General features: G+C 64.8%; 30 protein-coding genes and 1 riboswitch. Of the genes, 20 read left to right on the forward strand and 10 right to left on the reverse strand.

Annotation, left to right across the window (positions count from 1 at the left end):
• Positions 1-1,084: TonB-dependent receptor (locus A3E77_RS00235; protein WP_293642900.1), on the reverse strand; the 1,084-nt coding region annotated here is incomplete at its 3' end.
• Between the two features lie 246 nt (positions 1,085-1,330).
• Between A3E77_RS00235 and bglX the strand changes: the two genes are divergently transcribed.
• Genes bglX through A3E77_RS00250 form a run of 3 tightly spaced genes read left to right on the forward strand, consistent with a single transcriptional unit; the run spans position 1,331 to position 6,519 of the window.
• Positions 1,331-3,649, forward strand: coding sequence for a beta-glucosidase BglX (gene bglX / locus A3E77_RS00240; RefSeq protein WP_293642901.1), 2,319 nt, complete (start codon positions 1,331-1,333; stop codon positions 3,647-3,649).
• Between the two features lie 10 nt (positions 3,650-3,659).
• On the forward strand, positions 3,660-5,243 hold the full coding sequence (locus A3E77_RS00245) for a sulfatase family protein (protein ID WP_293642902.1): 1,584 nt from the start codon (positions 3,660-3,662) through the stop codon (positions 5,241-5,243).
• Between the two features lie 37 nt (positions 5,244-5,280).
• Positions 5,281-6,519, forward strand: coding sequence for an MFS transporter (locus tag A3E77_RS00250; protein ID WP_293642903.1), 1,239 nt, complete (start codon positions 5,281-5,283; stop codon positions 6,517-6,519).
• On the opposite strand, the gene A3E77_RS00255 is transcribed toward A3E77_RS00250, so the two are convergent.
• The 3 genes from A3E77_RS00255 to A3E77_RS00265 form a co-directional block, all read right to left on the reverse strand.
• Complete coding sequence (locus tag A3E77_RS00255; RefSeq protein ID WP_293642904.1) at positions 6,516-7,469, reverse strand: winged helix-turn-helix transcriptional regulator; 954 nt, start codon at positions 7,467-7,469, stop codon at positions 6,516-6,518. The two genes, A3E77_RS00250 and A3E77_RS00255, sit on opposite strands and share 4 nt — an antisense overlap.
• A gap of 85 nt (positions 7,470-7,554) precedes the next feature.
• Positions 7,555-8,703: a TonB-dependent receptor gene (locus tag A3E77_RS00260; RefSeq protein ID WP_293642905.1), complete on the reverse strand. Its 1,149-nt coding sequence runs from the start codon at positions 8,701-8,703 to the stop codon at positions 7,555-7,557.
• Entirely contained in the window at positions 8,610-9,848 is a 1,239-nt protein-coding gene (locus A3E77_RS00265) for a TonB-dependent receptor (protein ID WP_293642906.1), read from the reverse strand. Before A3E77_RS00265 ends, A3E77_RS00260 begins: the two co-directional genes overlap by 94 nt.
• 146 nt (positions 9,849-9,994) lie before the next feature.
• Between A3E77_RS00265 and A3E77_RS00270 the strand changes: the two genes are divergently transcribed.
• From A3E77_RS00270 to A3E77_RS00315, 10 genes are all read left to right on the forward strand, one after another.
• Positions 9,995-10,933 carry an NAD(P)H-dependent flavin oxidoreductase gene (locus A3E77_RS00270; RefSeq protein WP_293642907.1) on the forward strand — a complete coding sequence of 313 codons (939 nt, stop codon included), beginning with the start codon at positions 9,995-9,997 and terminating at the stop codon, positions 10,931-10,933.
• Positions 10,930-12,426 (forward strand): carotenoid oxygenase family protein, encoded by a 1,497-nt coding sequence (locus A3E77_RS00275; protein WP_293642908.1) that lies wholly within the window; start codon positions 10,930-10,932, stop codon positions 12,424-12,426. The genes A3E77_RS00270 and A3E77_RS00275 overlap by 4 nt, the downstream gene beginning before the upstream one ends.
• A 1-nt stretch (position 12,427) precedes the next feature.
• Positions 12,428-14,119: a class I adenylate-forming enzyme family protein gene (locus A3E77_RS00280; protein ID WP_293642909.1), complete on the forward strand. Its 1,692-nt coding sequence runs from the start codon at positions 12,428-12,430 to the stop codon at positions 14,117-14,119.
• 1 nt (position 14,120) lies between these two features.
• A complete protein-coding gene (locus A3E77_RS00285; protein WP_293642910.1) occupies positions 14,121-15,350 on the forward strand; it encodes an acetyl-CoA acetyltransferase in 1,230 nt (409 codons plus the stop codon).
• 1 nt (position 15,351) lies between these two features.
• Complete coding sequence (locus tag A3E77_RS00290) at positions 15,352-16,545, forward strand: thiolase family protein (RefSeq protein WP_293642911.1); 1,194 nt, start codon at positions 15,352-15,354, stop codon at positions 16,543-16,545.
• 258 nt (positions 16,546-16,803) lie between these two features.
• Positions 16,804-17,021, forward strand: a riboswitch (cobalamin riboswitch).
• Positions 17,022-17,198: 177 nt separating this feature from the next.
• On the forward strand, positions 17,199-19,043 hold the full coding sequence (locus A3E77_RS00295) for a TonB-dependent receptor plug domain-containing protein (RefSeq protein WP_293642912.1): 1,845 nt from the start codon (positions 17,199-17,201) through the stop codon (positions 19,041-19,043).
• Positions 19,043-19,651: a cob(I)yrinic acid a,c-diamide adenosyltransferase gene (gene cobO, locus A3E77_RS00300; RefSeq protein ID WP_293642913.1), complete on the forward strand. Its 609-nt coding sequence runs from the start codon at positions 19,043-19,045 to the stop codon at positions 19,649-19,651. Before A3E77_RS00295 ends, cobO begins: the two co-directional genes overlap by 1 nt.
• A gap of 141 nt (positions 19,652-19,792) precedes the next feature.
• The gene (locus tag A3E77_RS00305) at positions 19,793-20,656 is read left to right on the forward strand and encodes an ABC transporter substrate-binding protein (RefSeq protein ID WP_293642914.1); all 864 of its coding nucleotides are present in this window, start codon (positions 19,793-19,795) and stop codon (positions 20,654-20,656) included.
• Positions 20,653-21,654, forward strand: coding sequence for a FecCD family ABC transporter permease (locus A3E77_RS00310; protein WP_293642915.1), 1,002 nt, complete (start codon positions 20,653-20,655; stop codon positions 21,652-21,654). Before A3E77_RS00305 ends, A3E77_RS00310 begins: the two co-directional genes overlap by 4 nt.
• Positions 21,648-22,460, forward strand: coding sequence for an ABC transporter ATP-binding protein (locus tag A3E77_RS00315; protein ID WP_293642916.1), 813 nt, complete (start codon positions 21,648-21,650; stop codon positions 22,458-22,460). The genes A3E77_RS00310 and A3E77_RS00315 overlap by 7 nt, the downstream gene beginning before the upstream one ends.
• Here the strand turns inward: A3E77_RS00315 and A3E77_RS00320 are convergent.
• Both A3E77_RS00320 and A3E77_RS00325 read right to left on the reverse strand, forming a co-directional pair.
• A complete protein-coding gene (locus A3E77_RS00320) occupies positions 22,421-23,431 on the reverse strand; it encodes a cupin-like domain-containing protein (RefSeq protein ID WP_293642917.1) in 1,011 nt (336 codons plus the stop codon). The two genes, A3E77_RS00315 and A3E77_RS00320, sit on opposite strands and share 40 nt — an antisense overlap.
• A 16-nt stretch (positions 23,432-23,447) precedes the next feature.
• On the reverse strand, positions 23,448-26,009 hold the full coding sequence (locus A3E77_RS00325) for a family 20 glycosylhydrolase (protein WP_293642918.1): 2,562 nt from the start codon (positions 26,007-26,009) through the stop codon (positions 23,448-23,450).
• 98 nt (positions 26,010-26,107) lie between these two features.
• Between A3E77_RS00325 and A3E77_RS00330 the strand changes: the two genes are divergently transcribed.
• Positions 26,108-27,157: a glycosyl hydrolase family 18 protein gene (locus A3E77_RS00330; RefSeq protein ID WP_293642919.1), complete on the forward strand. Its 1,050-nt coding sequence runs from the start codon at positions 26,108-26,110 to the stop codon at positions 27,155-27,157.
• A gap of 100 nt (positions 27,158-27,257) precedes the next feature.
• Positions 27,258-27,995 carry a GntR family transcriptional regulator gene (locus A3E77_RS00335; protein WP_293642920.1) on the forward strand — a complete coding sequence of 246 codons (738 nt, stop codon included), beginning with the start codon at positions 27,258-27,260 and terminating at the stop codon, positions 27,993-27,995.
• A 30-nt stretch (positions 27,996-28,025) separates the two neighbouring features.
• Here the strand turns inward: A3E77_RS00335 and A3E77_RS00340 are convergent, their stop codons facing one another.
• From A3E77_RS00340 to A3E77_RS00355, 4 genes are all read right to left on the reverse strand, one after another.
• On the reverse strand, positions 28,026-29,516 hold the full coding sequence (locus tag A3E77_RS00340) for a tryptophan halogenase family protein (RefSeq protein WP_293642921.1): 1,491 nt from the start codon (positions 29,514-29,516) through the stop codon (positions 28,026-28,028).
• The gene (locus tag A3E77_RS00345; protein ID WP_293642922.1) at positions 29,513-30,979 is read right to left on the reverse strand and encodes a tryptophan 7-halogenase; all 1,467 of its coding nucleotides are present in this window, start codon (positions 30,977-30,979) and stop codon (positions 29,513-29,515) included. Before A3E77_RS00345 ends, A3E77_RS00340 begins: the two co-directional genes overlap by 4 nt.
• Entirely contained in the window at positions 30,976-32,481 is a 1,506-nt protein-coding gene (locus tag A3E77_RS00350) for a tryptophan halogenase family protein (RefSeq protein ID WP_293642923.1), read from the reverse strand. The genes A3E77_RS00345 and A3E77_RS00350 overlap by 4 nt, the downstream gene beginning before the upstream one ends.
• A gap of 69 nt (positions 32,482-32,550) precedes the next feature.
• On the reverse strand, positions 32,551-35,769 hold the full coding sequence (locus tag A3E77_RS00355; RefSeq protein ID WP_293642924.1) for a TonB-dependent receptor: 3,219 nt from the start codon (positions 35,767-35,769) through the stop codon (positions 32,551-32,553).
• A 175-nt stretch (positions 35,770-35,944) separates the two neighbouring features.
• On the opposite strand from A3E77_RS00355, the gene A3E77_RS00360 reads away from it, so the two are divergent.
• The 5 genes from A3E77_RS00360 (at position 35,945) to nagE (ending at position 43,534) form a co-directional block, all read left to right on the forward strand.
• Positions 35,945-37,027, forward strand: a complete 1,083-nt coding sequence (locus A3E77_RS00360; protein ID WP_293642925.1) for an acyltransferase family protein — start codon at positions 35,945-35,947, stop codon at positions 37,025-37,027.
• 133 nt (positions 37,028-37,160) lie between these two features.
• The gene (locus A3E77_RS00365) at positions 37,161-38,159 is read left to right on the forward strand and encodes an SIS domain-containing protein (RefSeq protein ID WP_293642926.1); all 999 of its coding nucleotides are present in this window, start codon (positions 37,161-37,163) and stop codon (positions 38,157-38,159) included.
• Positions 38,156-39,322: an N-acetylglucosamine-6-phosphate deacetylase gene (nagA, locus tag A3E77_RS00370; protein ID WP_293642927.1), complete on the forward strand. Its 1,167-nt coding sequence runs from the start codon at positions 38,156-38,158 to the stop codon at positions 39,320-39,322. Before A3E77_RS00365 ends, nagA begins: the two co-directional genes overlap by 4 nt.
• Positions 39,323-39,368: 46 nt before the next feature.
• Positions 39,369-41,858 carry a phosphoenolpyruvate--protein phosphotransferase gene (gene ptsP / locus A3E77_RS00375; RefSeq protein WP_293642928.1) on the forward strand — a complete coding sequence of 830 codons (2,490 nt, stop codon included), beginning with the start codon at positions 39,369-39,371 and terminating at the stop codon, positions 41,856-41,858.
• Positions 41,855-43,534 (forward strand): N-acetylglucosamine-specific PTS transporter subunit IIBC, encoded by a 1,680-nt coding sequence (gene nagE / locus A3E77_RS00380; protein ID WP_293642929.1) that lies wholly within the window; start codon positions 41,855-41,857, stop codon positions 43,532-43,534. Before ptsP ends, nagE begins: the two co-directional genes overlap by 4 nt.
• Positions 43,535-43,597: the final 63 nt, after the last annotated feature.

Genomic DNA, 43,597 nt, shown 5'->3' on the forward strand with positions numbered 1-43,597 from the left:
CCTCGTTGAAGGTCGCGTTCGTCGGTCCGAAGACCCCCTGATATTCCGAAGGGAAATAGGTGACCGGCAAGGAAAGTCCGGGCCGGATCTCGATCGGGTTTTCCTGACGCTTGCCTTCATAGGTCACGAAGAAATGCAGCATGTCCTTGATGATCGGACCGCCCAGCGCACCGCCAAACTGGAAATCCTTCGTCTTGACTTTGGACCCAGTCAGTTCGGACGGGATACGGTCGCGGAAGCTCTGATCGGTGTAGTCGACGAACGCTTCACCGTGAAACTCGTTCGTTCCCGACTTGGTCACCGCCGAAATCGCGACCGAACTGACCTGGTCGAATTCGGCCTTATAGTTGGACGAAATGACGCGATATTCGCCCACGGCAAGCTGCGGAAACGGGTTGCCCTGCGTCGAATCCTGCCCGGTGATGCCGTTCTTGAGCACATAGTCCTTTTGCCCGACACCATCGATGAAGATATTGACGCTGCGGCTGTCCTGCGCCCCACCCTGGAGGCGCGACTGTCCATTGCCGCCGGTGACGAACTGGACGCCGGGCGCAAGGTCGGCAAAGGCCAGGAAGTTGCGGTTGTTCTGCGGCAACACCTCGATCTGACGCTGCGAGATGTTGGTGCCAACTTCGCCGCCCTCCATCGAGCGGATGCGGCTGCCCGTGACGATGATCGCGCCGTCATCGGCCGCCGCGATGTCGGGCTGCGAAAAGTCGAAATCCAGAACCGCGCTCTGGCCCACCGACAGGGTAAACTCGTCGGTACGGCGAACACCGCCGGGGGTCGTCAGTTCGAGGCGATAGGTGCCAACGGGAAGCGATGCGATATTGTAGCTGCCACTCTCACCCACCGTGGCGGTACGCGTCAGGCCGGTGTTCACGTTGATCGCGGTAACCTGCGACACGCCGCCTTCAGCTTTCACAGTGCCGCGCAGCGAGGCGCCGCCGACCTGCGCGTGGGCAGGTGTCGCGACTGCGACCGCAAGCGCTGCGCCTGCGCTGCTCCATGCCAGCGCCGCTGCAAGCGTACGAGCACGCGACCGGCGCGCGGAAACGATCTGAATTTCATGCGAAAACTTCACGGCATCCTCCCTTTTTGGCCCCGACACTCCCTGCGTTCGCCTCATGCGCTGGCCGACCTTGCCTCCGGTGCAGCGACGAATCGCAAGAAATTGCGTCGTTGTTTTTTTGATTTGTAACCGGTTTCACGATGACTGTATAGGGGGAAGCGACACGCAAGGATGCAATCGGGGACCAGCCGGTATTCGGCCGATTTCGGCCGATCCTTGGGATAATGTATAAGCAAATCCGATTGGGAAGGACGAATCATGCCGCCGATGACGCGCAACCTGACATGCCTGACGCTGGCCGCCTTCATGGTGGTCGCGCCGCTTGCCCCCGCACCGCTGCTCGCCAAACCTGCGACCAGCACCAGCCCGAAAGCCCCGGTCGATTCGACCGGCTGGATGCGCGCCGATCCCAAAATGGATCGCTTCGTCGCCGACCTGATGGCGAAGATGACGCTCGACGAAAAGGTCGGCCAGCTGAACCTGTTAACCAGCAACTGGGAATCGACCGGCCCGACGATGCGCGACAGTTACAAGGAAGATGTCCGCGCGGGCCGCGTCGGCGCCATCTTCAATGCCTATACCGCCAAATATACGCGCGAACTGCAGGCGCTCGCGGTCGAGGGGACGCGGCTGAAAATCCCGCTGATCTTTGGCTATGACGTCATCCACGGCCATCGCACCATTTTTCCGATCTCGCTGGGCGAGGCTGCGAGCTGGGATATGCAAGCCATTGAAAAATCTGCGCGAGTCTCCGCAATCGAAGCCTCGGCGGAGGGCATTCACTGGACCTTTTCGCCGATGGTGGACATCGCGCGCGATGCGCGCTGGGGGCGCGTTTCCGAAGGTGCAGGCGAAGATGTCTATCTCGGCAGCCTGATCGCCAAGGCGCGCGTCCGCGGATATCAGGGTGACGACCTGTCGCGCCCCGACACGATCCTGGCGACCGCCAAGCATTTTGCCGCCTATGGCGCGGCGCAGGCCGGGCGCGATTATCACACGGTGGACATTTCGGAACGGACACTGCGCGACGTCTATCTGCCGCCATTCAAGGCGGCGGCCGATGCGGGTGCCGCCACCTTTATGACGTCGTTCAACGAAGTCGATGGCGTGCCCGCGTCGGGCAATCACTATCTGCTGACCGACGTTCTGCGCGACAAATGGGGGTTCAAGGGATTTGTCGTAACCGATTACACGTCGATCAACGAAATGGTCCCGCACGGCTATTCCAAGGATCTGAAACAGGCCGGAGAGCAGGCTATCAATGCCGGTGTCGACATGGACATGCAAGGCGCGGTCTATATGGAAAATCTCGCCAAATCGGTCACCGAGGGCAAGGTCGATGTCCAGCGCGTCGATGCCGCGGTCAAGGCGATCCTCGAGATGAAATATCGGCTCGGCCTGTTCGATGACCCGTATCGTTATGCCGATACGGCGCGCGAAAAGGCGACGCTCTACAAACCCGAATTCCTCGAAGCTGCACGCGACGTCGCGCGCAAGTCGATCGTGCTCCTGAAGAACAAGGACAACGCCCTCCCCCTCGCCGCCTCCGCAAAATCGATCGCGGTGATCGGCCCGCTCGGCAACAGCAAGGAGGACATGATCGGCAGCTGGTCGGCGGCAGGCGACCGCAAGACGCGGCCGGTGACCTTACTCGAAGGATTGCAGGCGCGCGCGCCGAAGGGGACGAGCGTCGCCTTTGCAAAGGGTGCCAGCTATGATTTCGCGGCCGAGGGCAAAACCGACGGTTTTGCCGAGGCGATCGCGCTGGCCCAGAAATCGGACGTCATCATCGCCGCGGTCGGCGAACATTGGAACATGACCGGGGAGGCCGCGAGCCGCACATCGCTCGACCTGCCCGGCAACCAGCAGGCGCTGCTTGAGGAGCTCAAGAAGACCGGCAAGCCGATCATCGTCGTGCTGATGAGCGGGCGGCCGAACAGCATCGGCTGGGCCGACGCCCACGCCGATGCCATCCTGGAGGCCTGGTATCCGGGCACGATGGGCGGCCACGCGATCGCCGATGTCCTGTACGGCGATTACAACCCGTCGGCCAAATTGCCCGTCACCTTTCCGCGCAACGTCGGGCAGGTGCCGATCCACTATGACATGAAGAACACTGGCCGGCCGATCGAGCTCGGGGCGCCGGGCGCGAAATATGTCTCACGCTATCTCGATACGCCAAACACCCCGCTCTACCCCTTCGGCTATGGGCTCAGCTATACCAGCTTCACCTATTCGCCGGTGACGATTGACAAGACGAAGCTGCGTCGCGGCGAAAAGCTGACCGCGAGCGTCACCGTAACCAACAGCGGCGCGCGCGACGGCGAGGAGGTGGTGCAGCTCTATGTCCGCGATCTGGTTGGGTCGGTGACCCGCCCTGTGAAGGAATTGAAGGGCTTCGAGAAAGTGATGCTCAAAAAGGGTGAGAAACGCACGATCCGCTTCACGCTCACCGACGCCGACCTGGCCTTCACGCGCCAGGACATGAGTTGGGGCAGCGAACCCGGCCAGTTCAAACTGTGGGTCGGGCCGTCGTCGGCCGAAGGGTCGGAGGCGAATTTCGAGCTGACCGAATAGGAGCGCGGCGATGCCTCAAAAGCTGATTGGAGCCCTCGGCCTTGTGTCGATGGTCGCCGCCTTGCCCGCACCGGCGCGCGAGGCGTCGGCGGCGCATGAGAAACGGCCGAACATCGTCTACATCATGTCCGACGATCACGCCTATCAGGCGATTTCGGCCTATGGATCGGCGGTCTCGAAACTCGCACCGACCCCGAATATCGACCGGATCGCGCGAAACGGCGCGATCTTTACCAACAGCTTCGTGGGCAATTCGCTCTGCGGGCCCAGCCGGGCGACATTGCTCACCGGCCGCCAAAGCCATGCCCACGGCTTTACCCAGAACGGCCAAAGGTTCGACAATAATGTCTGGGTTTGGCCGCGCGCGCTGGGGCAAGCAGGCTATGCGACCGCCATGTTCGGGAAATGGCACATCAACCATTCGCCCGCGGGCATCGGTTTCGACGACTGGAAAGTGCTCGACGACCAGGGCGAATATTATAATCCCGACATCATCACGCCCAAGGGGCGTCGCGTTGTCGAAGGTTATGCCACGGACCTGATCACCCAATACAGCCTCGACTGGTTGAAGAACGGCCGCGACAAATCGAAACCCTTTGCCATCCTGATCCATCACAAGGCGCCGCACCGCAATTTCATGCCTGCGCTGCGCCATGTGCAGAAATATCAGGGGACAAGCTTCCCGGTGCCCGCCAATTATTTCGATGATTATGCCGGGCGGCAGGCGGCGGCGGCGCAGGAAATGAACATCTATCGCGACATGTATGAAGGGCACGACCTCAAGATGACGGTCGCGGCGGGATCATCGCAGCTTCGCTACAACCGCTGGCCGGGCGCGTTCGATCGGATGACCCAGAAGCAACAGGCCGAGTGGGACGCGCTGATGCAGGCCGACAATGACCGGATGAACAACGCAAAGCTTGCTGGCGAAGGCATGGCACGCTGGAAATATCAGCGGTATATGCAACAATATCTCGGCACGATCGCCGCGGTCGACGAGGGCGTAGGGGCCGTGCTCGACTATCTGGAAGACAGCGGCCTCGATCGCAACACGATCGTCGTCTACACCTCGGACCAAGGCTTTTACCTGGGCGAACATGGGTGGTTCGACAAGCGGTTCATCTATGAAGAATCGATGCGGACGCCCTTCCTGATCCAGTATCCAGGCCACATCCGCGCTGGCACGCGCGTGGCGGCATCGATCCAGAATATCGACTATGCCCCCACCTTTCTCGACTTCGCTGGCGTGCAGGGCCCGGACACGGTTCAGGGGCGGTCGATGCGCCCGCTGTTCGCCACCCGCCCGCCCGCCGACTGGCGCAAGCATGTCTATTACCATTATTATGAATATCCCGGCTTTCATGCCGTGCGCGCGCATTATGGCGTGCGCGGCGACCGCTATAAGCTCGTCCGCTTTTACGGCGCCGATATCGACACGTGGGAATTTTACGACCTGAAGACCGACCCGGCAGAAATGCGCAACCGCATCGACGATCCTGCGATGGCGGGGCCAATTCAGGCGATGAAGCAAAAGCTCGTCGAACTCCGCCGCCAATATCAGGACGATAGCGGCCCGCCCATCACGGCGCCATGACTTGCCGCAGCGCGCCGACAGGGTTACGCGCAGACAGGTGAGTCCCGACCCGCCCGCCCCGCCCTCCGCGCTCGCGCCGTTCCGCTACCCGGCGTTTCGCGCGATCTGGATCGCGAACCTGGCGTCGAACATGGGGTCGATGATCCAGTCGGTCGCGGCGGCGTGGCTGATGACGGAACTGACGAATTCGCACCTGTTGATCGCGCTGGTCCAGGCGGGGGCAACGATCCCGATCCTGCTGCTGGGGATTTTTGCAGGGGCGATCGCCGACAATTTCGATCGGCGGCGCGTCATGCTGGCAGCGCAAACCGGGATGCTGCTGGTTTCGGCGGCGCTGACGTTGACGACCTGGCTCGACGCGATCACGCCACTGTCGCTGCTGTTCTTCACCCTTGCCGTCGGATGCGGCACCGCACTAAACGGCCCGGCGTGGCAGGCGTCGGTGCGGCTGCAAGTCGGCCCACGCGACCTGCCGCAGGCGATTGCGCTCAACACCATCGCCTATAATCTGGCACGCAGCGTCGGCCCTGCACTCGGCGGACTGCTGATATCCATCGTCGGCACCGCGGCCGCCTTTGGCCTCAATGCGATCAGCTATATCGTGCTCATTATCGTGTTGCTGCGCTGGCATCCCGAAACCACGCCGAGGCGTCGGACGTCGATGCTGACCGCGATCGCGGCGGGTATCCGTTTCTGCGCGCAATCGGACCCGGTGCGCCGCGTCCTGACCCGCGGCTTTGCCTTCGGTTTCGGCGCCGCGGGGTTTCAGGCACTGTTGCCATCGCTGGTCCGCGACCGCTTGCACGGAACCGAGATCATCTATGGGCTGTGCCTGGCCGCCTTTGGCGCAGGGTCGATTTTCGGCGCCTTGTGCGTCGGCGCGGCGCGGCACCGCTGGGGCAGCGACAGGGTGGTCACCGGCGCCTCGCTGATCTTTGCCGCCGCGATGCTGCCCGTCGCGCTGACCGCAAGCCTGGCGTCGCTGATCGTGGCGGCCTTTGTCGCCGGGGCTGCGTGGGTGTCGATGCTGACGACGCTCAACGTCGCGATGCAACTCCGCTCGCCCGAGGAGATTCTGGGCCGATGCCTGTCGATCTATCAGGCTGTGACCTTCGGCGCGATGGCGCTCGGCGCCTATGCGCTTGGCCTGATCGCCGACCTGTCGTCGCTGCCGACAGCGATTATCGTCTCTATCGTCTGGCTTGTGCTGACGGCGCTGATCCTGCGCTTCGTCGCGCCGATGCCGCGGCGCGATGAAGGCAGGCTGCTGCCCTAAATGCGCGGGTAATCCGCCCCCCCGACTGTCTCGATCGCAAAGCCGCTGTTCGACAGTTGCAGTTCGTCGCTGCAATGGCTGCACGCCGCGACCATGTGCAGATCATGGCCGCACGGGCGGTGGGTGAGCAGCAAGGGCGGGCCGCGTTCGTCGGCGAACCAGCGATCGCCCCATTGCAATAGCGCTAGCAGCACGGGATAAAGGTCGCGCCCCTTGGCGGTCAGGCGATACTCCACGCGATCCGAATGCGACGAATAGGGGACCGTCTTCAAAATCCCCTGCCGCACGAGCCGTTCGAGCCGTCCGGTCAGGATGTTGGTCGCCATCAGCGTGTCGCGCTGAATGTCGTCGAAACGGTTGATTCGGGTGAACATGGCGCGAACGACGAGCGTCGCCCAGCGGTCGCCAAACAATTCGATCATCGTGTCAACGAGCGGCCGACCGCCCGGGCGCCGCCCGCCGACGTCGCCGTTGAAGCGGCGGCGTTCGTAATGCGGGACGACCTGCGCCAGCCCCGGCCCTTCGCGCCAGTCGACGTCGCGCGGGTCGATTTCCGCGTGACAATGGCGGCACGCCGGCACCGGCTCGGTCGCGTGGCCGCACGCCCTGTGGTGAAGCTGCACCCGGAAATCGCGGCTGCCCGATTCCCACTTGTGCTGCCAACGCAGCATCATCAGCGCGTTGGGGAACTGATCGCGGCCCTTTTGGGTCAGGACATAGTGAAAGCCCCGCCCGCCCTTTTTGGGCACTTTGGCAAGGCATTCCTCGTCGACCAGCTTCTTCAGGCGGCCGTTCACGACAGAGCGGGCAAGTCCGGTCCGCACGACAAATTCGTCGAAGCTGTGCGTGCCGAGGAATGCCTGTTCCATCAACAGCAGCACGGGAACGTCGCCGACCACATCGAGCGCGCGCCAGATCGAACAGGCCCTGATCGTGCGGTCGTGTTTCAAACGCTTCCCTAACCAAGATCATCATCCCGGCAGGTGCCGGGACGACGTCTCTAAAACAAGGCGGGCCTGAATTGAAACAGCATCGTCAGAAACGCCCGGTCAGTTGCACCGCAATCGTCCGCGGCCGGTCGACGATGCCGTTATAGGCATTGCCCGCATTGCGTGTGATCGTCGTCGCCAGCGGCATCGAACTTGCGGTTTGCAGGATGCGCTGGTTCGTCAAGTTGCGGCCGATCAGTGCCACTTCCCAGCGATCGTCGACCTCAGCCAGCGCCAGTCGCGCGCCGAGCTTCACATAGCCGTCCTGGTGCGTACGCGGATCAAGGTTCGCCGCCGCAATATAGGACGAGGAAAAGTCCGCATTGACGTTGAACGCGACCTTCACCCCGGCGGTCACCGGCGTCGTATAGTCGACGTTGAGATTCCCCGACCATTTGGGGCTGAGCGCATTGCGCTTGCCCGAATAATCACAAAAGCCGTTCGCGCCAGGCACTTGCAGATAATAGCATTGGCCGTCCGTGAAGTTGGTGAATTTGAAGTCGAGATAGGCGATTGCGCCGCTGACCGTCAGCCCGTCCGCAAGTGCGGCGCGGAAATCGGCCTCGACCCCCTGGGTGCGCGCCTCGGCGGCGTTGCGAACGTTAAAATTCAGCGTGCCGTCAAAGATGTTGACCTGAAGATCCTGGTAATCGGTGCGGTAGAGCGAGAGGTTGAGCGCAACGTTCCGCCCCTTGTATTTCAGCCCTGCCTCGAAATTGTCGGCGCTTTCGTCCTCAAATTCAAAGGCGCCGGGTTTGGCTACGGTGGTTGAGGTGGGCAGCGAGTTGGAGCGAATGTCGAAGCCGCCCGCCTTTGTCCCCTTGGCATAAGAGGCATAGAGCATCAGATCGTCGGTCACGTCATACTGGACGTTGACCATCGGGTTGAAGCTGTCCTCGCTGATCTTGCCCGAAATGCTGTGCGATTCGATGTTGAGCGCGCGGAACACCGCCGCGACGACCGCCGCCGGAGCGGTGCTGAGCGGCCCCTGCACCACAGCGAGCGTCCGGCTGCCGCTCTTTTTCTCATGGTTAAAACGCGCGCCCGCGGTTATACGCAGCCGGTCGGTGACCGAAAATTCGCCCTGCGCAAATCCCGAGATTAGGTCGGATTTCTGCGCATAATCGCGGTCGTTGCGCGTGTCGCCGAGCGCGTTGAACGGCGCGCCAAGCGCGAGGAAGGTTGGATTGAACAATCCTGCACGTCAAGCTTCGCATGCTGGTAATAGACGCCCGCGATATAGTTGAATGTCTCGCCCCCCGGCGAAGCCAGGCGGAGTTCTTGCGAAAACTGGCGGTAATCCTCGCGCAAATTGGTGCCGTCGAGGAAACTGATGCCCGAAAAATCGACATCGACGATCTCGCGCGTCTTGTAATCGAGCAGCGAACTGACCGACGTCAGCGTGTGATCACCCAGTTCAAGATCGGCGTTAAGCGTTGCGCCGAACACCTTGTTTCTGCTTTCATATCCATTATCCTCGCGGACATAATCGGGGTCGGTGCTGACAAAAAATGGGCCCTGGAAGACCGTGTTATAATTGCCGACGGCACCGAACACGTCGCGTGGCTGCCCCTTCATTTCAAAATCGGCATATTCCAGTTTCAACTCGGCCGCGAAGGGGCCGCCCCTGTCGAACTCCAGCTTGCCGCGGAAATAATATTCGTCGACGTTGGGTTCGTCGCGGTCGAGCTTCTGGTTATAGAAATAACCGTCCATCGAGCGGTGATAACCGACCACCCGCGCCTCGACCCCGTCGCTTAAGGGCCCCGACACGACGCCGGTCAGCTGGAATTCCTTATGGTTGAATTCATAGAGGCCGCTGACCGACCCTTCAAACTCGTCGGTCGGGCTGCGGGTCGTGATGTTGACTGCACCCGCAATCGCATTTTTGCCAAACAGCGTGGGCTGCGGCCCGCGCAGCACTTCGACGCGCTCCATGTCGATCAGCGGCAGGCGAGAAAGCTGGTCGCGGCCGTAATAAACGCCGTCGACGAACATCGCGACGGATTGCTCGAAACCCTTGTTGTCGCCCGACGCGATGCCGCGGATCGCTATGCGGTTGGCAATCGCGGTCTGGGTGATTTTCAAGTTCGGGACCGACGACGAAATCTGTTCGAGGTTGGTCTGACCGTAACTTTCGACCTGCTTGCCACTGACGGCCGAGATCGAGATCGGTACGTCCGAGAGGCCTTCGGCGCGCTTTTGCGCGGTGACGATAATTTCCTCCAGCCCGCCCTGATCGTCCGTCGATTCGGGTGCAGCCGGCGCGTTTTGCGCAAGGGCGGCGGCAGGCGCGGCAAGCGCCGATGCAGCGAGCAGCGCAACGAAAGGCTTCTTCATAATGTCTCTCCCTCCCACCATCGTCGGGTTGGCCCCGCGATGTTTTTCTGGCCTTGCGACTCTTATCGTCTTTAAGTATCGTTATGCAAGTCAGATAATTTGAGAGAGGATGAAGCGTGCCAAAACACGGCCTTCCATCGGCGTTGATGCGCAATCTGCGACTGCCCGCAATTGCCGCGCCGATGTTCCTTGTCTCGGGCCCCGACATGGTGATCGCCGCATCGCGCGCTGGTGTGATCGGCAGCTTCCCTGCCCCCAATGCGCGCACGTCGGCCGATCTTGAAGACTGGGTCAGCCGCATCGACGCGGCGCTGTCCAATGACCCCGATGCCGCCGCCTGGGCGGTCAATCTGGTTGTGCATCCGTCGAACAGCCGCCTGCCCGAAGACCTAGCCTGCGTCGTGCGCCACCGGGTGCCGCTCGTCATCACCGCACTCGGTAGCCCCGCGCGCGTGGTCGAGGATATCCACAGCTATGGCGGTCTGGTCTTTGCCGACGTCAACTCGGTCGGCTTCGCGCGCAAGGCGGCTGCGGCGGGAGTCGATGGGCTCGTGCTCGTCGCAGCGGGCGCGGGTGGGCACACCGGCGCGACCGCGGGCTTCGCGTTCGTCGAGGAAGTGCGGCGGTTCTGGGACGGGCCGCTGGTGCTCGGCGGCGCGATCTCGACGGGCCATGCGGTGCGCGCGGCGGAGATATTGGGCGCCGACCTCGCCTATCTCGGCACCTCGCTGATCGCGTGCGCCGAAAGCATGGCAGTGCAGCCTTACAAGGACATGGTCGTTGCCGCGGGCGCCGAGGATATCGTGCCTTCAAAGGGCATCACGGGCGTCACCGCCAACTGGCTGAAACCCAGCCTGATCGCCGCCGGATATGACCCGGCGAACATGCCAGAGGACAAACGCCCGAACTTCGCGGACGCACAGGACGATGCCAAGGCGTGGAAAAATGTCTGGTCCGCCGGACAGGGCGTCGGCGCGGTCCGCGCGGTCGAACCCGTCGCGACCATCGTCGACCGCCTTGTGAAAGAATATGATGTCGCCGCCGCAAGGCCGCGCTTTGCTGCTGCCGAAGGAGCCCTCGCATGACCGCCCAGCTTGTCGATACGATCAAAACGACGATCCAGCCGAACGACCATCCCTATATGAAAGACGCCTGGCGTCCGACTTATAACGAATGGAACGCGATCTTCGCCAATGGCGATGCCGAGGTGATCGGCAATATCCCTACCGATATCGACGGGGTTTATGTCCGGACCGGCGAGAACCAGATCCACGAGCCGATCGGGCGCTATCACCCCTTCGACGGCGACGGCTTCATCCACGCCATCTCGTTCAAGGATGGCCGCGCAGGCTATCGCAGCCGCTTCGTGCGGACCAAGGGCTTCGAGGCGGAGAAGGAAGCGGGGCGCTCGCTGTGGGCGGGACTGATGGAGCCCCCGCACAAATCGACCCGCCACGGCTGGGGCGCGCAGGAGTGGCTCAAGGATAGCAGCTCGACAGACGTCGCGATCCACGCGGGCAAGATCATCTCGACCTTCTACCAGTGCGGCGAGGCCTATCGCCTCGACCCGTTCACGCTTGAACAGTATGGCACCGAAAGCTGGGTCCCGCTCGACGGCATTTCGGCGCATTGCAAGGTCGATCTCGCGACCGGAGAATTGATGTTTTTCAATTACTCGAAGCACGCACCTTATATGCATTATGGCGTCGTCGGGCCGGACAACAGGCTGAAGCATTATATCCCGGTGCCGCTGCCCGGACCGCGCCTGCCGCACGACATGGCGTTCACCGAAAACTATACGATCCTCAACGACATGCCGCTCTATTGGAACGAGGAACTGCTCGAAAAGCGGCTGCATGTCGTTCAGTTTCACCCCGACCAGAAAACGCGCTTTGCGATCATGCCGCGGCACGGCCAGCCCGAAGACATCCGCTGGTTCGAGGCCGAGCCGACCTACACGCTCCACTGGCTGAACGCATGGGAGGAAGGCGACGAGATCATTCTCGACGGCTATTATCAAGAAGAGCCGATGCCCAAATCCTATCCGAATGCGCCCGAGGGACTCGAACGGATGATGGCCTATCTCGATCAAGGGCTGCTAAAGCCGCGGCTCCACCGCTGGCGCTTTAATCTGAAAACGGGCGAAACGAAGGAAGAGCGGCTCGACGACCGCGACCTCGAATTCGGCATGTTCAACCACCGCTATGCGGGAAAGCCCTATCGCTATGCCTATAGCGCGATCCCCGAGCCGGGCTGGTTCCTGTTCCGCGGGTTGGTCAAACATGACCTCAATGCGCGGACGAGCGAGGAATATGAGTTCGGCCCCGGCCGGTTCGGCAGCGAGGCACCGTTCGCGCCGCGGATCAACGCGAAGGACGAGGATGACGGCTATCTCGTCTCCTTCATCGCCGACCTCGAAACCGACAAATCCGAATGCGTGCTGATCGACGCCAAGAATATCGCGGCAGGCCCAGTGTGCCGGATCATCCTGCCCGAACGCATCTGTTCGGGAACGCATAGCGTCTGGGCGAGCGGCGACGATATCGGCATGGGCGAAAACAGCGTGCTGGCGGCCTGAGATGATCGTCGCGGGAGAGGAAAAAAGGCGGCAATATCGGGAGAGCGGATGGTGGGGCGACCAAACCTTCGCCGACCTGTTCGCGGCCAATGCGGCGGCGCACCCTGATCGGCTGGCGCTCGTCGACGCGCCGAACCGCAGCGATTTCGCGTTCGGTGAACCGCAGCGGCTGACCTACGCCAAATTGGTGGGCGAGATCGACCGGCTCGCGGGTGCGCTCGTCAAGGCGGGGATCGGCAAGGACGACGTGCTGCTGGTCCAGCTTCCCAACATCAGCGAGTTCGTTGCGCTCTATTTCGCGGCGGCCAAGATCGGCGCGATCGTCAGCCCCGCGGCGGTGCAATATCGCAGCCATGAACTGAAAGGCATGATCCGCGTCGTTGAGCCCAAAGCCTTTGTCTGCGCCACGCAGGTCAAGGGCTGCGACCATGTCGGCGTTGCAGCACCGTTGCTGGACGGCATCGCACTGATGACCTTTGGCCCCGATGCGCCTGAGAGTGCTCTCGACCTGTCGACTGCGGCGGGCGACCCGCAAGCCCTCGCCGCGCATGTCGCGGCAAACCCGGTCGACGCCGACGATATCTTCACCATCTGCTGGACCTCGGGCACCACCGGCGTGCCCAAGGGCGTGCCGCGCAGCCACAACCACTGGATCGCGGTTGCCGCCGCGGGTTATGAAGCGATGAAGGTTGGACCGGGCGACGTGCTGCTCAACCCCTTCCCGCTCATCAACATGGCGAGCATCGGCGGTATCACCATGTGCTGGCTGACCAGCGCGGGGACGATGGTGCTGCACCACCCCTTCGATCCGGGCATCTATCTCAAACAGGTCGCGGCCGAGCGGCCGAGCCTGACCATCGCGCCGCCCGCGGTGCTCAACATGCTGCTCCAGAACGAGGCTTTGCTCGCCTCTGTCGATGTCTCCAGCCTGCGCGTGATCGCCTCGGGCTCGGCGCCGCTCGCGCCCGCGATGGTGCGCGGCTTTCAGGAAAAGCTCGGCATCATCATCGTCAATGTTTTCGGGTCGAACGAGGGCATGAGCTTCATCACCGGCGAAGGCGACATGCCCGACCCCGACAAGCGCGCCAGCCTGTTCCCTCGGCGCGGTATGTATCCGCTTCCCTATGGCGAGGGCCGTGCGCCCAATATCGAAAGCCGCCTCGTCTCCCCCGATGGCGGTGACCCCATTGAGCACGATGGCGTCGCGGGCGAGCTCCAGATCCGCGGACCAACCGTGTTTGAGGGCTATCACAACGCGCCCGATCGCACCGCCGAAGCCTTTACCGACGACGGCTGGTTTCGCACCGGCGACCTGTTCGAGATCGCCGATGGCGGCGACTTCTATCGCTTTGTCGGGCGCTGCAAGGACCTGATCATCCGCGGCGGGGTGAATATTTCCCCGGAGGAGATTGACCAACTGCTCGGCGGACATCCGCTGCTCGCCGAAGCCTGCGTCTTCTCGCTACCCGACCCCACGATGGGCGAGCGGATCGGCCTCGCCTATGTCCCGCGCGGCGCCGACGATGTCAGCCTGTTCGACGTGACCGACTATCTCCGCGAAAAAGATCTCGCGGTGTTCAAGCTGCCCGAACGCCTGTTCCGCTTCGACGCCTTGCCGCGCAACGTCACGAACAAGGTGATGCGCAGCGAAGTGCGCGAACAGGCGCTCGCCACTCTCGAAAAGGAAGCCTGACATGGCGAAAGATGTCTTCATCCTCGGCGGCGCGCAGAGCGATTTCGCGCGCAACATGGAACGCGAGGGCGGCGGGCTGTTCGAGCTGTTTCGCGACGTTGCCGAAGCGGCGTTCGCCGCGACGGGGATCGAACCCGGGGAGGTCGAAACCGCGCACGTCGGCAATTTCGTCGGCGAATTGTTCGCGGGGCAAGGCCAACTCGGCGGCTTTTTCGGCCATGTCCACCCCGACCTCGCAGGCATCCCTGCGTCGCGGCATGAGGCCGCCTGCGCATCGGGCAGCATCGCGATCCTCGCCGCCGCGGCCGAGATCGAGGCCGAGCGCTACGGCCTCGCACTGGTGCTCGGCATCGAGCTGATGCGCAACGTCCCGGGCCAGCGTGCGGCCGAATATCTCGGAGCCGCCGCATGGGCGGGGCGTGAGGCGCAGGAAGCCCGCTACCTCTGGCCGTATATGTTCGCGCGCGTCGCCGAAGAATATGAGGAACGCTTCGGGCTCGACCGCGCGCATCTGCGCGGCATTTCGGCGAATAATTTCGCCAATGCGAAGCGCAATCCCAATTCGCAGACGCGCGGCTGGGCGGTGACCGACGACCATCTGGGCGAGAATGACGAGGTCAATCCGTTGATCGAGGGGAGCCTGCGCAAATCGGATTGCGGACAGGTTACTGATGGCGCCGCTGCGGTGTTTCTCGCGTCGCGCGAAGTTGCCGAACGTTACGCGCAGCGTCGGGGGATTTCGATTGACAGCATCCCGCGGATCAAGGGGTGGGGCCATGCCACCGCACCCCTCCTATATTCGACCAAGGTTGCCGACAGCCGCGGCCAAGATTTTGTTTTTCCAAGCGTTCGCAAAGCGATGATGGACGCGCTGCGCCGCGCCGAAATGCCCGATATTTACGCGTGTGACGGCGTCGAGGTGCATGATTGCTTCTCGATCACCGAATATATGGCGATCGACCATTTCGGGATCACCAAGCCCGGCGAAAGCTGGCGCGCGGTCGAGGACGGGACGATTGCCCTGGGCGGCAGGCTGCCCGTCAATCCGTCGGGCGGCCTGATCGGGCTGGGGCACCCCGTAGGTGCCACCGGGGTGCGGATGCTGCTCGACGGCTGGCGGCAGGTCACCGGAAATGCAGGCGATTATCAGGTCGAAGGCGCGCGCAACTTCGCAACCTTCAATGTGGGCGGCAGCGCGACGACGGCGGTCAGCTTCGTCGTCGGCACCTGATTTGCCGCACCCCGTCTATCTATACGACGCCGTGCGCACGCCGCGCGGCAAGGCACGCCCCGACGGCGGCCTCGCGGCGCTGAGCCCGCAAGAATTGGTCCGACAGCAGGCGGCGGCCCTCGCTGCCCGCTGCGGCGATCTGGCGGCGACGCCCGATGCCCTGCTCCTCGGCTGCGTTACGCAGAGCGGCACGCAGGGCGGGCATATTGCGCTGGTATCGAAGCTGCACGCTGCGCTCCCCGATGCGACCGCCGCGCACAGCATCAACAATTATTGCGCGTCGGGTCTCTCGGCGATCGGGCAAGCGGTCGCGAAGATCGCCAGCGGTGAGGCGACGCACATCTTGGCGGGCGGGGTCGAGTCGATGAGCAGCGCGCCGTTCCTCGACGACCGGGCGGGATTTTATACGAACGACGAATTGCCCCCGCGCGCACGCTTCATCCCGCCCGTTCTGGCCGCCGACCGCCTTGCCCATGCCGAAGGCATGACCCGCGCCGATCTCGATGCGGTCGCGCTCGCCTCGCAACAGAGGGCCGGCGCGACCGACACGGACCCCGCGCTCCAAAAGTCGCGCATCGCCACCGGCCCGTTGACCCGCGAGGAGTGCGTGCGGCCGCAAACGACCGCCGGAACGCTCGCCGCGGCGACGCCCGCTTTCGGGGAGTTGCAAACCCGATATGCCGACGCTCTTGGCGGCGCGACGTTCGAGCCGCTGCACAGCGTCGCCCATGCGCCGCCAATCTGTGACGGCGCGGGACTTGCACTGGTCGGCGGCAGCGGGCTTGGCCCCCCTCCCCGCGCGCGCGTGGTGGCCTATGCCGAGAGCGGCGGCGATCCCGCCGCATCGCTGACCGCCGGCTTCGCCGCAATGGACAGGGTGCTGGCGCGCGCCGGGCTGACGCTTCGCGACATCGACCGGATCGAGTTCATGGAGGCTTTTGCCGTGACCATCGCGAAATTCCTGGGCGACCGCGATGCCGATCCGGCGCGGGTCAACGTGTCGGGCGGCCATCTCGCCAAGGGGCATCCGATGGGCGCGAGCGGCGCGATCCTGACCTCGACGCTGCTCGATGCGCTCGATGCGTGCAGTGGGCGCTATGGCCTGGTCGTGTTGACCGGCGCGATGGGGGTCGGCGCGGCGATGGTGGTCGAGCGGATGGAAGGCGCAACGCTTGTTGCGATTCCAATCGTGTGAGTCCAAGTTTCCTCCCCATTGATGGGGGAGGCAGCGAGGCTTGCCAGCTTGCTGGCTTAGTCGCAGCGGTAGGGGTGCGCTCTCGGTCCGAAACCAGGGTGCAAGGACGCACCATCACTCCCATCCGACTCCGCCTAATCGCTTGGCGATAAGGCTGCGTATCCTTCCCCCATCAAGGGGGAAGGTCGAGCCGTTCCCGACAAATCCCCATTGCACCAGCGCCGCATTCCGCTATGGGCGCCCGGTGCGGGGCTGTCCCCGCATATGATCGCGCCGGTGCCCGAAAGGGCTTAATAGGGAACGCGGTGGGTGCGCGCGAAAGCGCATCGCAACCGAGGCTGTCCCTGCAACTGTAAGCGGCGAGCGAGATGCACCGTTCGGGCCCAAGGCCCGAACAGCCACTGGGGCAACCTGGGAAGGCGTGCATCGAGCCTTGACCCGCGAGCCAGGAGACCTGCCGGCGTGGGTCGCTCAATGCCATGGCCCAGGGAAAGGCCGCGGCACGGAGGATTCCGTCGAGCGACGACCAAGCGGTGGAGCCGCTTTGGTGCCGGGGTTGCAGGCTTTTACGCCCCTTGCGACGTCGGCATTGGTCGATCGCCCACGCGTTTCGACAGGTTCCACCTTCGTTGCTGGCGTGCGGGGGCCTTCCCATGTTGAAACTTACGACCCTATCCTTGACCCTGTTGACGGCGGCGACCCCCGCATTTGCGCAAAGTGACGACATGATCGTCGTTACCGCATCGGGCATCGAACAATCGCGCGACGAGGTCGGGCAGGCGATCACGATCATCGACGCCGACACGATTGCGACGCGCCAGTCGGTCGATATCGTCGACCTGCTCGCGACGACGCCCGGCGTCCGCTTTAGCCGCACTGGCAGCATGGGTTCGGCGGCGGGCATATCGCTGCGCGGCGCGGAAACGACGCAGACGCTGGTCCTGATCGACGGGGTCAAGGTCAATGATCCGAGCGGCATCGGCGACGGATATGATTTCGGCCATCTGCTGACCGGCAACATCAACCGCATCGAGGTGCTTCGCGGGTCGAACTCGGTTGTCCATGGCAGCCAGGCGATCGGCGGCGTGGTCAGCGTGATGACGGCCACCCCGGCCGAAGGTTTCGGTGCCGCCGCGTCGGCCGAATATGGTTACAGCGATACGATCAGCGCCAAGGCCGATGTGTCGGGCACCGCCGGGCGCATTTCGGGCGGGATCGGCGGGGCTTACTTTCGCACCGACGGCATTTCGTCGGCGGCGGTCGGCACCGAAAAGGACGGTTACAAGAATTTCGCGGGCAACGCGCGGCTGAAAGTCGCGTTCAGCGACGCGATAAGCCTCGACCTGCGCGGTTATTATATCAACGCCGACCTGGATTATGACAGCTTCTTCGGCGCCCCCGCCGACAGCGCCGACGTCGCCAAGCTCGATCAATATGTCGGCTATGCGGGCCTGAACCTGGGGCTGTTCGATGGCCGCTTCGCCAGCCGGGCGGCGGTGACGTGGATGCGCAACGAACGCGATTATTATTTCGTGCGCGGGACTGCGCCCGATTACGGCTATTCGGGCACCAATTTGCGCTTTGAATATCAGGGCGTGGTGACGCCCGCGGAGCAGGCAAAGCTGATTTTCGGTTACGAGCATGAGCGCCCTGATTATGATTTCTTCGGCTTCGGCTCGACCGACAGCCAGAAGGCCGACATCGACAGCGTCTATGCGCTGGGGATCGTCCAGCCGTTCGCCGGCCTGTCGGTAACCGGCGGGCTGCGCCACGACGATCACAGCCAGTTCGGCGGCGCGACGACATTCGGCGCGAACGCCAATTATTCACCCAATGCGGGCGCAACCAATGTCCGGCTGAGCTATGGCGAAGGGTTCAAGGCGCCGTCGCTCTATCAGCTTTACGACATGTTCAGCGGCAATGCGGCGCTGCGCCCCGAACGGTCGAAAAGCTATGACATCGGCATCGACCAGAGCCTTGCGGACGGGCGCGCGCTGGTCTCGCTGACCGCCTTCCTGCGCAACACCACCGACCAGATCAATTACGACAATGCGACCTTCACCTATGGCAATATCGACCGCACGCGCGCCAAGGGCGTAGAGGCAACGCTGGCGCTGAAGCCCGTCGATGCGCTGAACGTCTCCGCGTCCTATAGCTATATCGACGCGCGCGACCGGTCGGGGCGTCCGGCGTTCGACGGCAAGCGCCTGCCCCGCCGCGCCGAACAGGCCATCAGCCTGTCGGCCGATTTCGACTGGTCGTTCGGCCTGTCGACCGGCGCGACGATCACGATGGTCGGCGACAGTTTCGACGATGCGGCGAACGCCGTGCCGCTCGACGGCTATGCGCTCGCCGGGATCCGCGCATCCTTCCCCGTCGCACGAAATTTCGAGATTTATGGCCGCGTCGACAATCTGTTCGACGCCGATTACGCGACCGCGGCGGGCTATGGCACCTATGGCCGTGCGGCCTATGGCGGCGTGCGGGCGCGCTTCTGATGACGGCGCGCACCGACGCCGAACATGCGGCGAAGATGAAGAAGATCCAGGCGGCGCAAAACAAGAAGGTCGCCGCGAAGACCGTCGAAAAGGGCCTCGTCATCGTCCACACCGGCCCCGGCAAGGGCAAGACGTCCGCGGCACTGGGTATGGCGGTGCGCGCGATCGGGCACGGGATGAAGGTCGGCGTCGTGCAATTTGTGAAGGGCGCGATGGCGACCGGCGAAAAGGCCGTGTTCGACCGCTTCCCCGACCTGATCGAGTTCAAGCCGATGGGCGAAGGCTTTACCTGGGACACGCAGGACCGCAGCCGCGACATCGCGGTGGCGCGCACAGCGTGGGAGGAGGTCAAGCGGATGATCGCCGACCCAAGCTATGCGATGGTCATCGCCGACGAGCTCAACATCGTGCTGCGCTACGACTATCTGCCGGTGGTTGAAGTGCTCGACGCGATCGACGGCAAGCCGCATATGACGCATGTCATCATCACCGGCCGCAACGCCCCGCAAGTGCTGATCGACGCCGCGGATCTCGTGACCGAAATGGCGCAGGTGAAACATCCCTTCCGCGAGCAGAATGTGAAGGCGCAGCGGGGAGTTGAGTTCTAAGCCATGGCGAATTTGAGTAGCCTGCCTCCCTTGCGTTCCCCCGCGAAGGCGGGGGCCCGTCGCCCGGCGCATGGCCGTTTCGCGGGCGGTGCTGGAGACGATGGGGCGGGAGATGGGCCCCCGCCTTCGCGGGGGTGCAGGGTGGGCCGAGTCAACGGCACCTTGCCCCTTGTCCTTGCGCTGCTGCTCGGTGGTGCGGGCGCGCTGTGGGCGGCCAGTCCGGCGATGCCGACAAAGCGGCCCGCCGTCCCGCAGCGGATTGTGTCGATCAATCTCTGCGCCGACCAGCTGGTGCTCGCACTCGCCGACCGGGGGCAGATCGCCGGGCTGACGAAAAACGCGACCGATACCGAAATGTCGGGCGAGGCGGCAAAGGCGCAGGGCATCCCGTTGCTCAGCAATTCTGCCGAACAGATTTTGGCGATCGAACCCGATCTGATCATCGGTATGCCCGCGAGCCGCAGCGCGGCGCTTCGTGCGCTGCCCAGCCAGAGCTATCCGCTGATCGACCTCGCCACCGCAAACACGCTCGATGAAATCCATATGTCGATCCGCCAGACGGCCGCCGCCGTCGGCCATCCCGATCGCGGCACAAGGTTGATCGCGCAGATGGAGGAGGAGCTGGCGGGACTGCCGAAACCCGGCAACGGCCGGGTCGCCGCCTATTACCAGCGGCGCGGCTATATGACCGGCACGGGCACGCTGATCGACGATCTGATGACGCGCATCGGACTGGTCAACCTCGCGGGCGAGCTGGGCAAGCCGCCGCTGTCGCAATTGAGCCTGGAGGAAATGGTCGCCGCGCGCCCCGACTTCCTGATCGTCGAAAGCGCGACCGACACGGTGACCGACCAGGGGAGCGAAATGCTGCACCACCCGGCATTGCAGGACATCCCGCGGATCAGCGTGCCGCAGGCGTGGACGGTGTGCGGAAGCCCCGCCTACACGCAGGCGGCGCGCAGCATGGCGGCGCAGATCGCACATATCGACGGAAACCGCACATGAGCCGCCTTGCCCTCCCCCGCTGGTCGCTGATCGCGGCGCTGGCGGCGCTGACGCTGGCTGCCGCGATCGCGTCGCTCTTGTTCGGCTCGGTCGATTTGTCGATCGCCCGATTGATCGCCGCGGCGACGGGGGACGGCGACATGGTGGCGCGGGTCATCCTGTTCGACCTTCGCCTGCCGCGCACCCTGCTTGCACTGGCGGTCGGCGCGATGCTCGGACTCGCGGGTGCGGCGCTGCAAGGCTATTTGCGCAACCCGCTCGCCGAACCTTCGGTGCTCGGCACGTCGAACGCCGCCGCGCTCGGCGGGGTCGCGGCAATCTATTTCGGGCTGGCCGAACTCCATCCCGCGGTGCTGCCGCTCCTCGCCACGGGGGGTGCGCTGGCGTCGCTCGGCCTGCTTTTCCTGCTGGCGGGAAAAGCCGAAAGCCCGCTGACCCTGATCCTCGCCGGCATCGCTGTCGGCACGCTGGCGGTCGCGGGGACAAGCCTCGCGCTCAACCTTTCGCCCAATCCCTTCGCCGCGATGGAAATCATGACCTGGCTGCTCGGCAGCCTGGAAAACCGCTCGTTCGACCATGTGTGGATCGCGCTGCCGTGCATTGCCATCGGCACCGCGATGCTGCTGTGGGACGGCCGGGCGCTCGATGCGCTGACACTCGGCGAGGATGCGGCGCAGGCGCTCGGCACCGATCTTCGCCGCACGCGGATGCGGCTGTTGATCGGCACCGCGATCGGGGTCGGCGGCGCGGTCGCGGTGGCGGGCGCGATCGGTTTCGTCGGGCTGATCGTGCCGCACCTCATCCGCCCGCTGACCGACCGCAGCCCTTCGGCGATCCTGCTGCCCTCGGCGATCGGCGGGGCGGCGCTGCTGACCCTCGCGGACCTGGGCGTGCGGATGGTCCCGACGACGAACGAGCTGAAGCTGGGGGTCGTCACCGCCTTTCTCGGCGTGCCGGTCTTTCTGATCCACCTGATGCGGGAGCGACGGATATGGTGAGCCTTGTCCTCGACCAAGTCGGCGTGACGCTCGGCCGCCGCGCCGTCGTCCAGCATGTCAGCGCCGCATTCCATCGCGGCACGCTGACCGGCATCGTCGGTCCCAATGGCGCCGGCAAGTCGACGCTGGCGCGCGCGATGCTGGCCCTGGTGCCGGCAAGCGGGTCGGTGTGCATCGACGGCGTCGATGTCACCGCGATGCCGCGCGCCGACCTGGCCCGGCGCATCGCTTATGTGCCGCAGGGGCAGACATTGCATTGGCCGCTGACCGTCGAGCGCCTCGTCGGGCTTGGGCGCCTGCCCCACCTGGCGCCGATGTCGCGGATCACCGACGCCGACACGGCCGCGATCGAGCGCGCGATGGCCCGCGCCGACGTCCTCGATTTGCGCGACCGGATCGCGACCGAACTGTCGGGCGGCGAACGCGCGCGGGTGTTGTTTGCGCGCGCGCTGGCGGTCGAGGCCCCGGCACTGATCGCCGACGAACCGCTCGCCAGCCTCGATCCGGGGCACCAGATCGACGTGATGGACATGCTGCGCGCCGAAGCGGCGGGCGGCGGGCTGGTGCTGGCGGTGCTCCACGACCTGACGCTTGCGGCGCGTTACTGCGACCGATTATTGTTGATCGACGCGGGGCGGATCATCGCCGACGGGACACCCGCAGAGGTGCTGACCGCCGACCGGCTGCGCGCTGTTTACGGGATCGACGCAGCGGTCGAGACGGGCGGGCAATGGCCGACAATCACGCTGTTCGGCCGCGCATCGGTTCAGCCGTTCCCGCCGCTGCGACAAAAGCCGACGACATAATCGATGATCATCCGGTCGCGCTGGGGCGACGGTGGGCCGAGCACGCCTTGCGCGTGCGGCGGCAGGTGATCGACCGCGCGGCGGGCCCCCTCGCCAAAGACATAATGGTCGAACCATGTCCGCCACGCCGCGCGTTCGCTGTCGGGAAGCTCGCGGATCGAATGCATCGCGAGCATCAGCGCTGCAAAGGGGAAACGATCCTGCCGCTGGCCGAACCAGTAATTGACGAGGACGTTGAGCGCCCCCTTGCTGCGCACATGGTGCCACCACATCGGCGGAATATGCAGGGCGTCGCCGGGCACCAGGTCGGCGACCAGTTTGTGCCGTTCGGCCTCGATATAGAGCGGGTAACGCGCATGATCGGGGTGATCGGGATCGACCATGCTGGTCGGCTGCCCGGCGATCGTACGTTCGACCGGCCCGACATAAAGATTCGCAATCTGGTCGGGCGGAAACAGGGTGAAGCGGCGGCGGCCGGCAACGACGACCGCGATATTGGCCGCCATGTCGTAATGCGGAGCGATCCGGCTGGCGTTGCCGACCCAGATGCGGGGATCGACCCCCGTATCGAAGGGCAGCGGGTTTTCGGCGCCGAAGCTCGCGACGCTGTCGGGAGTGGGGGTCGATCCCGCGTAAAGACCTGGGGCGTCGGTGGTGCCGCGCAGCGCGAGCAATCGATCGACAAGGGTCGCCATCGGCATTTGTTCGTTGCCGAAATTCACCCCGCGCATATCGTCCGAATAGAAATAGCGGCCGGCGGCTTCGGGCGGTCCGACGAGCACGGTCAGCGGCCGGCCGCTATCGCGCGCCGCCAGATAGGCCGCGATCGCCTCGTCACCCGCGCCGGCGGCCGCTACCGCCGGCCAGTCGGCGGCGATGCCGCGAAAAATGGCCGGGCGATCGGCGGCCTCGATCGCGCGCGCGACCGCCGCATGGTCGCGGCCGTCGATTTCCTCCAAAGTCCCGCTCACATCGCCTCCCCAGCCGCTAGCGGGCCGGTTCGACCCGAACCGTCCGGCTGGCGCGCTTGCCATCGGCGGAGCGGCTGCGCAATTCCGCCGCGCCGCTGACCGCCACCGGCCCCGCATAGCGCGTCCACGCGCCGCCCTCGACCCGATATTCGATCGCGGTGCCGGGGAACATGCTGTTCGCTTCAAGCTTGCCGTTCATAATCCGCGCGCCGGGCGGCGCGACGCGATAGGCGATGCCGATTTTATCGAGCATCGGGAATTGCGCCGCGGTGCGGCCGGCAAAATCCTGCCACCCGGCTTTCAGCGTCGCCGCATCGACGCGGCGGTCGCCCCATTCATAGCTGGCGCCCGGCTGGTAAGCCGGGGTCCAGGGTGCCGGCGCCCACGCGCGTTCGGCGAGTGCCAGCAGCCGCGGGAAAAGCATATAGTCGACCTGCGCGTCGGTCCGGATCGTCTCGCTCCACAACTGCGCCTGAAGGCCCGCGATGCGGTGTCCGGACTGGAGCGCGGGCTTGTCCTCGATGGCCGCGCCCTCGGCATGGATATTGCGGATCGTCGCGGCGTTGGCGGGCAGGTTATCGGGCATGAAGGCATAGACCTGATACGGATCGACCCCGCGCGAGGCCCAGTCATAGCCGCCCTCGTCAGGATGCGGGGCATAGGGCATGTCGAAATAGCCGAGGTCGGGGATCGACAGCACGACATCCCAACCGCGATTGAGCTGGTCATGTGCCTCGCGGATGGCCCCGGTGTGGAGCACGCCCCAGATATTGGTCTGCACCTGCCCCGGCCGGTTCGGCATGTTCGCGGTTTCGGTGTGCCCCATTCCATCGCTCCAGCCGCCCGCGCGGAGCCCCTTGGCAGCAAGTCCGGCCGTCACACGCTCGATAAAGCGCGGGGTCAGCTTGCTGGCGTCCCCGCCATTTTCGGCAATCATCGCCGTGCACGCAGGCGACTTGATCCATGCGCCCGCCGTTTCGTCCGCGCCGAGATGAAAGGTTTTGAGCGGCGCGCCGGCCTGCCGGTGCATCGCGGCGAGCGCATCGACGACCGTGTCGACGAAACGATAGGTCGCGGGCAGGCAAACATTGAGCGTGTTGTCGCTGTAATTCTGGATGCTGCGATATTCGGTCGTGTCGGCGGGGTCGATCAGGCGATATTCGGCGGCCTCGGCCATTTTGCCCGCCGCGGTCAGGCGGGCATGGCGAACCTCCATCGCCTTGATCGCGGCCCGGCTGTGGCCGGGCATGTCGATCGACGGAATGACTTCGATCTGGCGGGCTGCCGCGGCCTCGACGATCGCGATATAGTCGGCGGTGGTCAGATAACCGTTGACGCTGCCCCCACCATCGGGCCCCGCACCGAGTTGCGGCAGCAGGCACCTCGTCTCGGCCGGATCGTGACAACGCCTGGAGCCGATCTCGGCCAATTCGGGCAGCGCCGGGATTTCGATGCGCCAGCCCTCGTCCTCGGCAAGATGGAGGTGAAGCTTGTTCAGCTTATAAGTCGCCATCGCCTCGACAAGCTTCAAAATCTCGTCCCGGCTGTGGAAATTGCGGCCCAGGTCGATGTGGAGACCCCGAAAACCATATTCGGGGGCATCTTCGACGCGGAGCGGTGTCACCCTGCCCTTCTCGAACGCCGCCTGCTGCGCGAGCGACCGGAGCGCGTGGCTGGCCCCCGCCGCATCATGTGCGGTGATCGCGATGCCCGCAGCCTTGACCTCAAGCTTATAGGATTCGGGCTTCGCAGAAGCGGCCGGGTCAATGCGGATCGTCAGCGGCAAAGCGCCACCCTCGCTGGTTCCGAGCATAGCCAGCGCCGGGGCGACCGCCGCGCGATCCACACCGTTCAGTGAAAGCGCAATACCGCGCCCAAGGTCGGCCGCCGCGCCGCGGCCCTGCACCGCATTCGCCGGTTTCGGCAGGATCACGATCGCTTTGGATTCCGGCGCCGAGCGCCCGGCCTGCACATCGAATGCGCGTTCGGCGGTCAGCCAGCGCGTCTTGTCGGCGTCGCTTTTGGTCGCAAGCCGTGCCTCGTCGGTCATCGGCGCCACGAACGGCAAGACCTCCATGCCCGTCTGCGGATCGATCCGGGCGCGCGTCGCGGCAATCGTGCGCGGCGCCAGCCCATCGGCAACGAGATAGGCGTTGGGCATGGCGAACGCCTTGGAGAAGTTGGCCCCTAGCCCCCACAGGCGGATTTCATGCCGTGCACCGGGACGAAGCACCGCGCCGGGTTTCAGCGTCAATTGCTGCACGTCGCCATTGACCAGCCGGTGCGTGAAGATGTCGCTTTCGACCAGCGGCAGGCGATTGACGAAGCTGAAATAGAGCGACAGCCCCTTGGACGGCAGGTCGGCGGGAAGCGTTTCAGGCATGGTCAGCGTGATCGTCGACAGGAAGCAGCCCTCGATCCCTGCGGGACAGGCCGGGCGATTGTCGATCATCGTCAGCCGATAGCCGAGCGTGTCGGCAAGACGGTCGAGCGATGCCTGCGACGATGCCTCTGCCGCCAGCGCAGGGGACGCGGCCAGCGCCGCCATTGCCATCGCCGTCCAACCCGCAACCCGCATGCCCCATTCTCCCGCTCGACAATTTGTATCTAATTTGTCATGCAGTCGCGAGCGGGTCAACGCCTTTTGGATTCGACCGATTTGATAGGATAAACTGCATGATGTGGAATTTTCCTGCTTTTCGCTTCATCGCGCAGATCCTGATTGGTTTTACATTAGTATTGTCGTCAGCCGTGATCGCAGCGGAGCCGCAGCGGCCCGTTGTGGTCGGCTATCTTGCGGCGTTCAAGGGGCTCGACCTGTCGATCGCGCGCACCGACCTGGCGGCCTTTACCCATTACAACCTGTCCTTTGCCAATCCCGATGCCGATGGGCAGTTCGTGCGCGACGGGCGGATGACCTGCATGGGCGACGAGCGGGGGACGAACCTGTCGGTCGATACGCTGCGCACGACCATTGCGCGTCTACAGGCGCGCGGCGCAAAGGTGCTGATCTCGACCGCAGGCGGCGTGATTCCGGGCTGTTCGGGCGACTGGAAAGCGTTGCTTGCCCCCGACCGCCGAGACGCGACGGTGGCGGCGCTGGTCGACCTGACCGACACGCTTGGCCTCGACGGGGTCGATATCGATATCGAGGGACAGTTGCTGACCGACATCGATCGTGCCGGCAACTATACGCCCTTCATCGCCGCGCTGTCCGACGCGATGAAAGCGCGGCGCAAGCTGTTGACCTGTGCCACCGCCTCTTATGAAGGCGGCATGGTCCCGGTCGGCTCCATCCCCTATTTCGATCTCGTCAACGTCATGTCCTATGATGCGATCGGGCCGAGCTGGGGTCCGGCGGGCGCCGAGCACAGCAGTTACGATATGGCCGCGCGCGATCTGGACCTGTGGATCGCCCGCGGCGTCGCGCGCGATCGCCTGGTCCTGGGCCTGCCCTTTTATGGCTATGGATTCGGCGGCGAAAAGGCCAATTGGTCTTATCGCGATCTCGTTGCCGCACATGGCATAAATGCGACCAAAACCGATGTCATCGGCGATCATTGTCCGGGGTGCCGCTACGTCACGCACAACAGCCCCGCGACGATCGAGAAGAAGGCCCGGTTAGCCGCAGAAAAGGCGGGCGGCGTAATGGTTTGGGAACTGTCGCAGGATACGCCGGACCATGGCTTGACGCAGGCGATCGTGCGCGGGCTTTCACGCGAATAATTCGCAACAAGCTTGACGTAAGGATACCAATGCAACACATGCTGCGCTATGGCAGGTCTTATCGACCGGCCCGCCGGCGCAATCGAGTGGAGCATCGTCCTTGTCATTGATCGAACGCGTGGGTCCGCTCCAGAAGGACGATCCGACACCGCTTTACCTGCAATTGCAGAAAATCCTGCGCGACGCGATCGAGGGACAGGTGGTGAAGGCCGAAGAGGCAATTCCGACCGAGCGCGATCTGGCCGAAGAATTCGACGTGTCGCGCATCACGGTGCGCAAGGCCATCGACGGGCTGGTCAGCGACGGCATTGTCACGCGGCGCCGCGGGGCAGGCACCTTCGTCACCCGGCCACGCGTCGAAAAAAGCTTTTCCAAGCTGACCTCTTTTTCCGAAGACATGGTGTCGCGCGGGCGCAAGCCGCACAGCAAGTGGGTCAGCAAGACCGCAGGCGCGGTGACCCCCGAAGAGGCGCTCTCGCTCGGCCTGTCGCCCGGCTCGCTTGTCTATCGTTTCCACCGCATCCGCTACGCCGACGACACGTCGATGGCGCTCGAATATGCGACGATCCCAGCTTACTGCCTGCCGTCGGTCGAAACGGTCGGCGCATCGCTTTACGAAGCATTGGAGGCCGCCGGGCATCTGCCCGTGCGCGCGCTCCAGCGGCTGCGCGCGGTCGCCTTCACTTCCGAACAGGCGGATGTGCTTGGGATCGAGGCAGGAACGCCCGGCCTGTTCATCGAACGGCGCGGATTCCTGTCCGACGGGCGCACCGCCGAGTTCACGCAAAGCTATTATCGCGGCGACGCCTATGACGTCGTGGCGGAGCTGAACGGCTGATATCTCCATAGCCCGGCGTCGCCGGTGAAATTAACGGCCTAGCCGCCGAAGAAACTCGCCATGAGTCGGTAGCTCGGCGAGTTGCTCGCTGACGCGGCTGCGCAGGGTTGCGAGGCGCGCGGCCAGCTCTTCGTTCGCCAGCCCATCGGCAATCGGATGCCAGCTTTGCGGCCGAACCCCCTGCCCCGTCAGCACCGCATACCAGTTCGTCGGCCCGAAAAGATCGCCGGGTTCAAAGAGGATGTTGCCGGTCGCGCGAAAAGCCTCGATCCGTTCGGCCAGGCTGTCGGGCAGTCCCGCCGCCGCGATATCGCGCCAGAATGACGTGTCATCCCGGTTGGAGAGCGCGTAGTGGGCGATCACGAAATCGCGGATCGTTTCATATTCGTGGAGCGCGTCGCGGTTGAAACGCGCGACGACATGGGGGTCGATTGCGTCGCGCGGCAAGAGCGCGAGCAGGCGGATGATTGTCGTCTGGATCAGGTGGATCGAGGTCGATTCAAGCGGTTCCAGGAAACCGCCCGCAAGGCCGACGGCGACGCAGTTGCGGTTCCAGATCGCCTTGCGATGCCCGGCATTGAAGCGAAGCCGGTTGGCATCGGCAAGCGCCGCACCGGGAAGCCGCGACCGCAGGAGCCGCTCCGCTTCATCATGGTCCAGATGCGCGCTCGAATAAACATAGCCGTTGCCGTCGCGGTGCTGGAGCGGAATGCGCCATTGCCATCCCGCCTCGCGCGCGGTCGAGCAGGTATAGGGCGCCGGGTCGCCGTCGTTTTCACACGGCATCGCGACCGCGCTGTCGCACGGCAACCAGTGGCTCCATTCGGCATAGCCCGTCGCCAGCGCGCCTTCGATCAGCAGCCCGCGAAAGCCCGAGCAGTCGACGAACAAATCGCCTTCGATGACGCGCCCGTCGGCCATCGCGATCGAGGTGATGAACCCGTCTTCGGGATCGAGCCTGACGTCCGCAACCCGGCCTTCGACGCGCACAACCCCTTTGGCCTCGGCATAGCCGCGCAGATACTGCGCATAAGCGGCGGCATCGAAATGGACCGCGTGGTGAACCGGCCCGTGGCGCGTCATCGGTGCGAAACGGCCCGCCCGCGCCGCCATCGTTTCCAGATTATAGGGGCCACCATCGGCATCGCCCCCGGCAGCCAGGTGGCGCAGCCAATAATGATGGAAATGGATTCCCGACATTTCGACGCCGAAAAAGCCAAAGGGATGGAAATAGCGGTGGCCGACGCCGCCCCAGCCATCGAACTGGATGCCCAATTTGATCGTGCCGTGGGTCGCCCGCAGGAACTCCGCCTGGTCGAGTCCGAGGTAGCGGTTGAATTCGTGGATCGGCGGGACGGTCGCTTCGCCGACCCCGACGGTGCCGATCGCTTCGGATTCCACAAGCGTCAGTGTGTGCGATTGCCCGGCCAGTGCGCGGCCAAGTGCCGCCGCGGCCATCCAGCCCGCGCTGCCGCCGCCCACGATCACGATGCGCCGGACCGGACGCTGGCGCGCGCTCATCCCCGCATCCGTCGCAGCGCGTCGGCGTGCGTTTCCATCGCATGGACATCGCTCGCCACGGCGCGAAGCTGGCGCTGGAACTCGGCCATCAGGGCCTCGTCGTCGGTCAGCAGGGCTTGCGGATCGAAACTGCGCGGCACGACGCCATGACCCGCCATCACCAGCGCCCAGCTATCCTCGACATGCGCTTCATGGTTGAAATGGGCGAACATGCCGCGCGCCGCGAACAGGTCGATCTTGGCGGCCAGCTCGGTCGACACGGACGCGGCGCGCGCCGCATTCCAAAACGGCTCGCCATCCCGCGCGTTGAGCCGGAAATGCTGCGCGGTGAAATCGGTGACGCGCGCCCAGGCACCTGCCATTTCCTCGTTATAGATATCGGCTTCGGGCATCGCCGCGCCGTCGATCGGCCAAAGCAGCACGAGCTGAGCGATCGCCAGTTGGAGCAGCAGCAATTCGCCGCCGTCGAGCATGGGCGCGTCGCCGGCCGCGCGGCCCACCGCGACGACATTGCCGACCCATGGCCGCAGCCGCGCCGCCGCTCCGACCGGCATCGGCACGCCCGTTTCGAGCGGACGCCCCGCCGCGGCGGCCAGCAAGCCGCGTGCATCGGCATCGGACAACAGCGTGCTGTCATAGGCAAATTCGACGGCGGTGCGGTCCGCCAGCGGGATCAGCGAAAGCCAGCCGGCGGCGTGCGCCGTGACGCGGCTGTAGAGCGGCACCGGGTCGAATGCCGGAGCCGAGCCGCGGATCAGCCGATCGCAAAAGCCGGGACGGCGGGCGGCGGCATCGGGATCGAGCGCGGCGACAAGTGCCCCATCGGCATCGATGAACAGGTCCGCGCGCAACGGCTCGCCGCTCGCAAGATCAATCTGTTCGATCCGCCCGCCGCCGGGGCGCGGGACCACGGCGGTGCCCGGCATCCATCGGACACCGGCGCCGTCGCACAAGTCACGCAGCAATCGCGCATAGCCGGCGGCATCGAGGTTCCAGCCCTGCTTGACCGCCTGCCGGGTCGCGGCATCGCGCGGGGCGCCGGTGCGCCCCTGCTTGGCGGCGGCGGCGGCGAGCGAGAAATCCTCCAGCGCGACGCGCAGCCCCGCTTGCCGCGCGCGCGTCCAGTGCTGGACAAATGGCAGCGATGCAAAGGGGCTTCCGGCGTCGCCATAGGCGTGAACAAAGGCACTGTCGCCGCCCGACCAGCCGGCGAATTGCTGCCCCATGCTGATCGTCGCCGCGGCGCCCCCGATCAAGGCCGCATCGTCGAGCCCAAGCAGCCGATGAAAGGTGGCAATATCCGGCGGAGCGACCAGTGCCGCGTGCGGTGCGGGCGCTTCGCCGGTGTCGACCCAGCTGACCTGCGTCCCCAGCCGGCCAAAAGCGCGGGCGATGGCGAGCGCCGCCATCGCCGCCGCAACACCGCCCCCGTGGACCACGACCTGTTGCACCGCGTTCGTCATGGCGCGGGCGCCGGGCAATAGCGGGCGATGAAGTCGGCGTGCGACGGCACGGTCGCCGCGGCGTCGGCGATCGTCGCCGCCAGCTTCGCCAGCCGTTCGTCGAGCAGGTCGGCAGGCAGCGCATCGGCGAGCCGGTCGGCTGCGCGCGGCACAATCCCCTGCCCGACGAACACCGCCTGCCAGCTGGGCGGGCCGAACAGGCCGTCGCGATAGGCCTGCACATGACCGCGGTGGCGGAATCGATCGATCTTGCCCGCCAGCGTGTCGGGCAGGTCGATCGCCGTCACGCGCTGCCACAAGGGCGCATCGGCCTCGTTCGCGACATAATGGAGGATCAGGAAGTCGCGGATGCGGTCATATTCGACGTCCATCACCCGATTGAACTCGGCGGGCAGCGCCGGATCGATCGCCGCTCCGTCGGGCATCAACGTCAGCAGGTGCATGATCGCCATCTGGACAAGGTAGATGCTCGTCGATTCCAGCGGTTCGAGAAAGCCGCCCGCAAGCCCCATGGCGATACAGTTTTTCGCCCATGCCTGGTGGCGCTTTCCGGCCTTGAACCGCAGCACCCGCGGGTCGGCGAGGGGTTCGCCGTCGAGATTGGCGAGCAAAGTCGCGGCGGCCTCGTCGTCCGAAATGTCGGCGCTGGAATAGACATAGCCGTTGCCGGTGCGGTGCTGGAGCGGGATGCACCACTGCCACCCCGCCTTGCGCCGCGTCGAGCGCGTGTAGGGGGTGAAATCGTCCGAGCGTGCCGACGGCACTGCCTGCGCACTGTCGCAAGGCAGCCAGTGCGACCAATCCTCCAGCTCGACGCCCAGCGCAGTCCCCAACAACAGCGAGCGAAAGCCCGAACAGTCGACGAACAGGTCGCCCGCAACCTGCGCCCCAGACGCAAGCGTGACCGCGGCGATATCGCCGCTTTCGCCGTCCTTCTCGACCGCAACGATCCGCCCCTCGACGCGCTCGATCCCGCGCGCTTCCGCCCAGGCGCGAAGGTAGCGGGCGTAAAGAAACGCGTCGAGGTGATAGGCATAGGCAAAGGCGCTGCGCACATCATTGCCATCGCCGTTCGGTAGCATGAATCGGTTCTGCAACGCGGTGACGATCGGAAAGCAATAATCGAACAGCGGCGCGGCGGTTCCGGCGCGATGCGCGCGAATCCAGTAACTGAAAAAATCGGCCTCGCCGATCGGTCGGCCAAAGGTGCCGAAGGGGTGGATATAGCGATCGCCGCGGCGCCCCCAGTTGACGAATTCGATGCCCAGCTTGAAGCTGGCCTGGGTCGCTTTCATAAATTCGACTTCGTCGAGCCCGAGGAAGTCGTTGAAATCCTTCATCTGCGGCAGCGTCGCTTCGCCGACGCCCACGGTCCCAATCTCTTCCGATTCGACAAGCCGCACGCGAAAGCGCGCGGGATCGAGCTTTGCCGCGCACGCCGCGGCGCACATCCAGCCGGCGGTCCCGCCGCCGACGATCACCAGATCGAACTTATCCCCCATATCGGGTCCAGCTTAGCGTCGAAGAAAGCGGGCGCCAGCCCAAAGGAGCTGGCGCCGCCTCCCCCTTTTTTAGAAGTTCAACCGCACGCCCATCTGATAGCGCCGATCATTTTTGAACCAGGCGTTCGGCTTGAGCAGGCCATCGGAATCGACCTGCTGCATCAGCACGGTGTCGGTCCCGAGCAGGTTCGTGGCCTCGAGGATGAACTCGATCCGCTCGGTCGCGCGGAGGCGCAGCGAGGCATCGAGATAACCCGTGCTTTTTTGCCAGATCGGGAAGCCGACGCAGCAATCGATCGCGGTCACGAGATATTTGGAGCGCCAGTTATAAGCGACGCGCGCCGATACCGGGCCTTTTTCATACATGCCGACCAGGTTGTAGCTGTGTTTCGAGATGCCTTCGAGCGCGTCGGGCTTGACCGTGCTGTCCTCGTAAGTGATCCCGCCGCCCGCGGTGCCGCCCGCGGTTTCGTTGGTCAGATTGACCGTTTCGATCCCGTTGTTCTTTACATAAGTATAGTTCGCCTGAACGCCGAAGCCATCGAAGGGCGCGGGCAGGAAGTCGAAGAAGGTCTGGAACGCAAATTCGGCGCCATAGATTTTCGCGCCGTCGCCGTTGACCGGACGATCCAGCCGAACCGTTTCGGTCACGCCGCCATTGTTAAGTTCCAGGCTGAACTGGCCGGCCTGGATATAATTGTAGAACTTCTTGTAAAAGCCGGTGGCGGTGAACGAACTCGACTTGCCGAAATAATATTCGAGCGTCAGGTCGAACTGGTCCGCGGTCATCGGTTTCAGCCCCGGATTGCCCGACTTGCCGGTATATTGCCAGTCATAGGCAATCGCTTCGCCCGCCGAATTTCGCGTCACATTGGGATCGGAGAAATCGTTGAGATTCGGGGACAGGCGGTTGATCGTCAGGAAGTTGCGGAGCAGCCCGAAATCGGGCCGCGACATCGCGCGCGAATAGGCAAAGCGCGATACCAGCTTGTCGGTGAGGTCGAACTTGACGTTGAAGCTGGGCAAGGCGTGGAAATGATTGACCTTGGTCGTATCCGCCACGGTCGCGCCATTGTTGAACGCCAGTTCATTCGCGGTGACCACGCAGCCCGATGTCGCTGTCGGAAGCCCGTCGACCACGGCGCGATCGCAAGTCAGCTGCGACGCCGTGAACGGGTTGGCAAAGGTCGTCGCCCCCTGGGTATCGTTGCGCGTCCAGACGAGGCGCACACCCAGATTGCCCGAAATGCCGATATTGCCGATCGCCAGGCCGTCGCCACCGAATTTCGCCATGGCATAAGCCGACATCGTCCGCTCGCCGACCTTCAGCACCTCGCTCGGCAGATAGCAGCCATATTTGCCGGTGACCGTTTCGCCCGCGCGATAGCCCTGGTTGGAACAGACCGGATAATAATCGCCCACCCCGATCGACGGGCGCCCCAGCGTCGCCGCCAGATCCTCTCGGTTCGCCAGCTTGTCCATGTTGAAGAACATGAAGGACTGGTGGTTCATCTGGTTGCCAGCGAAGAAATCGCTGCCAAATGTGTGCATTTCCGTCGCGCCGGCCGGATAGACCGGGCTGTCGGTGTTGAAATAGGATGCCTGCGTATAGGTCCAGGTGTTCGAGATGTTCGCCCAGTTATACGCGCCCCACCGAACCGTCTGGTCGCGGTCGGCATAGCGTGCCCCCACCTTGATCGCGCTGAGCCAGCTGGAATCGACATCATATTCAAGGTCGGCGCGCAGCGCGACTTCCTTGCCGTCGCTGTCCTCGGTATGGTCGGTGACCGAATAGAAGTGATAATTATTCGGGTTGGTCAGTCCGCCGGCCGACAAGTTGATATTGTCGGCGGTGTTCGGCGTGAAGGCCAGCGTCGGATATTTCCCCGTCAGGTCGACGAAGGTATTGGCATAGCTGCGCGAGGTGACCGACGCGTTATAGTTGCTGACGCTGGCATCGACATATTGCCCGTCGAGCGTCAGCCGCACGCGATCGGTCACATCCCAGCGGAAATTCAGCCCGAAATCCTGCGTGATCTGCTTGTTGCGCAGCGCGTTCGCCGCGGTATCGACCTGCGGCGCGCGGCGATCGTTGGTGCAGCCTTCCCACGCATAACAACGGTTGAAAAAGGCCTGTCCATTCTCGTTCACGCCCAAGCCGAGGTTATCGTTGCCCTCGCCGACATAGGGCCGCATCGCCGACCACCAGCCGCTCTGGAAATTGCCGTCGTCGTCGAATGTGAACGGCGCGGTACCCTGAAGCGGGCTGACCAACGACGCATCGCCAAAGGTATAATCGCTCGGCTGACCATAGAGGTCGCCATAGAAAGTGGCCGAGAACACCGCATATTCGCGCCAGCTGTTGTTATATTGCGAGCGATTATACTGGCCGGTGAGTTGCATCGTCTCGTCGTTCGAGCGCCACTGGAACGCGGCCGCCGCGCCATAGCGTTTGCGGTCATATTCATTCTCGCGCATGAAAATGCCGCTCGGGATATATTGCTTGCCCGGCCCAAACACGCCGTCGAAAATGCCCATGCGCTCGAACTGGACGCCCTGGCTCGATGTCTTTGCATGCGAATAGGCGCCGTTCAGCATCAACCCGATTTCGCCGATCCCGGTCTGCCAGCGATCGGAAATGATCCCGGAGAATTCGGGCGTCGATTTCTGGGCGATGTCGCCATAGGTGTTCTTGATCGAGATCGAGATGAGGCGGCCGTCCTGATCGAACGGCACGCGGGTCCGCAAATTGACCGTTCCGGCGATGCCGCCCTCGATCAAATCCGCGGTCTGGTTCTTGTAGGTGTCGATGCCGCCGAGCAGTTCGGGGGAAATATCCTGCCACGACAAGCCGCGCGACGAGTTGGCGCTGAACGTGTCGCGTCCGTTGAATTCGGAACGCACCTGGTTCAGGCCGCGGACGATGACGCCCGAGGGTTCGGCCGAAAAGTGCGAGGTGTCGTCGGTTCCGGCAAACCGGACCACGGTAATGCCCGGAACGCGCTGCAACGCTTCGGCGACCGATTTATCCGGGAAGGAGCCGATATCCTCGGCGGTGATCGAATCGACCACGGTGTCGGCGTTGCGTTTGCGGTTCTGCGCCGATTCGAGGTTGGCGCGAATGCCCGTGACGATGATGTCATCGGCACTTTCCTCATCGGCCGGCGCCGGGGCGACCGTGTCCTGCGCGGCGGCAGGGAGAGTGATCGCGCTCGCCAGCGCAGCGCCACAGATTCCCTGCAGCAGACCGCGGCGAAGTCGATATGTAGTAGCAGGCCCCTTGTTCATTCTTGTTTCCCCCATCCAGCCGGGTCCAGATTGCCTTCCCACAATCTATATAAGACCAATTGCGTCCTTGGACTATTACCAATAGACTACAAATCCAACGCGCTGTCCATTGCAAATTTATGGCGGTGCAAAGATGTTGTCCGAAGGGGCGGCGGCGACGGGGGGAGACAGGGCCATGCGGTTGATTTCACTTGATGTGCTCAGGGGGCTGACGGTCGCCGGAATGATCCTGGTGAACTCGGCGGCGGCGATGAAATATGGCGCCGAGGCGAATGTCGCGCCGATCCTGCTGCACGTCAGTTGGGACGGCCTGACGCTTGCCGACCTTGTTTTCCCAGGGTTTTTGACGATGGTGGGGATCGCGATCCCCTTTTCGATGCGCGATGCAAAGCTGGATGCCGCACAGCGCCGCCACATCCTCGGCCGGACGGGGCGCCTGCTCCTGCTCGGCTTCATCCTCAGCAATCTTTACTGGTTCACCAGCTTTGCATCGGGCGACTGGCGCCTGTTCGGGGTCTTGCAGCGAATCGGGCTCGTCTATGGCGCCTGCGCGCTGCTGTTCCTGCTTGCAGGGTCGCGGGCGCGGATGGTCATCGCGGCAGCGATTCTCGTCGCCTACTGGCCGCTCGCGCTGCTCCCCTCGCTCGACGGAGTCGCAACCGACCTGTGGGTCCGCGGACATAATTTTATTGCCTCGGTCGATCGGCTACTTCTTGGCAACCACCTGTATGTGAAGGGGCCAGAAGGCTATGATCCCGAAGGGATTTTCGGCACCTTCCCCGCCATCGCACAAGGCCTGATCGGGGTTGCGATCGGTGAGCTTCTGATTCGCCGCAGCGGCCCGGCCGGGCGCCAGCTCGCGGTGATCGGCGCTGCCATGCTGGCGCTCGGCGGTATCTGGAGTTTCGCGTTCCCGATCGTCAAGGACATCTGGTCGAGCAGCTTCGTGCTCGTCACCAGCGGCATCACGATCCTCGCGCTCGCGCTGCTCCACCACCGGCTCGACCGCGAAGGCCGCACGCCGGGTGTCGCCGCCACCGCGATGCTGGCCTTTGGCGCCAATGCGATCGCGGCCTACACGCTGCATCAGGTCACCGCGGGCGTCGTGACGTGGGACCTGTTGCTGCTGCCGTTTCGCGCGCTGCGCGAAACGCTGGGCGACCCCGCGGCCTCGCTGCTGCCCGTGCTTCTTTATATGCTGCTCATCTGGGGCGCGATGGAATGGCTGCGCCGCAAGGGCTGGATCATCAAAATCTGATCGCCCCGAACATACATCTTGATGAGACATATATAACCTATATAATACCAATATATCGTGTGACGGCGTGTCACCGATCCGGAGACCATATCCCATGATGCCGAACGCCGCAGAAGACGGACGACAGACGCTGATGGAGCGGGAGGCCGGCGAGGCTGCGGCGGCTGTCGCGGCGATGCTCGCCGCCAATCGCGCGGCGTTTGCGGCGATCGGCGAGCGCCTGCGCGCTGCCCCGCCGGTCGCGGTCGTCACCTGCGCGCGCGGATCGTCGGATCATGCCGCGACCTATGCGAAATATCTGATCGAGACGATGACGGGGACGCCGACGGCGTCGGCCGCCCTGTCGATCGCGTCGCTCTATGACGCACCGGCCGTCGCCGGGAACCGCCTGTGCCTGGCGATTTCGCAGTCGGGAAAAAGCCCTGACCTGCTGGCCGCCGTCGAACAGCAACGCAGCGCCGGCGCCTTCGTCGTTGCGCTGGTCAATGCCAAAGGCGCGCCGCTTGCCGAGCTGGCCGACGTCGTCATCCCGCTGTCGGCGGGAACCGAACGGTCGGTCGCGGCGACGAAATCCTATATCGCCTCGCTCGCCGCGATTGCGGCGCTCGTCGCAGCATGGGCCAGGGACGCGGCGCTCGAAAACGCGCTCACGCGCCTTCCCGCTCAGCTCGCACGCGCCTTTGCGCTCGACTGGTCGCCCGCCATCACCGCCTTTCGCGGCGCGAACAACCTGTTCGTCCTGGGTCGCGGCTATGGCCTTGGCGCCGCGCAGGAAGCCGCGCTCAAGTTCAAGGAAACCTCCGGGCTCCACGCCGAAAGCTTCAGCGCCGCCGAAGTGCGCCACGGTCCGATGGCGATTGTCGGCGACGCGTTCCACGTGCTGGCGCTTGGCGGCACCGACCGCGCGGCGGCAAGCGTGCGCGACGCTGCGGCGGAGTTCCGCGGGCGGGGCGCGACGGTGCTGCTCGCCGATTCGCAAGGCGGCGAGCTACCCGCGATCGCGGACCATCCCGCGATCGAGCCGATCCTGATGATCCAGAGCTTCTATCGCATGGCGAGCGCCCTGGCGCTCGCCCGCGGCCACAACCCCGACTCGCCTCCGCATCTCAACAAGGTTACCGAGACCCTATGATCTTTCGTTTCCACAACGGCCGGATCGCCCTGCCCGCCGATGCCGTCGGCGCAGCGGATGTCGTCGTCGCCGACGGCATCGTCACCGCGGTGACCGCCATGGGCACGGCGCCCGCCGACCACGCGATCGACCTGGGCGGAGGCTGGTTGCTGCCGGGCTTCATCGACACGCAGGTCAATGGCGGCGGCGGGGTGCTGTTCAACGACCAGGTCGACGTCGACGCGATCGGTGCGATCGGCGCCGCGCACGCCCGCTTCGGCACCACCGCATTCCTGCCAACGCTGATCAGCGATACGCCCGCGCAGATCGCCGCCGCGCTCGCCGCGGTCGATACCGCGATCGAACAAGGGGTGCCGGGGGTCGTCGGCATTCATATCGAGGGGCCGTTCATCAATGAGGTGAAGCGCGGCATCCACGAAGCGCATCGCATCCGCCGCCTCGACGCCGACATACTCGCGACGCTCACCGCGCCGCATCGCGGGCGCGTCATGCTGACGCTCGCCCCCGAACTGTGCGACGAAGAGGATATTCGCACCCTTGTCCGCCACTGCGTGATCGTCAGCGCGGGGCACAGCGACGCGACCTATGACGAGGCACAGCGCGCGATCGCCGCGGGATTGTCGGGATTCACCCATTTGTTCAATGCGATGTCGCCGCTCCACCACCGCAATCCCGGTGCGGTCGGGGCAGCGTTCGATTCGGACAGCTATTGCGGCTTGATCGTCGACGACGTCCACCTCCACCCGGCAGTCGTCCGGCTCGCGATCCGGGCGAAGGGCGCACGGCGCATCATGCTGGTTACCGACGCCATGCCCAGTGTCGGAACCGATGTCAGCGAGTTCACCCTGCAAGGCAAGCGCATCGCGGTGAAGGACGGCGTGTGTATTTTCGAGGACGGCACGCTCGCGGGCACGCACCTCGACATGGCATCGGCGCTGCGCAAGACGGTCGAGGTCACCGGCCTGCCGGTGCTCGACGTATCGACGATGGCGAGTGCGACGCCCGCCGCCTTCCTGTCGATGGAGGATCGCATGGGCGCGATCGCTCCGGGGCGGCGCGCCGACTGGGTCTGGCTGGATGCCGCGCTGGAACCGCGCGCGACGTGGATCGGCGGACGGATCGTTGCCGAAACCACGCCGGACCTTGCCCACGCTGCACAATGATAGAGGCCGCACGACAACCGCGGCCCATGTTTTGGGGATTAAAGCGATGAGTCTGATCATCACCTCTCCGCTCAGAGGATGGGCGACGACGCTGGACGGCGTTCCCGATCCGGTCTTTGCCCAGCGGATGATGGGCGACGGCGTCGCCATCCACCCCCTTGGCGACACGGTCGTCGCGCCGTTCGACGGCGAGGTGCTGACGCTCCACGATGCCGGCCACGCGGTGTCGCTGCGCAGCGCCGAGGGCGCCGAGATATTGATCCATATCGGGCTCGACACGGTGATGCTGAAGGGTGAAGGTTTTACCGCGCTGGTTGCCGCGGGGCAGCGCGTATCACGCGGCGACCCGCTGATCCGCTTTGACCTCGACGCCGTCGCGCTGGCCGCAACCAGCCTGATCACGCCGGTGATCGTCACCAATGCCGAGGCTTTTGCCATCAGCCGCCGCACCACCGACTGCGCGATCGGCGCGTGCGAGGCATTGATGACGCTGGTGCCGGTGCAGGCCGAGGCGCGCCGCCGGTCGGACGACGGAACCATCGTCGAACAGACGGTCACGCTGTCGCTGCCGCACGGCATCCACGCCCGCCCTGCGGCGCGGATCGGAGAGGTCGCGCGCGGGTTCGAGGCCGATGTGCATTTGATGAAAGACGGCAAACGCGGTGACGCGCGCAGCACGGTCGCATTGCTCGCGCTCGGCACTGGCTTCGGCGATGACGTGGTGGTCCAGGCGCGCGGCGACGACGCCGAGGCGGCGCTGGCCGCCGTCGTCGCGTTGCTGGCGACCGACATGGGCGAAGGCAAACCCGTTGCAGCATCTGTCGTGCCGACGGCGACCGTTCCGCTTCGTGCTGGACAGATCGGCGGCGTCATCGCCTCCCCCGGCCTTGCCATCGGACCCGCGGCGCGGCTGCGCCAGGCGGAGATCGCAGTTGCGCGCGAAGGCGCGGGGGTCGCCGAAGAAGGCGCCGCGCTGCTCGCCGCGCGCGGCGCGGTCCGCGCGCGCATTGCGGCACGCGCCGATAGCGCGAGCGGCAGCATCGCGTCGGTGATGCAGGCCCATCTGGCGCTGATCGACGACCCGGAATTGCTGGCCGCCGCCGAAAGCCGGATCGCCGCGGGCCATAGCGCGGGCTTTGCCTGGCGCGGTGCGACCCACGACCAGATCGCCGCGATCCGCGCCACGGGCAATGAACATCTGATCGAACGCGTCGACGACCTTGTCGACATCGAACGGCAATTGCTGTCGACGCTCACCGGCACGCCGATCGACGGCGCCGCAGTCGCGGCGGGCGCGATCGTCGTCGCCGACGACCTGCTGCCATCGCAACTTGTGACGATCGCGGCCGCGAAACCCGCGGGCATCTGCCTTGCACGCGGCGGACCGACCTCGCATGTCGCGATCCTGTGCGCGAGCATGGGGCTGCCTGCGCTCGTGGCGATGGGCGATGCGCTGGGCACCGTGGAGGACGGCACCCCCCTGTTGCTCGACGCCGAACTGGGCCATGTCAGCCCAAGCCCGTCCGCGGCCGACGCCGATGCCTTCACCGCGCGCCTGGCGCAGCGGGCGGCCCGGCGCGCGGCGGCACAAGCGGCGGCAAAGGATGCGTGCCACAGCGCCGACGGCACCCGCATCGAAATTTTCGCCAATATCGGAAGCGTCGAGGACGCGGCACTGGCGGCCGCACAGGGTGCCGAGGGGTCGGGCCTGGTGCGCAGCGAATTCTTGTTCCTGGGCCGCGACGCCGCGCCGTCGGAAGACGAGCAACATGCCGCCTATCAAGCGATCGCCGACGCGTTGCCCGGCCAGCCGGTGATCGTCCGCCTGCTCGACATCGGCGGCGACAAACCGGCTGCCTTTATCCCGATCGAAACCGAGGAAAATCCGGCGCTGGGTCAACGAGGCGTTCGCGTCGCCCTCGCGCGGCCCGACCTGCTCGAAACGCAGCTTCGCGCAATCTTGCGCACCAGCCCGGCCGGCCAGTGCAAGATCATGATCCCGATGGTCGCAAGCATCGACGAAGTGCGGCAGGTGCGCCAAGTCGTCGAGCGGCTGCGCGGCGACTTGGGCATTGCGACGCCGGTCGAGGTGGGGGTGATGGTCGAAACGCCCGCCGCTGCGATGACCGCCGACCTGCTCGCCGCCGAAGCCGATTTCCTGTCGATCGGCACCAACGACCTGACGCAATATGTTCTCGCGATGGATCGCGGCAATCCGGCGGTCGCCGCCGGGGTCGATGCCATGCACCCCGCCGTGCTGCGGATGATCGGCGAAACCTGCCGCCTCGCCGCCGTCCATGATCGCTGGGTCGGAGTGTGCGGGGGCCTAGCCTCTGATCCCGCCGCTCTGCCGATCCTGATCGGGCTGGGCGTCACCGAACTTTCGGCGGTCCCCGGCTTCGTTGCCGAGGCGAAACAGATCGTGCGCGGCCTGACCTTGGCCGAGGCGCGCGCGCACGCCGAACTCGCGCTGCAATGCCGGTCGGCGGCAGAGGTTCGCGCGCTCGCCCGCGCGTTCGAGGAGACACGTCGATGAAGAAGATGCTTGAAGCCCTTCAGCCGCTCGGCCGCGCGCTGATGCTGCCGATCGCGGTGCTGCCGATCGCCGGCCTGCTGCTGCGCATCGGCCAGCCGGACCTGCTCGACATCGCTTTCATCTCGGCCGCGGGCGCCGCGATCTTCGACAATCTTGGCATCCTGTTCGCGATCGGAGTCGCGGTCGGCTTTGCGCGTGACGGCAATGGGGCTGCGGCGCTGGCCGGGGTGGTCTGCTATTTCGTCACCACGAACGGCGCGCAAACCTTTATGGTGGCGCCGCCCGACGTCGGCGCCGGGCTTCCCGAAGCCGCGGCGGCGCTGACCGCCAAGCAATGGGCCGTCGGGCTGATCGACCGGCTGGAAGTGCCCGTGGGCATAGTGTCCGGCCTGATCGCAGGGCATTTCTACAATCGCTTCGCGACGATCGCGCTCCCCGAATATCTCGCCTTTTTTGGCGGCCGCCGTTTTGTGCCGATTGCCAGCGGGGTCGCCGGACTGCTCCTCGCGGCGCTGGTCGGTTACAGCTATGCCCATATCAGCGGCGCGATCGACACCGCCAGCCGCGCCGTTGTGGCGTCGGGAGAGATCGGCCTGTTCGTCTATGGCGCACTCAACCGGCTGCTGATCGTCACGGGGTTGCACCACATCATCAATAATGCCGCCTGGTTTGTCGTCGGCGACTTTGAAGGGGCGACGGGTGACCTTCGCCGGTTCTTCGCGGGCGATCCCGATGCCGGCGCCTTCATGGCCGGCTTTTTTCCGGTGATGATGTTCGGCCTGCCCGCCGCGTGCCTCGCCATGTATCACGAAGCCCGGCCGGACCGGCGCAAGGCGGTCGGCGGGATGCTCTTTTCCCTCGCCTTCACCAGCTTCCTGACCGGGGTGACCGAACCGATCGAATTCACCTTCATGTTCGTCGCGCCTTTGCTCTACGCGATCCATGCCCTGCTGACGGGCGCGTCGATGGCGCTGATGAACGCGCTCGACGTCAAGCTGGGCTTCGGTTTTTCGGCGGGATTGTTCGACTATGTCCTGAACTTCAGCCTTGCGACGCGGCCATGGCTGCTGGTGCCGATCGGCGCGGTTTATGCGCTTCTTTATTACGGCCTGTTCCGTTTCTTCATCCGCCGCTTTGACCTTGCCACGCCGGGGCGCGAGAAAGGCGACGTCGCCGGGACCGCCGTCCGCACGGCCGGAAGCGCGCGTGGAGAAGCCTTTGTCGGGGCGCTCGGCGGCGCCGCCAATCTGGTCAGCGTCGATGCCTGCACGACGCGCCTGCGACTGATCGTGGCCGACCAGCGCGCGATCGACGACGCCGCGCTGTCCGCGCTCGGTGCGCGCGGCATCATCCGCCCGTCGGAAAAGGCCGCGCAGGTCGTGTTGGGGCCGATCGCCGACCTGGTCGCAGAGGAAATTCGCGGAGCGCTTGCCGGCGGCGGAGCGGCGCGGACGGAGACAGCGTCGCCCGCGGCAGGCGGCAGCGCCGCCGTGCTTCCCGGCGAGCTTCTGGGCGCCCTGGGTGGAGAGGGGAATGTCCGCGGCGTCCACGCTCTCCACGGGCGCTATCGTGTCGAACTTGCCGACCCCACGCGCGTCGACGAAAGCGCGCTCGCCCGATTGACCCGCGGCATCGTGCGCCCGCAGCCCGGCGTCTGCCATATCCTGATGTCATAGGGCGGCGGCCTTCCCGCCGCTTGCCCTTGCGTCCGCCGCGACCTTCTCTTGGACGGTCGCGGC

Source organism: Sphingopyxis sp. RIFCSPHIGHO2_12_FULL_65_19, from assembly GCF_001830555.1.
Lineage (GTDB): Bacteria > Pseudomonadota > Alphaproteobacteria > Sphingomonadales > Sphingomonadaceae > Sphingopyxis.

What these genes read in the sequence shown, in the direction of transcription:
- bglX (WP_293642901.1), top strand. Translation starts at nt 1,331, where the DNA reads ATGCCGCCGATGACGCGCAACCTGACATGCCTGACGCTGGCCGCCTTC.
- A3E77_RS00245 (WP_293642902.1), top strand. Translation starts at nt 3,660, where the DNA reads ATGCCTCAAAAGCTGATTGGAGCCCTCGGCCTTGTGTCGATGGTCGCC.
- A3E77_RS00265 (WP_293642906.1), bottom strand. Translation starts at nt 9,848, where the DNA reads ATGAAGAAGCCTTTCGTTGCGCTGCTCGCTGCATCGGCGCTTGCCGCG.
- A3E77_RS00270 (WP_293642907.1), top strand. Translation starts at nt 9,995, where the DNA reads ATGCGCAATCTGCGACTGCCCGCAATTGCCGCGCCGATGTTCCTTGTC.
- A3E77_RS00275 (WP_293642908.1), top strand. Translation starts at nt 10,930, where the DNA reads ATGACCGCCCAGCTTGTCGATACGATCAAAACGACGATCCAGCCGAAC.
- A3E77_RS00280 (WP_293642909.1), top strand. Translation starts at nt 12,428, where the DNA reads ATGATCGTCGCGGGAGAGGAAAAAAGGCGGCAATATCGGGAGAGCGGA.
- A3E77_RS00285 (WP_293642910.1), top strand. Translation starts at nt 14,121, where the DNA reads ATGGCGAAAGATGTCTTCATCCTCGGCGGCGCGCAGAGCGATTTCGCG.
- A3E77_RS00295 (WP_293642912.1), top strand. Translation starts at nt 17,199, where the DNA reads ATGTTGAAACTTACGACCCTATCCTTGACCCTGTTGACGGCGGCGACC.
- cobO (WP_293642913.1), top strand. Translation starts at nt 19,043, where the DNA reads ATGACGGCGCGCACCGACGCCGAACATGCGGCGAAGATGAAGAAGATC.
- A3E77_RS00310 (WP_293642915.1), top strand. Translation starts at nt 20,653, where the DNA reads ATGAGCCGCCTTGCCCTCCCCCGCTGGTCGCTGATCGCGGCGCTGGCG.
- A3E77_RS00315 (WP_293642916.1), top strand. Translation starts at nt 21,648, where the DNA reads ATGGTGAGCCTTGTCCTCGACCAAGTCGGCGTGACGCTCGGCCGCCGC.
- A3E77_RS00325 (WP_293642918.1), bottom strand. Translation starts at nt 26,009, where the DNA reads ATGCGGGTTGCGGGTTGGACGGCGATGGCAATGGCGGCGCTGGCCGCG.
- A3E77_RS00330 (WP_293642919.1), top strand. Translation starts at nt 26,108, where the DNA reads ATGATGTGGAATTTTCCTGCTTTTCGCTTCATCGCGCAGATCCTGATT.
- A3E77_RS00340 (WP_293642921.1), bottom strand. Translation starts at nt 29,516, where the DNA reads ATGAGCGCGCGCCAGCGTCCGGTCCGGCGCATCGTGATCGTGGGCGGC.
- A3E77_RS00345 (WP_293642922.1), bottom strand. Translation starts at nt 30,979, where the DNA reads ATGACGAACGCGGTGCAACAGGTCGTGGTCCACGGGGGCGGTGTTGCG.
- A3E77_RS00350 (WP_293642923.1), bottom strand. Translation starts at nt 32,481, where the DNA reads ATGGGGGATAAGTTCGATCTGGTGATCGTCGGCGGCGGGACCGCCGGC.
- A3E77_RS00355 (WP_293642924.1), bottom strand. Translation starts at nt 35,769, where the DNA reads ATGAACAAGGGGCCTGCTACTACATATCGACTTCGCCGCGGTCTGCTG.
- A3E77_RS00360 (WP_293642925.1), top strand. Translation starts at nt 35,945, where the DNA reads ATGCGGTTGATTTCACTTGATGTGCTCAGGGGGCTGACGGTCGCCGGA.
- A3E77_RS00365 (WP_293642926.1), top strand. Translation starts at nt 37,161, where the DNA reads ATGGAGCGGGAGGCCGGCGAGGCTGCGGCGGCTGTCGCGGCGATGCTC.
- nagA (WP_293642927.1), top strand. Translation starts at nt 38,156, where the DNA reads ATGATCTTTCGTTTCCACAACGGCCGGATCGCCCTGCCCGCCGATGCC.
- ptsP (WP_293642928.1), top strand. Translation starts at nt 39,369, where the DNA reads ATGAGTCTGATCATCACCTCTCCGCTCAGAGGATGGGCGACGACGCTG.
- nagE (WP_293642929.1), top strand. Translation starts at nt 41,855, where the DNA reads ATGAAGAAGATGCTTGAAGCCCTTCAGCCGCTCGGCCGCGCGCTGATG.